The following is a 57,671-nucleotide window of genomic DNA, read 5'->3' on the forward strand; positions in this document are numbered from 1 at the left end:
TTCATGGTGGATGGTTTGTTGTTTGCTGGTTTCCGGCTTCGACAATCAGATTCTCAGCTAAAACCTCCACCGCCTTCAATCTCCCGCCTCAACTCCCCCGTACACCAGATCCGAGCATATCTCCTGCCGGTTTCACCTGCGGCACAAGTCTGGCCGCCGTTGCACGAGACGATGCGCAAACAGGCCGGGCTCCGTACATCAACCGTTTAATGGTTCACCCAACAGCCCGTGACTCTCATGCAAGGCCATCAGACCTCCTTCCAGCGGCCAATCTTCCGGAGGTGTTGGTCTAGTCATAATCCCCGTCGCACCGGTTGGATTGTTCTACCCATCTGCACTGAGACTATCGTCCTGGACACGCAACTGCACCACGGAACCGTTTCCCGGCCTGCTCTCGATTTTTAAGTGCGCGTCCATCATCCTCGCCCGCTCGGCCATCCCCACCAGCCCGTAAGACCCAAGGCGACGCACTGGCATATCGAACCCTCTCCCGTTGTCGGCCACAATCAGTTCAACCCTAGAACCGGATTTCGTTAGCCGAATTTCAACCTGCGATGCAAACGCGTGGCGTGAAATATTCGTCAGCGACTCCTGAACAATGCGGAAAATCCCAACCGTATGCAATTCGGAAAGAGAAGGTTCCGGGCCCACCGCAATAAGACAACACGGGATCCTTGTCCGGCGACGGAAGTCATCCGCAAGCCACTCAAGGGCGGGCACGATCCCAAAGTCCAGCGCAGCTGGCCGTATGTGATTAACTACACCACGTACAACCCCCATGATGGAATCGACGAGCCGTTTCATCTCATCTGCTTTTTGTAGCGCAACCAGATCGTCCGCGATATTTTGTTTCAGAAGCAAAACTTCAATTCGAAGCGCGGTGAGAAGTTGTCCCAGCTCATCGTGCATTTCCATCGCGATACGCTTTCGCTCAGCCTCACGGGCCGCTTCCAGGCAAATTGAATCTAGTTCGGGCAGCGCTAGCAATCGTCGTTTGGTGTGTATAGTCCTCATCGTCGACGCCTACTCCCGGTTGCCGTCGAGGCGCGACAGGCCTCGCCTAAAAATACGCGGTTATCGTTTCATCGCAAAACAAAACCGCCAATGAAAAAACCTACTCCGTCTTGAATTGTCCGATGCTACGTGCCAAGGCGCTTGCCTGTGCCTGCAGGGACGTTGCTGCCGCGGTGGTTTCTTCGACGAGCGCGGCGTTCTGTTGCACCATTCCATCGAGTTGCGACACCGCATGATTGACTTCCTGGATCCCACTTGTCTGCTCTGTCGTTGCGCGAGCGATGTCTGAGATAATCAATTGAACGCCGGCAGTATTGGCAATGATTTCGCTCATCGTTTCGCCCGCTCGATGTACCTGGCTTGAACCGGCAGTTACGCGCGTGACCGTTGTTTCCACGAGGTCCTTCACTTCACGGGCTGCTTGGGCGCTGCGCTGTGCCAAGCTACGGACCTCATGGGCGACGACCGCAAAACCCCGGCCTTGCTCCCCTGCCCGGGCGGCCTCCACAGCAGCATTAAGCGCGAGGATGTTAGTCTGGAACGCGATGCCGTCTATCACGCCGATGATTTCACCGATCCGACCGGACGCCTCCTCGATATTTCCCATCGTGTCGACGGCATCTGACACGATCTCGCCGCCGCGCGAAGCGATTTTCGCCGCAATACCGGATCGCTCGTCGGCGAGGAGTGCCGCTGCGGCCGACCTATCTACCGTTTCCGCAATCTGCACCATCGATGCGGCCGTCTGTTGCACGCTGGCTGCAGCCGACTCGGTACGGGCCGATAGATCCTGGCTGGCCGCAGCGATTTCATTCGCTGCCGTCCGTACCGATTCGCTGGCGCGGCGGATCTCACACATTACTGTCTGAAGTTTAGCGACGAACTGGTTGAAGGACCGCGCGATGTTAGCCACTTCGTCTCGTCCCTCGTCGTTCAAACGCTGCGTCAAGTCGCCTGTGCCCGAGCCGATCGCCGCCATCGCTTGGGATATTTTCCCGAGGCGCCGGAACGCGGTCGCAGTGATGGCGCCCCCGATGATGGATGCGATGCCGGCCACAATGAGGAGCGACACCAGTGAACCGAGTAGTAGAGAACGCGTCGCAGCTGTCGCTTCAGACTCATCCAGAGCAACGACAACGTCCCAGTCGGTATTTGGCACCTGTTGGGCGCGCACGAGCTTCGTTCTTCCTCCAACCAGGAACTTCGTTGGGACATTGCCCTCACCGCGCATGGTGAGAGTGTCTCCCGCGAATCCGGCTGCGACGTCACTGACCGGTTTGAATCTAAGCTGTGCATCCGGATGCGCAATGACCTTACCGGCATGGTCGATAAGCATCCCAAAACTTCCCGGTGTCGGGCGAATAGACTTCACGTTCTCAACTACGCTATCTAATGCGACATCGCCCACCAGAACGGCCTTCAGTACACCGTCACGCACTACCGGAACAGCCAAAGCGACCAACAACGCCCCGCTCGTACTCACGTAGGGTAGGGCAATCGGCTTGCCTGCTTGCGCGGCGCTCTTATACCAGGGGCGGCTGGTAGGATCGTAACTAGACGGAATGTTTGGCCAGTCCGTAAACTTTGCGGTTTTGTCCGGAAAGCCGACGCCGACGTCAAAGAACCCGCCGGCGACGGCGATCTGCTTGAGCATGGGTCCGGGGTCACCGGCCAACACAACATCTTGCAACGACGAAATCATTCGCGTCTTTTCGGCGATCCAGTCACCGATTGCGGCGGAATGCTCATTGGCGGATGACGTTAGGTCGCGGCTAATCGCGGCATCCATGCTTGCCTTCGCGATCCAATAATCGCTCGCAGTACTGCAAGCGGCGGAGAAAACTACGAGCGCTACGCATGCAAGGACAACGCGCGCGCGAATGGACGATAGCATCGGATAGTATATAGATCGTATGGCTGCTTACATCGGCGTGGATACGCCGGGCTTGGCATGAAACATCAGACGTCGCGGTCATTTACGACGATGACACGTAATTCACGGGCCGGGATGGGAAATGCCGATCGTTGGCGCGACGTATTTCGCCCGCTGTGCGGAACCGGGGTTAGCGGATGACAGCACGAAGAAAGAGCCCAAGGCGCTACAAGACACCGAAATAATGCTGCGCCAAAGCAACCCAATATCGGACACCGGCCGGAATGATGGCGTCGTTGAAGTCGTATTCCGGGTGATGCAGCGACCGGGCGGCCGCACCCGGGGTAGCGTTACCAATCAGCACATAGGTGCCGGGCCGCTCCTCGAGCATGAAGCCGAAGTCTTCCGAGGTCATGTTCGAAGGAATGTGACTGTCGAGGCGCTCATTGCCAAACGTCTCACGAATAACCGTTTCACACAGCGCGGTCTCGGCCGGCGTGTTGATCGTTGCCGGATAGTATTGGAAGAACGTTACCTCGACTTGCGCGCCATACGCGGAGGCCAGTCCCTGGCACATTAGCTGGATGTCGCGCTGCAATTTCTGTTGCAAAGCCGACGAGAGCGTGCGAATCGTGCCGCGCAACTCGGCGCTATCCGGAATGACGTTGTCGGTGTCGCCCGCGTGGAGCATGCAAACCGAAACCACAGCCGGATCGACTGGATCCTTGTGCCGCGCCGCGATAGTCTGACACTGGAGCACCATCGAGCAGGCGAGCGGTATCGGGTCGAGACCCAGGTGCGGCTGAGCCGCATGCGCCCCCTTGCCTGTTACCGTGATTCTGAATCGGCACCCCGCGGCCATGATCGGGCCGGTGCGCAATCCGAAATACCCGGCAGGCAGACCCGGCCAGTTGTGCATGCCAAAGACCGCTTCCGTCCGACATCGCTCGAACAGGCCGTCATCGATCATTTTCCGTGCGCCGGCGCCCCCCTCCTCGCCAGGCTGAAACACGAAATGAACCGTGCCGGGCAACGGGGGCAGCTGCTTCAGGACGCGCGCGGCGCCCAGTAGCATCACGGTATGCCCGTCGTGTCCGCACGCATGCATGACGCCGTTCGCACATGAGGCGTGCGCGAAGTCATTGGCCTCGTGGATCGGCAGCGCATCGAGGTCCGCGCGCAGCACGATGCCACGGTTCGGGTCGGCGCCGGGCAGGCTCGCGACCACGCCCGTGCCGCCCAGCCCGCGCAATACCGCGTAGCCGAGCGATTCGAGCTCACGTGCGACGACGTCTGCCGTCCTGCGCTCTTCGAACCGCAGTTCGGGATGGGCATGCAGGTCGCGTCGCAACTTCGCCCAATGCGCATGATGCGCGTCCAACGAAGAGTCGACCGTTGCGGAGGTATTCAATCTGGGCACCTTTGGAAAGCGAATAGAGTCGACGCCGTGACGCGTTACCGCGTCGGGTAGAACGGCCGTATCAATCGTAGAAGCCGAGGATCGACTTTACTTCCATATACTCTTCCATGCCTTCGATCCCGTACTCCCGGCCATTGCCGGACTGCCTGTATCCGCCGAACGGCGCTTGCGGATCCCAGGCCGGATAGTTCAGATGCACCTGACCCGAACGAATGCGCGCGGCGACCGAGTGCAACAGTGCCTTGTCTGCGCCTTGAACGTGCGCGCCGAGCCCATACACCGTGTCGTTCGCAATAGCGATCGCTTCTTCGACCGAGTCGTAGGGAACGATGGCAAGGACGGGCCCGAAGATCTCCTCCTGAGCAATCCTCATCTTCGTATCGACTTCGGAAAAGATTGTCGGCTGGGCGTAGAACCCCCTGGTCAGGTCGGCTGGCCTTCCTGCTCCGCCCACGAGCAAACGGGCCCGTTCGTCGATGCCGACTTCGATCATCTCCTGCACCCTGCCGAACTGCGCACGATTGGCCAACGGACCGTGGGTCGTGGCGTCGGAGAACGGATCGCCAACGATCATGCTTTCGGTTACCGCGACGGCCAACGCTTCGACCTGCCGCAACACGCCGCGCGGCACGATCATGCGCGTCGGCGCGCTGCACGACTGACCCATGTTCCGAAACGCGGCAGCAACGCCCAGCGATACGGCACGCGGTAGATCGGCATCGGGTAGCACGACGTTCGGCGACTTGCCGCCGAGTTCTTGCGCCACGCGCTTGACTGTCGGCGCAGCTGCCTGCGCAACCAGCACGCCCGCACGCGTCGAGCCGGTGATCGACACCATATCGACTTGCGGGTGTGACGCAAGCAACGTCCCGACTTCCGGGCCGGTACCGCTCACGAGGTTGAATACGCCCGCCGGAACGCCAGCGTCCGAGATGACTTCAGCAAACAGCAAGGCGCTCAGCGGTGAGAGTTCACTGGGTTTCAGCACCACCGTGCAGCCGGCTGCGAGTGCCGGGCCGACCTTCGCCGTAATCTGATAGATCGGCCAGTTCCAGGGCGTGATCAGCGCGCAGACGCCGATCGGCTCACGTACGACCGCAGTCGTCCCCCTTTGCGTCCGGAACGGATAGCCAGCCAGATTGTCACGCGCGACGCGGATATGTTCGGCTGCGAGCGGTACATGCGCGGTGCGCGCATAGCTGATGGGTGCGCCCATTTCCGTTGACAACGCAGCGGCGAACAGTTCGGCGCGCTCCAGCATCAGCGTATGAACGCGGCCGAGCAGCGCGGCACGGTCTTGCGGCGAAGTTGTCGACCAACCGGCGAAAGCGCTACGCGCGGCGAGCACTGCCTGCTCGGCGTCGCGCGCGTTGCCAAGTGCAATCTCGCAGACTGCGTCCTCGGTGGAAGGCGAGATAACGGCGATTCGATCGTTGCCATCGGGTGCAGTCCACTCGCCGTCGATGTAAAAACGGTCGAGCCGTCCTGCCTGAATCAGATGTGGAAGAGGTGAAGTCATTGCAGCGTGTCCTTGATTCGATACCATGCGCCAACGAATGGCAAAAACCACGGCTTGACAAAGTGGCCGGGGATAGCGGGCCAGTCGAAATCTTTCCACGGGTTCAGATCGGCGCGTCCGTCCATGATCTCCGCCATCAACGTGGCCATGTGCGTCCCATGGCCGCTATAGCCCATCGAGTAATAGACCCCGTCACGCTGGCCCGCGCGCGGCAGGCGGTTGGCGGTCATGTCGATCATGGCGCCCCAGCAATAGTCGATGCGCGCGTTCGCCAATTCGGGGAACACCGTGACCATCTGCTGCCGCAAGATCAGCCCGCTCTTTTCGTCGGAGCGCGGGTTCGATGTCGCGAAACGTGCGCGTCCGCCAAAGAGCATCCGGTTATCGGGCGTTACACGAAAGAAATTGACGAAGTTCCTGGTGTCGGTCGCCATCCGGCGAGTGGGCAGCAAACGGTCGAGCAGCTCCACAGCCAAAGGCTCGGTGACGATGATGAACGCCCCGACAGGCACGATTCTTCGCCGAACCCACGCGAACGGTCCCAGCTGCGAGATGCCGCTCGCCAGCAGCACCTGCGGCGCGCGGATCTCTGCGCGCGGCGTCCGCACGATATAGCCCCGAGGTTCCCGCTGCAATCCCAGTACCGGCGCCTGCTCCAGAACATGGGCGCCACGCGCTTGCGCAGCTTTCGCGAGACCACGAACATAGCGACCGACGTGCATCCCCGCGCTTTTCTTGAAGATCAACCCGCCGTGATAACGGTCCAAGCCGATCTCGTCGCGAAGCTCCGTCTTTGTCACAAGGCGCGTGTCAGGGTCCACACTCGCGGCAAGCAACGCCTGGCTTTTCGCAAGCTTATCGAAGTGCTGCGGCTTCCCTGTGCGAGCGAAAGCACAATCGATCGACTCCTCCCTGACGAGCCGCTCGACCATGTCGACACCCGCGTCGAACGCAAGATAGAGTCGGTTGGCCAGTTCCGTGCCGATCCGCTGCGAGAGTGAGGCGTAATCCTGCGCGAAGCCGTTGTTGCACATGCCGCCATTGCGACCCGACGCGGCCTGTCCCACAGTGCCTGCTTCGCAAACGATCACGCGCGCGCCTTTTTTGGCGAGCGCCAAGGCCGCCGCTGAGCCGGTGATTCCTCCGCCCACCACGACTACGTCGCAACTTCCGCTGCCCGTGTCAGGCGAGTTGCTGGCGAATGCTTCGGACGTATCGAGCCAGTAAGAACCCAAATGCATGACAAACTCCAAAGCGGCCGGGCGCGTGCTCATACCCGATACCATGCGTGCAAGCGGCATATCAGACGGTCCGTATTGCGCCTCTAAAGCGTGGCTTGACTGACTAGTGCGTACAAGCGGCAAGTGGGATCGGGTGCGCCGATATGCTCGCGGGCAGGTGCATTGAGAACCATCTTCGAGCAGATGTCCACGCGCTGCAGTCCCTGTTCGCTCAGCCACTCGCTCAAACCTGTTTCCGAGGGCACGTCGATCCGGACGAATTCGCCCTCTCGTCCGCTCAGCCAGTAACCGATCAACGCTTTTGCGCGGGCGTCGTCATGCGAACGAAGCGCGACTACAGGGCCGATCACGTGCCCCCGCCCAAAACGCCGCAACACCGAGAATCCGGTGATCTCACCGTCGCGTTCCAGCACGACGCTTTCCCCGCGCTCGAGCACTGAGGACAAAAGCGCATGGCGCTCGAGGCCCGACGCGCGCGAAGCCAGTTCAACGAGGCCGGGGAAGTCGGCAGGGGTGCCTGTACGCATTCGCTCACTAGCGAGCAACGCAACGGGCAGAGGCTTACCGGCATGCCCTTGGTGTTGCTCCAACGATCCACACACGCGGAAGCCGAGCTTTTCGTAGAGCGGACGACCGGCCGGCGTGGCATGCAGGAATGTGATACGTGGCCCTAACTCTTCGAGGACGATCTCCATCAGCTTACGGCCGATACTGCGGCCCTGGTGCGCCGACGACACGATGACTAGACCGAGTGAGGCCCGGTCCGCGCCGAACTTCCAGCACATCGCAGTACCAATGACGACACCCTGCTCTTCGGCCGCGAACGCTGTCGCCGTATCGGCGAAAAACTGCCAGTCTTCCGGCCTATGCTGCCAACCCAGCGCCATGGAGAGCGCGTGAGCCGCCGGTACGTCGGCCGGAGTGAACTTGCGATACCGAACACCCGTTGCCGAAGCCGGGCCGTTCGCGAAGGAATCGTGTTTCATTAACCTCCCCTATTGAATGTTTCCGTCTGGCCTGAAGCGCAGCCCACTCGGGGCTACGCCGCCGCAACCGCTTCGACTTCGATCTTCAGGCCGTAATGCAGCGCAGGAACCGGCACGACCGCCCGAGCGGGTCTCGCATCACCAGCCCAACGCGCATAGATTTCGTTAAATTTCGCCCAATGGTCAACATTGACGATATAGACACGGACCTGGACCAGTTTGCTGATTTTGCTGCCAGCGCCGGCGAGCGCCGACGCCAGATTCGCCAGTACCTGCTCGGCTTGGTCTTCGAAGGAGCTGTCCGCAAGTTTTCGTCCGCTCGAGTCGATCGGCAGTTGGCCCGACACAAAGATCAGACCATGTGTGACCGAAACGTGACTGTAGTGCCCACCCGGCGTTGCCATTCCGACCGGGTTCATTGTCCGCGGTCGGTCCATACTGTATTCGCTCTGGCCCATCAAAGGCGCTCCATGCAAAAGTATGTCGCTGAATTCAGGGCGCTTCGCCAGCCCTTCGGCAGGATTAATTGCGCCCCGCCATTGGCAAGCGGATGCGACGTACTATAGAAAAAATTATTTTGATTGTGTTTAATCTTGAATGAATCCATCGTTAAGGAACCTTTAATGCTTCAACTGGAAGACATGCAGCTGCTGCGTGTGCTCGGCGTATCGCAATCGCTTGCGGCAGCGGCGAGGTTGTTGGACCTGACGCCGCCTGCGGTCACGGTACGTCTTCAGCGCATCGAAGAGCGAATGGGGGTAAGTCTTGCCACCCGCGCAGCGAGAGGCATCTCGCTCACTGACGAAGGACAGCGCCTTGTTCAGGAAGCCATCGAGATCCTGGAGCGGATCGAGTCCATTCCATCGCGCGTCTCCGGAGCCTCTGCTGGTGTAAGTGGTCATTTGCGCGTCGTTGCTCCATTCGGATTCGGCAGGGAATATGTCGCGCCGCTCGTGCGAGACCTCCATCGCTCACACCCCCATCTGGCGATTTCGCTAATTTTGGTCGAAAGTCCGCTCGCGTCTGCGTCGGGCGCCGACGCGATCGTTTCGATCGGCCACATCAAAGGCTCCTCCTGGGTGGGACATTTTCTGGCGCCGAACGACCGCTTTCTCTGCGCAGGTCCCGCCCTTGCACGTTCGCTGTCAAAGCTCAAGCATCCCTCCGAACTTACCCGGCATCCCTACCTGACCTTACGAGAAAACGATGAAGACGTGACACGTCTGCGTTTTGCCCAGCACGATGCTGTAGGCAAACGCATCGGCAAGGGCGTGATGGTCCGCTTGAGCAGCGCGTTGTCTTCGAACGACGGCACCGTCGTCAGAGACTGGGCCGTCGCCGGCCTCGGCGTTGTCGCGCGATCGGAATGGGATTGCGCGCGGCTGATCGCAGAGGGGAAACTGAAGCACATTCTTCCGGCATGGCACCTGGAACCTGCACCGGTCATGGCCCTGACGCCCACGCGCCAAGGCCTGACCATTCGTCAGCGTGTGTTTCTGGAAGCCGCAAAGCGAGCCTTCGACCCCGTGCCCTGGCGCCGTTGATTCAATCAGGCGCCGCCTAGCGCCACGGATGCGTTACGCCGCATGCGCCCCCATCTAAAAATCAGCGACCTTTCCCCATGCAGAGGAGGCGAATCGGCCCGGTCGATACGGTATGGGGTCCACGATGGGCTCGACACCGGTGGCGAGATCGGCGATCAGGTGGCCTGCGCCGGGGCTTATCCCGAAGCCGTGCCCGGAAAAGCCCGCTGCCAGGATCAATCCCGGTACGCCCGGTACTTCGCCAATTCCTGGAACGCCATCCGGCGTGCTGTCGACGAAGCCCGCCCATGCATGCGTAATCTTCGCGTCGCGTAGTTCGGGCAAAAGTTCGATGGCGCGGCGATGCGTTTCGACGACCGTCGCGCGATCGGGCGTCGGATCCAAGATGCGCATTCGCTCCATTGGCGTCGGCGCATCGAGCCGCCAACGTTTTAGCGTTTCATGGCCGCCACGAACGCCCTCAAGGCCACCCGGAAGAAGGCTGCGCCAGCGCGCGGCGAACATCGGCACGAATTGCGGCGCGAAACGCAGGAATTGGCCCGTCACATCGACGCGCGCCCGCCCGCTGATGGCCAGTGCGTAGCGTCCGTCGTTTCGGCGAGTAACCGATATGCCGGAGGTGAAGAGCGCATCGGGCAAACGATGTTCCACAGGAGAGACGCTGAGTATCGATTGACGAATCGACGCCTGCGGAAAACGGATGCCAAGCTGTCTGCAGAACGACGACGCCCAGGCGCCACCCGCAAGCACCACCGTCCGGGTCTTGATGACGCCGGCTTCCGTGACCACGCCGCTGACCCGCCCGCCCTGAAGTTCGAGGCCGCGGGCCGCGCACGCCTGGATGACACTGCCGCCTAACTTCATGAGCGCAGCTGCCACCGCCGGCGCGGCCTTGGCGGGGTCGGCCGTGCCGTCGGTCGGCGAGAAGACGCCACCTTTCCAGGCACGCCCGGTCACTCGCCCCCGCTCGGTAGCCTGGAGGCTGTCCAGCATGTGAGTTGTCACGCCCGCAGTCTTCGCAAAGTCGCCCCAACTGGCCCACCGGGACAATTCGGCGTCGTCATTGCTGAGGTACAGCAGCCCGCAACGACGAAAGCCCGTGTCTTCGCCCGTTTCGATCGCAAATTGTTCCCAGAGGTCGAGGCTCTTGCTCGCCATCGGCAATTCGCGAGCGTCACGGTTCTGCTGCCGGCACCAGCCCCAATTGCGGCTTGACTGCTCGGCGCCGATTCTCCCCTTCTCGACCAGCGCGACTGAAACCCCGCGCCGGGCCAGGTAGTACGCGGCAAAGACGCCGATGATGCCGCCGCCGATCACCACCACGTCGGCGGCGGCTGGCAGCGTGGGCGAAGTTTGAATCTGCTGCAGCGGAGGTGACATGATCAGCCTCGCTCGGTTGAAGTCTGAACGTTCTGCGTCACGTAAAATTTCGCTACGCGCTCGCGACTCTCCCATCCGATCGGCGCGCCCTGGGGCACAAAGATCGCCTCGCCGGTGCCAAGCGACTGCACGCTGCCATCAGGCGCCGCGAACCGCACGCCCCCAGCCACGAGATACATGAACTCGTTCACCCGATGCGGACGAACGATCCGATGGTAAGGCGTCGAATCCCACGTACCCGCGCTGTACTCCGCGCTTTTATCGGTGAATACATTGTCGCTTCGGCACTGCGGGGCTGGACCGAGTAGCACCTCGGCTGGGAGCGTTGCGGACGGCTTGAAGTCAGCGTCGACGCGCAAAGGAACGATGCCGCTCTTCGTGGGTTCGTTGCAACGCGCCGCACAGGACACGAAGACCGTGCGCGAATCGGCTCGGGCGCGAAGCGCAGTGCCGCCACCAATCACCACGCCCGCGCCCGGACCCAGTACCAAAGTCGCCATTCCGGCCGCTTCTAGCGTGAGCTTGCCTTCGACAACGACGAGGGTCTCGATGTGCGGAAAGCGCGCTACGTCGATCTCGCCAATAAAGCTCACACGGCCCGCGGCCATCGAGTCGGATCCTTCCCAAGCGATCTCCCGATGTTGCGCGAACGGGTCGTGGGTGCCGAATGCTGCTCTGCGGAAGGCAGTTGAAACAGGCGCACCGTCGGCACGGTGCAATACGAATGCTACGGTCACTTTTGCTCCTAAGGATATGGCGGGCGATGGTTCGTTTATCTGAATTCAATCAACAACGGCATTCCGCCTATGCTGAATTGAGAGGTCTAAAGCACAGTTTCATACGCTTTTGAGGGGGTTCACGGCAGTTCCCGCAGTGCACGACGGCGCGCTACCGTTGTGGGCGTGCGGATCTTCGATGTGGTGTGTCAGCACATGGCGCAGAAATTCCCGCGTACGCGCTTCGCGCGGCGAGCCGAGCACGTCTTTCGCACTACCCTCCTCGATGATGAGGCCCGCATGCAGAAAGCAGACACGGTCGGCCACTTCGCGGGCGAACCCCATCTCGTGCGTGACGACGAGCATCGTCATCCCTTCGCGCGCCAACGTGCGCATGACACTCAGCACCTCGCCCACAAGTTCCGGATCAAGGGCGGAGGTCGGCTCGTCAAACAGGATCGCCTTGGGCTTCATTGCGAGCGACCGTGCGATCGCGACACGCTGCTGTTGGCCACCCGACAGCTGATGCGGATACGCGTCGATTTTCTGGCCGAGGCCGACCTTATGCAGCAATTCGATTGCCTCGCGACGTGCCTGCTCAACTGGCTCGCGCTTCACGTGTACTGGCCCTTCCATAACGTTTTCGACCGCGGTACGGTGTGGGAACAGATTGAAGCGCTGGAAAACCATGCCGACCCGGGTGCGCAGCTGATTGATATGGCGCGAGCGTTGCTCGACCACCTGATCCAGCAGCTTGATCTCACCCGAATCGTAGGACTCCAGGGCATTGATGCATCGAAGCAGCGTCGACTTGCCCGAGCCCGACGCTCCAATCAGACAGACTACCTCGCCCTCGTTCACCTTCAACGTAATACCCTTGAGTACCGGCACGTCGCCGAAGCTCTTGTGCACGTCTTTGATTTCGATCATTTGCAGCCTCACTTCACCTTATGTTTGCCGAAGCGCCGTTCGAGCATCTTCGTCAAACTCATCAACGGAAGGCTCATCGCGAGATATCCCGCCGCCACCAGTGTGTAGACCTCCAGGTTCTGGAACGTGGCGGCCGCGATAAGCGATCCTTGACGCGTCATCTCGGCCACGGTGATCGTCGATGCAAGCGACGAATCCTTGAGCATCGATACCAGCGTATTGCTATAGGGCGGCAGCGCAACTTTGATCGCCTGGGGAAGAATCACCCGGGTCATGGTCTTGACGCGGCCCATTCCGATGGATTGCGCCGCTTCGTATTGACCTTGATCCACCGACTCGATGCCCGACCGGATGATTTCCGCGACATAAGTGGAATAGCCGAAGGCAAGCCCCACGATGCTTGCTTGCAGCGCGCTCATCTGCAGATGGATTGAGGGAAAGACGAAGTAGATGTAAAACAGCAGTACGATCATCGGCAGCCCACGGACCAGGTTGATCAACGTGGTGGCAGCGCGCCTGACCGGCGCATGCCGTGACATCTTCAGGAGCGCCCAGACGAGACCGAGCGCGGTACTTAAAATCAGACAGCTAACGGTGATGAAGATCGTCATCCCGGCCCCCTGAAGCAGGATCGGGACAAATTCGACTATGTCGCTCCAACGCATGATTCGCCTTTCTAATAATCGTTGCACTGCATAACCCGGCGCCGATCTTCGTCACAGCGGCGGCGCTCCATCGGCTCGCACGCTACGCTCGGATACTGGCGCAAACCGGGCCGTCTCCTTACCTATCGGCCATACTCATGGACGCCCTTCTGGCCGGGTCTCGGCGGACATAGGACCCAGCCAGAATACATCGCGATGCACCCTGCAAAAATCGATCTGACGTCTTCTTGTCAACCACCAAACTTCCATTTTTTGAGGATGCCGTCCAGCGTTCCGTCCGCCTTCATTTTCGCCAACCCATCGTTGATCTTCGCAAGCAATGCAGCATTTCCCTTCTTCACACCGAATGCAATGGGCACCTTCCGTAGTGGCGTAAATCCATCTACAACCCGACAGCCTTGCAGCGTACCCGCCGCTTCCTGCGCCTTCCAGACCGGATAGTCGTTGAACGCTGCCGTAATACGGCCCAACGCGACATCACGCGCCATGTCTGCCCCTGTGGTGTAGAGCTTGACCTCCTTGAAGATGCCAAGCTTCATCAGTTCATCTGAGGTTTCCTCGCCGAGACCTGCTCCGACAACCGTACCCTTCAGATCTTCAACGGTGCGGTAGTTGTTCTTGTCCGAAGCATTGACGATGATCCCTTTGCCAAAAAACGCCACCGGCTGCGAGAAGTCGATCACCTCTTCACGCTTGGGCGTCGGCGTCATGCCCGCGACGATGAGGTCGATCTTTTCCGAGACGACGGATTGGATCAGCGCTGAGAACGGGATGACGTCGAAGGACACATCGAAACCCTCGCGTTTCCCGATTGCACGAATCACATCCGGCATGACGCCTTGAATCTCGTGCGTTTTCATATCCAGGAATGCATTCGGCACGCTCGATGGCGTGGTCCCGGCAGAAACGTTGACTGGCGCTGCCCATGCATGACCAGCGCTAAGTGCCGCTGGGACGGCGATGGCAGCAGCCCATAGAAGGCGCTGGAAGAAGCAGCTCCGCGAGCCGGTGACGCGTTGCGATGTATGTGAATACATGACAGATCCTCAACTAAAAGTCATCAAATATGCAGGGACGTGCCGGATCGGGCCCGCGTGTTGCATGACGATTCGGCCGCTTTGCTCTTCATACTAAAGAGCAGCATCTGGACAGGCACGATGGCGTGAGCCGGTGGGCCGCACCCACGGGTGCGCTCGCCTTCTCGCGCCGGTGGAACGCCCACCGCATGCGGCAGGTCCATGCCGCAAACTATAGGAAAGAATCTTTTTCCCATGCTTAATGTCCAAAAAATTCGACGTTAAGCCACCGTTAATGCCGGAGCGCGCGCGACCTTCACGCATTCGCCATTCAGGGTGGCTTAATGGCCGGTTTATTCTTCATTAAGCACAAATTCTCGGCTAACTTCTATAGTGGCTACTCCTCGTGCGCCGCCCGGCATCGAAACCGACCGCGCCACGAATTGCCAGGAGCCGCTGATGAATTTGGAGTCGTTGAACACACCCGCTGCAGTGATCGATGTCGCGCGTATGCACCGCAACATCGAACGGATGCAGCAACGCATGAACGCGCTCGGCGTCAGGTTCCGTCCGCACGTCAAGACGACTAAATGCGAGCAGGTAGTCCGGGCACAAGTGAACGCCGGAGCACACGGCATCACCGTATCCACACTGAAGGAAGCCGAACAATTCTTCGCAAGCGGCATTCGCGACATCGTCTACGCGGTGGGCATGGCGCCGGCAAAACTCGCGCAGGCGCTGGCACTGCGCCGACAAGGCTGCGATCTGAAAATCGTTGCCGACAGCGTCACCTGCGCCGAGGCCATCGCTGCGTTCGGTCGAGCACACGACGAGCCCTTCGAGGTCTGGATCGAGATCGACGTCGACGGTCACCGCTCAGGTATCGCACCTGATGACGACGCGCTTCTCGCTGTCGCAGCGACCCTGTCCAACGGCGGAATGCATCTCGGTGGCGTTTTGGCCCATGCCGGTTCAAGCTACGACTACGATACCCGCGACGAGCTCGTGCGCATCGCTGAGCAGGAACGATCGCGCTGCGTGCGAGCCGCTGAACGCATTCGGGCAGCGGGCCTACGGTGCGACGTCGTGAGCATCGGATCGACACCGACAGCGTTGGCCGCCGAACATCTGGAAGGCGTGACCGAAGTCCGCGCAGGCGTCTACGTCATGTTCGATCTTGTCATGCACAACGTCGGCGTAAACGACACATCCGAGATCGCATTGAGCGTGTTGACTACCGTTATCGGGCACCAGAGCGAGAAAGGCTGGGCCATTGTCGATGCGGGGTGGATGGCCATGAGTCGCGACCGCGGTACCCAGCGCCAGAAGCGCGACTTTGGATACGGGCTCGTTTGTCGCGAAAGCGGAGAGATGTTGGGCGAGTATCTGATGAGCGGTGCGAACCAGGAGCACGGGATCGTCTCCCGGTCGGGTACGCCGGATCACGAGATCGAGAAACATTTTCCGATCGGGACGCGCCTTCGGATATTGCCCAATCATGCGTGCGCCACCGGCGCACAGCATCCCGCCTACCAGGCCGTCGGTCCTGATGGCAATGTAGAAACCTGGCCACGGTTCTATGGCTGGTAACGAGCGACGAATTTGAATCCATCGAGAGGGAGCCTCGTTATGAAGTATGTCTCGACCCGTGGTGCCAGCGCGGGCTTGCGGTTTTCCGAAGTATTGATGGAAGGACTGGCGGCGGATGGTGGCCTCTACGTGCCCACCACCTACCCCAGGATCGACGACGCAACGCTGCAGCACTGGCGCGGCCTGTCGTATCCCGAGTTGGCCTTCGAGATTGTTTCGCTGTACATCGATGACATTCCCGCTGACGAACTACGCACCATCATCGCCAGGACCTACACGCAGCAGACGTTTGGCTCCGCGCAGATCGCACCTTTGCGGAAGCTCGACGAATCGATCGCTTTGCTGAACCTGTCCAATGGGCCAACGTTCGCGTTCAAGGACATTGCGATGCAGTTGCTCGGCAACCTTTTCGAAGCCGAGCTGGGGCGCCGCGACGCAGAACTGAACGTTCTCGGCGCCACCTCGGGCGATACCGGCAGCGCGGCGCAATACGCCATCCGGGGCAAGCAAAACGTCCAGGTGTTCATGTTGAGCCCCCATGGGCGCATGAGCCCGTTCCAACAGGCGCAGATGTTCAGCCTGCAGGACAAGAACATCCACAACCTCGTGATCGAGGGCAGCTTTGACACTTGCCAGGATATCGTCAAGGCTGTTTCTGCCGACCTCGCGTTCAAGCGGCAACACAATATCGGCACGGTCAATTCCATCAACTGGGCGCGCTTGCTAGCGCAGGTCGTCTATTATTTCTCCGGTTATTTTCAGGCGACCAACGACAACAGCGAGCGCGTCTCGTTTTGTGTCCCCTCCGGCAATTTCGGCAATATCTGCGCCGGCCACGTCGCCCGCATGATGGGGCTGCCGATCGAGAAGCTGGTGCTGGCCACCAACGAAAACGATGTGCTTGACGAGTTTTTCAAGACCGGTCGATATCGCGTTCGCACCAGCCACGAAACGATGGTGACCTCCAGCCCGTCGATGGACATCTCGAAGGCATCGAATTTTGAGCGTTTCGTCTTCGATTTGTTGAACCGGGATGCCCAGCGCATCGGGCAGCTGTTTGGCGAAGCGCTTTCACAGCGCGGCCAGTTCAATCTGACAGAGCAAGAGACCGCGCGCATCGCCAGCTATGGCTTGGTGTCGGGCAAGAGCACGCACGCGGACCGGTTGCGGACGATTGCCGATACCTGGGGACGCCATCGCACGATGATCGATCCGCACACCGCCGATGGTGTCAAGGTTGCGCGCGACCAGGTTCAACCGGGCATTCGAACCATCGTGCTCGAAACCGCGCTGCCGCTGAAGTTCGCGGACATCATCCGCGAGGCGACCGGGCAGGAAGCGCCGCGGCCCGCATCGGTTGCCGAGCTGGAGCAACGCCCCCGGCGCTGCGAGCTGATCGCGGCGTCGGCCGATGCAGTGATGGCATACATCGCCCGGCATTGCAACGCCTGAGCCCATCGAGAGGCACGTGTCATGGCTGTATTTACTCCCGTCTCCGAGCAAGAAGCTGCTGCTTTCATCGCACCGCTGACGCTCGGAAAGCTGACTTCACTACGCGGCATTCCAAGCGGAATTGAAAACACCAACTATTTCGTTACAACGCACGCAGGTGAATTTGTGCTCACCCTCTTCGAGCGGCTGGGCAAAAAGGAATTGTCGTTCTACCTGCAACTGATGCAGCATTTGGCCCGAAAGAGAATCCCCGTGCCTGAGCCAAAGGCGGATGCCCGTGGCCGGATACTGTTGGAATTGAACGGCAAACCCGCTTGTGTCGTGACTAAGCTGGAAGGGCGGCATTGTCTCGAACCTGCGCCGCACCATTGCGAGCAAGTCGGCGACATGCTGGCGCGCATGCACCAAGCCGGCAGTGATTTCCAATTGGAGCAAGTCAATTTGCGGGGCTTTGACTGGTGGGTTCAGGCCGCTGACCGGTTGCTGCCGTTTCTCGATGACGAACGGCGCGGCGTTCTTCTTGACGAACTCAGGTTCCAGCACGCACTCGCCAGTGATCGCTTGTACCGGACACTGCCCCGAGGCTTCGTACATGGCGACCTGTTTCGCGATAACGTCTTGTTCGCCTCTGCGGCCGGCTCAGACAACCGAACCGGCGTGGAAAAGCTGTCGGGCTTTTTCGATTTTTACTTCGCGGGAACCGATGTATTCATATACGACGTCGCAGTGTGTCTGAATGACTGGTGTATCGATCGCCGGTCGGGAGCACTACTGCCCGCCATGGCCACTGTCTTCGTTAAAGCCTATGAGCGCGTTCGCCCGCTGAGCTCGCTGGAGCGACGCTACTTGCCCGCAGTGCTCAGAGCAGCGGCTTTGAGGTTTTGGCTATCGCGCCTGGTGGATTTGCACTTCCCTCGCGAATCGGCATTGCTCCATGCACATGACCCGGATCACTTCTTTCGCGTGCTGTGCCGTCACCGGTGCTCATCACTTTCCTCATTCCCGGACGCAAACACGTTGACATCATGACAAAAGCTTATCAATTGCGCGATCTGATTCGAGCCGACAATTTCATCAATGGCGAGTGGGTTCCCGCCGCAAGCGGCAAGCGCTTTGCCGTGACCGATCCGGCAACGGGCGAAGTCATCACTGAAGTTGCCGACAGCGGCCCTGCCGATGCGCGAGCCGCCACCGATGCCGCCGCGCGCGCCTTCCCCGCCTGGCGGGATACCTTGCCGAAGGACCGCGCCGCCGTGCTGCATCGCTGGCATGCACTGATCATTGAACACGCGGATACGCTCGGGCATCTCATCTCGCTGGAACAGGGGAAGCCATTTCTGGAAGGGCGTGGCGAGGTGATGTACGGCGCGTCATACGTCGCATGGTTTGCCAATGAAGCAACACGAATCTATGGCGATATTATTCCGCAGCAGCAGCGCGGCAAGCGCATGAGCGCGGTGAAGGAACCGGTAGGGATTGTCGCGGCAATTACGCCGTGGAATTTTCCGCTCGCGATGATCGTGCGCAAGATTGCGCCGGCGCTCGCGGCAGGCTGCACGGTTGTCGGCAAGCCGGCCGAGGACACGCCGCTCACCGCGTTCGCGCTGGTCCTCCTCGCACATGAAGCAGGCGTTCCCAAAGGCGTGCTCAATCTCATCAGTACGTCGCGAGCCAACGCGTTTGAGTCCGTCAAAGACTGGTTGGACGACGGACGCGTGCGCAAGATCACTTTCACCGGTTCAACGCCGGTAGGCAAGTATCTGGCGCGCGAGTCGGCGGGGACGTTGAAAAAGCTTTCGCTCGAACTCGGCGGCAATGCGCCTTTCATCGTGTTCGACGACGCGGATCTCGAGGCCGCGGTCGCGGGGCTCATGGCATCAAAGTTTCGCAACGGCGGGCAGACGTGCGTCTCCCCGAATCGCGTGTACGTGCAAGCGCCGGTATACGATAGGTTCGCCGATCTGCTCACCATGCGCGTTGCCGCGTTAAAGGTCGCGCCCGCGACAGATCCAGAGGCGCAAATCGGCCCGATGATCAATCACCGGGCGGTCGAAAAGATCGACCGTCACGTGAACGACGCGATCGAGCGCGGTGCACGGGTGCTCACAGGCGGCAAGCGCCTGACCGAACTCGGCCTGAACTACTACGCGCCGACTGTCCTCGCCGGTGCCACGGCCGATATGCAATTGAATTGCGAGGAAACGTTCGGCCCTGTGGTGCCGCTGTTCCGTTTCCACGACGAAGAGCAAGCAATCCGCGCCGCCAACGACACACCGTTCGGCCTCGCAACGTATTTCTATAGCCAGGATTTGCGCCGCATCGATCGCGTATCGCGCCTGCTCGAAGCGGGACTCGTCGGCATCAACGAAGGTGCGCTTTCGAGTGAGGCCGCGCCATTCGGCGGCGTGAAAGAATCGGGCTATGGCCGCGAAGGCTCGAAGTACGGCCTCGATGATTACCTCTCGATCAAGTATCTCTGCGAGGGCAACCTCGAATGAGCGTGTTCGACGCTCGCGCGCCCGCTAGCCTCGCCGCATTTTCTTTATCGATCGTGTATTGACGACAACATGAGCGACTTTCGCAGCGACACAGTCACGCAGCCCACACCTGCAATGAAGCAGATGATGATGGAAGCGCCACTGGGCGACGACGTCATGGGGGAAGACCCCACCGTCAACCTCCTGCAGGAGACCGCCGCCGCGATGCTCGGCTTCGAGGCAGCACTGTTCGCGCCCAGCGGCACGCAGACCAATCTCATCGCGATGATGACGCATTGCCAGCGCGGCGAAGAAGCCATCGTCGGCCAACAGTGGCATACCAACCGCTGGGAAGCAGGCGGTATGGCGGTGCTCGGTTCGATTCAGCCGCAGCCGCTGGAGCACGAGCCCGACGGCACCATCGCCTTGCACGACATCGAAGCCGCCATCAAGCCCGACGACCCGCACTTCGCCCGCACACGCCTCGTCGTGGCTGAAAACACTTTCGGCGGCAAGGTACTGCCTATGCAATACATGAACGACGTCGCTGCTTTGGCGGAGCGCCACGGATTGCGCTCGCACATTGACGGCGCGCGCCTCTGCAACGCGGCCGTCGCGCTCGCCGACGGCGGCGATCCGCTGCAGCGTGCGCGCGAGCTCTGCGAAGGTTTCGATTCGGTATCGCTATGTCTCTCGAAGGGGCTGGGTGCGCCGGTGGGGTCGCTGCTGCTGGGCTCCCGAGACTTCATCCGCCAGGCGAGCCGCGTGCGCAAGATGCTGGGCGGCTCCATGCGCCGCATCCGCTGGGTCACGCACCTCGACGTGTGTCGGAAGGATGTCGAACGCGCCATCAAGGCCGTAGCATCGTTCTGATCGCTCCACTAATACGGTTCCATCGACAGGAGAATCAATGAAACCGGCCATCTTTTCCCATAGATCGCGACACCGCAACTGATTTCTTAGGCGTCGTACTGACAGGTGAGTTTTGGCTGTAGACGAAAAATGCTTAACCGGCGGCAGTCGGAAAACTTTGGCGAGCGTTTCGTTTTAAATCTTCCGACAGCCACTTCGTCACCAATCGACTGCCTAACCTCGGCGATTGCGGTTTCCTTTCGCGTACGCTATGGAAAAAGGCGGGTTACTGAAGGAGCTAGCTTATGATTTATGAAGATGTTCTGCGCACTATCGGCCATACGCCCGTGATCAAACTCTCGCGCCTGGCCGGTGACCGTCCCGGCCAGCTGCTGGCAAAGCTGGAGATGCGTAACCCAGGGGGCAGTATAAAGGATCGCGTCGGTCTGGCGCTGATCGACGACGCGGAGAAAAGCGGCCGTATCGCCCCGGGAGCCACGCTGATCGAAGCGACAGCGGGTAACACGGGTATCGGTCTCGCCGTGGCCGCCGCTGTCAAAGGATACCGGCTGATTGTCGTCATGCCCGCGGTGATGTCGGAAGAGCGCACGGCACTACTTAAGTACCTCGGCGCGGAGGTGCGTCATACTTCCGGCATTCTGATGGCGGATGCGGTGCAACTGGCCAAGCAGCTGCAGCAGGAAATCCCGGGGGCGATCCTTCTGGATCAATTCAACAATGAGTCAAACACGGCCGTGCATCGGCGCACGACGGCTGAGGAAATCTGGGCAGACACAGAAGGCAAAATCGACGCGCTGGTAGCAGCGGTGGGCTCGAGCGGCACGCTGATCGGCATTGCGAGCGTACTCAAGGAGCGGCGCCCCGACATCCGGATAGTAGCGGTCGAGCCGCGAGGCTCTGCCGTTTTATCCGGAGGTACGTCTGGTCAGCACAAAATTCCGGGCATCGGCGTGGGCTTTGTGCCGCCGCTGTTCGATCGGAAACTGGTCGACGAGGTCATTGCTGTCTCCGACGAGGACGCCTTCACTGGCGCGAGGCAGCTTGCACGCCGCGAAGGGATCTGCGCAGGTATCTCAGCCGGTGCGGCAGTTCACGCTGCGCTGACACTGCTCCAACGCCCCGAGATGGCCGGCAAGACGGTGCTGGCGATGTTGCCGGATGCGGCAGATCGCTACGCAAGCTCTGGTTTGTTCGCACCGTACTGATCTTCCATATCGCGTCCGACGGCAAGACGCTTTACGAAAAGCCTGACGTCGACACGTGCAGCACGGTCGATCAGCATCAAGGCACGGTCGGCGGCGTGCCGGCCGTCACGCCGCCGGCCGGCGAGCAACTGCGTCGGCGGACAACGGAGGACATACCAAACGTCATCAAACTCGCGCCGCGCGCGAGTGATTAGATCGCAGCGCGAGTCTCTCATGGTGCTCGATGTCGCCCAGCGCGTCGTGCTAGAACGCGGCGGCGCATTGATGGGATTGTTGCTATCGCGCGCCGGCTTCGGTCGCGGTCGCGGTTACGTCGATCGCTGGGTCATGGCAGCGCCTTCGCCAGGATCGGGGCGCGAAGGTGCTGATCGGACAATGGCTCGCAAAGCACGCCGGCGAGTTCATCAGCATCGACGTGCCGGGCCGCGCCGAGCTCGGCGACTGTTTGAGTGCACTCGGCATGGTGCGCATCGACTGGTTCGTGAAGATGGTGTGCAATCAGTTGGCCAGGCAGCATAGCGGAGAACCGGATGCGACGTATCGCATGTCCGGCATCATTAACCAGGCAATGGGGTAACCGACGATGACCGTGCTCTACAAGTCCGATCCGGTGCGCGGTGCAATTTGGGCCGAACGCTTCGCTAAGCTAGCCCCCGACATTCCGTTTCGCATGTGGCCCGACGTAGGCGATCCCGCCGCGATCCGCTATCTCCTTGCCTGGCAGCCGGACGGTCTCGCCGTCACGTTGCCCAATCTCGAAGTGGTGTTCTCGATTGGCGCGGGGGTCGATCAGCTCGATCTCAGCCGCATTCCTGCCGATCTGCCGGTCGTGCGCATGATCGAGCCTGGCCTTGTCCACGGAATGGTCGAATATGTAACCGAAGCGGTGCTCGCGATCCATCGCGATCTCTTCGATTATGCGATGCAGCAACGGGCTCGCGTGTGGCAGCCCATCCAGCTGCACCCGGCCGCCTCGCGGCGCGTCGGCGTGCTAGGGTTCGGCATGCTCGGAACCGCGGTGCTCGAACGACTGCGGCTGTTTGGTTTTCCATGCGCCGGCTGGGGCCGTTCTCCGCGCGAGGTCGAGGGTGTCGAATGCTTCTCTGGCGATGCCACGCTCGCTGCGTTTCTCGCGCGCACAGACGTGCTGATTTGCTTGCTGCCGCTCACCGACGCGACGCGCGGTTTCCTCGATCAACGCATATTTGGTGCACTACCCAAAGGCGCGTCAATCGTGCATGTAGGCCGAGGGCCGCAACTAGTTATAGGCGATCTGCTCGATGCCCTCGATCGCGGCCAAATCCACAGCGCCGTCATCGACGTGACTGATCCGGAGCCTTTGCCTGTCGACCACCCGCTTTGGACGCAGCCTCGGGTTCGGATAACACCGCATATCGCAAGCGCCACGTGCGCCGTCACGGCCGTCGACGCTGTGCTGGAAAACGTGCGCCGTCATCGGGCGGGCGAGCCGATGATCGGGCAAATAGACCGCGCGCGCGGATATTGAGGCTATCGATCCGCGCTTGTTTGCGACGTCATTTCGACGCGCCGGGCGCATATGCATATGCGTGCGTATGCAACTTAAACAAATCATAAGAATGGTAGACCAACCGATGCTAACGTCCGTTCGTGCCCGAGTCGTTGTGTTGTTGCTTGCGTAGCACTGGTCGCTTTCTCCGTCGTCTGCTGCACCGAGATCGACTATTCGATCGAAGGCGAGCAGGGATCAGCGTTCGACCACGACTTGACGTCGTCCGCCAATGATCACGCCGCGCAATCAGCGAGTGGATCGGTGGAAGAACTCAAATGATTTAATTGCTCCGGGCATGGGCAGGAATCAGCCGTCAGCAAAATAACCCTCAGCACGAGCCGGGCTTGCCTGGGCGGATAACATATTCGGGCGGCTTCACCGTGCACTTGACACGCTCGACGGTCGCCACCGTCGGGATCGACTGCTGCGTTGCAGACGCGCGCGCCATCGATGTGCGTGCGCATCTGTGGCGCTACCCTAGGGCAACGACGTCGTGCATGTATAGCGTACGCAGCACCTCGCCACAAAAAGTGTTGTCGGCGACGACAAGGTGGCTGTCGGCGAAATGCGCATCGTCGGGCTTGATAGCGGCTTCGATGTCGCCCTGCGGGCTCGGTATCTCGTCACCGTGGCGGATGATCGCGATGTTTGATTCGCCTGATACATCTCTCGAAAACATCTAGCGACCGCGTCAGCGCTTCGCTATCCATATGCCCATATCCGAGCAGAAAACCACGAGGGGCCGATTCAAGCATTGCGAAATCGCGAACGTCATTGAACACGATGCCGTTGGATCGCATTGCGGCTCGCAAGACCCGATCAAACGAATTCTCACGACCTGCGATGACCACATGCAGCCCGCCCTCTTCGCCCGCCAGCGTGATCACGTCCGCGTATTGGGCCAGCCGTTGGCGTATGGTGTCCCGCATCGCTCCATAGTGCCGACGCACCCTTCGCAGGTGTCGATCCAGTTCACCGGACTTGAGCAACGTCTCGGCTACCTTCTGTACCGGCCACGACACATGCGTACGCTCACGCTCGATGTGAGCGACGAGCGCGGCAGCTACGACTGGCGGAGCGACAATGAAACCAAGCCGCAGTGAAGGACTGACCGCCTTCGCGAACGTGTTCAGCAGCAGCGTGCTCTCCGGCGCATAGCTGAAAATTGGCGGATGGTTTGTTCCGGTGTAATGGAACTCGCAATCGTACTCGTTCTCGATGATTAGCATTGCCCGCGTGCGCGCCAGCTCTACGAGTGCTGTGCGCCTCGAACCCGACAGACGCCAGCCCATCGGATATTGATGGGCCGGCGTCACATGCACGAGCAGGGGGGAGGCGCTGTCTTCGATAATTCTGTCAACAACGAGACCCTCCGCATCGACCGGCGTGTAGCGCAACAATGCGCCGGAGCGCAGGAACGCCAAGGCGGCGCCCGCGTAGCCCGGATCCTCCGTCGCGCACAGGTCGCCTCGGCGCAGCAGCGTCTGTGCAGCCAGATGAAGTGCATGGCCCGTGCCGTGCGTAACTATGATCTGATCAGGTGTAACGTAGACTGATCGGTGTTCACGTATCCAGTCCGCGATCGCGCGTCTAAGCCCCAGCTCACCACGGGGATCACCATAGCCCTCTGGTGGCAAATGTCGCCCCGCTTCACGACAGGCGTTCCGCCATACGTCAAGCGGCAAACTTCGGGTGCAAGCCTGCCCGGGCCGCCAGTCGAAGCTCGCGCCGACCGATCCTTCGGCGGGGCGGATTTCATCGTGACGCACACGCTGCAGCAACAAGGGCTGCCATGTCGGCCCATCTGCTGCGGCGCGGACGTCAGGCACACTTACCGCCACGAAAGTACCGTGACGCCCGCGCCCTTCAAGGATGCCTTCGGCAATCAGTTCGTCGTAGGCTTCGACCACACAGTTTCGCGCCACGAGCAGGTGTCTGGCAAGTTCGCGGCTTGCCGGTAGGCGAGTGCCGGGTAGCAGCGCATGAGTAACTATTTTTCCGCGCAATTGCACTGCAATCTGCCGGAAGACGGGCACACCTGATACGCGGTCGACCTCAAGCGCGACCAGCGCCGGCAACGTATGCCGAGATGGACGGTTCGCAACCATAAAAGCCTAAAACTGCTCCGGTTTTGGTTCTTAAAAATCCTGCGTAAACCGCCAGAATTGACGAACCAACGATACCACGGGATTGCCATGCGCATCCGCATCATCACTGACGACTTCACTAGCGCCCTCGACGGGACGGCTTGCTTCGCGGAGCATCGCTGGGAGACAGCTGTCCTTGTCCAACTGGAAGGCATCGCTTCCGCCCAAGTCGTTAGCCTCGACACGAATTCCCGCGAATACACGCCAACGCTCGACCACGACGCTGTAGCCAACGCCGCGCACGCTTGGCGTGATGCCGATGTGCTCATTCTGCAATTCGATTCAACGCTGCGTGGCCGCATCGCTCGCGACTGCTCGACAGCGCTTGCCGCTTCCGGCCGGCGCAAGCTGCTCATCGCGGCCGCGTTTCCGTCTGCCGGGCGAACTGTCGAAGAGGGGCGCGTGCTAATTGACGGCGTGCCAGTTCACGAAACTGCATTCGGAAACGATCCAACGCTACCGGTAAGGGAATCCAGCATCCCGACACTGCTCCGTGCGCATGGCATCGAGGTAAAGGTCGCACGCGACGCGGCTCAGGCTCGCGCGCTGCTGGATGTGCATGATGCTGTGGTTGTCGATGCACGCACTGAGGCCGAACTGGATGCTATCGCCACTACCTTCGCCGGGGCCCGAGATCTGCTGCTGGCCGGCTCGACCGGACTTCTGCGCGGGCTCGCCCGGGTACTGCCCCGCCCGCGAGGTGCGTCAGACGATCGAGGCAACTGCGGCGATCACGCAGCTTCGCGGGCGCTCTTGGCCCGTCGGCCATGGCTCGTGGTGGGTAGCCTGAATCCACGCTCCAGACGGCAACTCGGCATCGCCCAGGCGAACTGCCGGGTGAACGTGTTGGCAACCGGTGAAGCGCGCCTATCAGCCACCACCTCTCGGCACGCCGTCCTGGACGATTTGGTCGTCCAGGCGGTGAATGTAGTCAGCAGCCGCGCGTGCGACGGTCTCGTTGTGACCGGCGGGGAAACCGCCCGACGCATCATTGACGCTCTCAGAGTTGTGTCGCTGCGCGTGTGCCGCGAAATCATGCCGGGGGTGCCGCTGGCAGAGGTTCAAACCGCGAATGGTACGTTTCCCATGATCACAAAAGCCGGTGGATTCGGCGACGACGACGCCCTGCTTACCTGTATCAACGAATTGACTGGGGCAAACTCATGAAGCAGAAACTGATAGCCGTCACAATGGGTGACGCCGCTGGCATTGGGCCGGAGATCATCGTCAAATCGTTTGCCAATGCCGCGTTCATCGCCGGACACCCCTCGTTCGTCATCGGTGATGCTGGTGTGCTTCGACGACAGGCTACAGCGCTGCACGTGGAACTCGAGATCCGAGAGGTAAGCACGGTAGCTGACATCGCACCTCAACCAGGTGTACTCGACGTGTTGGGTGTGCCTGGCGCAAATGCACTGCCCCCCGACCTACCGATCGGCTCGGTCAGTGCCGTTGCCGGTCAGGCCTCATTCGACGCAATCCGAACCGCGATCGATCTTGCCGTCCGGGGCCAAATCGGCGGCATCTGCACGGCGCCGATTCACAAGGAAGCGCTTGCCGCCGCGCACGTGCCCTATCCAGGCCACACTGAAATGCTCGCGGACCTCTCGGGCACTCGCGACTACGCGATGATGCTCGTCAACCCAACCCTGCGCACGATCCTCGTAACGGTTCACTGCTCGATGCTGGACGCGATCGCAAAAGTCTCTATCGAAAGCGAACTGCGCATCATCCGGCTCGCTCATCGCGCAATGCGCGATCTCGGCATCCAATGTCCCCGGGTAGCGGTTGCCGGACTCAATCCGCACGCGGGCGAAGGAGGCCTCTTCGGCCGGGAGGACCTCGACATCATCGCACCCGCGGTACGACTTGCGCAGAACGAAGGCATCGACGCCAGCGGCCCCTGGCCCGGTGACACCGTATTCATGAACGCGCGCCGCGGCCGCTTCGATATCGTCGTTGCGCAATATCACGACCAGGGGCTGATACCGGTGAAGCTCGCAGGGGTGGAAGACGGCGTCAACATTACCGTCGGCCTGCCGTTCGTACGCACGAGCCCAGATCATGGCACCGCCTTTGACATTGCAGGAAAAGGTATTGCCGATCCGGCGAGTCTTCAGGTGGCCCTGAAAACTGCCCACCAGTTCATCCGCCAGCAGGCGGTACATCCATTTATAACCGGAGCTTGATGTGTCCCACTTCATCCTGATGCTGACCGAAAATGACGCGACTGTCAGCGACGCACTGGCAACCTACGAAAGCCTGCGTTATAGCCCGGTCCGCTATGTTGGCTTCAAGGACATTGGCTTGCCCATAGCGGCCCTCAAACAGCTTGCGCAGCGCATCCGTGCCGACGATCGCAAGGTCATGCTGGAAGTCGTCGCAACCACCCGCGAGGCAGAGCTGGAATCGATCAATGCTGCGCTCGAGATCGGCGTCGACTATCTGCTCGGCGGGCGTCACGTCGAAGACGCGCTGACCTTGCTGCGCGGTTCGGCGATCCAGTATTTTCCCTTCGCAGGGCGCACTGTTGGCCATCCGACCGTACTTGAAGGCTCAATGGACGATATCGTCGACGATGCGCGTCGCATCGCAGCGATGCCTGGCGTACACGGCCTGGACCTGCTTGCATACCGCTTTGCTGGCGAGGGCGATCCGGCCGAACTGACAGCGCGTGTTGCCGAGGCCGTCGATGTACCTATCATTGCTGCGGGCAGCATCGACCGGGAATCCCGGGTAAGGGCGATGATTGATGCGAAGACATGGGGCTTCACTGTTGGCAGCGCACTTTTCCAGAATGCTTTCGTCGACCGACGTCTGGCAGCACAGATCGATGCGATCTTCAAAATCGAAGGAGTTACTGCGTGATGCGCAACGAGGTCAGTGAGTGCGGGCTTCACCGCTCGCCAGCCGTACTCGAAGGACCGTTAATCGTGCCTGCAACGAAATGGACCTAGCACCGCCGGCTAATTCAGAAAACGTCCAGATCGCCACTCCACGGAGCAATTAAGCGCAGCGTATGACTAGTCAGCGACGGTAGAAGAAAATTTTTGACGATTCATTAGATTTGTTGTGCCAAATAACGAAACCAAACGGAGACATAATGAAGGCTTTTTCGAAGGCGGTTTTCCCTCTGACAGCGCTCGGTCTGAGCGCGGTGGCGCACGCGCAAAGTTCAGTAACGCTGTACGGACTGGTTGACGAATCTGTGCAGTACGTTCACAACGTTGCGCAACCCAATGGCAAGAACGGAAACAAGATCGGCTTATATGCGGGGAATATCCAGGGTGACCGCTTCGGGGTGCGCGGCGTCGAAGATATGGGGAGCGGTCTTCAGGCGTTGTTCCAGCTCGAGAACGGGTTCAACGTCAACAACGGTATGCTCGGCCAGGGTGGTCGTCTGTTTGGACGCCAGGCGTGGGTGGGGCTGAAGTCCGAGCAGTTTGGCAAGGTATCGCTTGGCAGGCAGTACGACCCGGCGGTCGATCTCGTCCAGCCATTGACAGGTGTCGGGACATGGGGCAGTCCCTTTGCGGCTCCGGGTGACGTGGACAATAACGACAATGGGTCACGGATCAACAACTCAGTCAAGTATACGTCACCCAATATTGCTGGCTTCTCGTTCGAAACGATGTATGCGTTAGGCGGCATTGCCGGCCAGACAGGATCCGCACAGAGTTGGGGGGCTGCTGGGCAATACTCCGTTGGTGGACTTTCGCTGGCCGCCGGTTACCTGAAAGCGTATAACGCTGAGTCGAGCTCCGCCCGTGCGCTTTCAAGCACGCCATGGAGCGGAACGACGGATGGTAACTTTGGCACGCCGGCCACCAGCGGCCTGAAGACTGCCAAAAACTATGGCATTCTCTCGACCGCGGTCGGCTATAAATTAGGTGGCGCTACGGTCGGGTTGAGATATAGCAACGCGCAGTATGTTCCGGACGCAGCTTCGGCTTTCCGATCGACCGAAATCTTCAATACTGCCGCAGGCTACTTCGGCTATCAGGCTACCCCCGCTATGGTACTCGGCGCTCAGTACAACTACACGCATGCGTCGGGTCAGGCGCGCGCAAACTATCAGCAGATTTCGTTTGGCGGAGACTACTATCTTTCGAAAAGAACCGATCTGTATTTGGTGGGAGTCTTCCAGCATATGACGGGCGATCAGGTCGGCGTGGTTCCGGGTTCGGCGACAGCCGCCGACTATGGCTACGCGTCGGCACCCGGGACGAGCTCTCAGGAGATTGTCAGTATCGGCATTCGACACAAGTTTTAAGCGCTGGGCTCTGCGTCGGGACTCGCCCGCATCGCGTCCAGGGGTGTCCCGTCGCTACCGACCGTGGCGGATCTACGTCATCCGCTACCTGGCGCAACAATGCAACTCGTCGACAAGTCAAGCGGTAGTACCGTGGCTCCGTATGCACAGACCACGTTCCTAACCGGCAATCACGCTTTCAATAGCGTGTTCACAAATGATGGATCACTACTGCTGTTGAGGAAAATATGAGCGACTTTCGCAGCGACACCGTTACCCAACCCACTCCCGCAATGAAGCTGGCGATGATGGAAGCGCCGCTGGGTGACGACGTCTTGGGCGAAGACCCAACTGTCAACCTCCTGCAAGAAACCGCCGCCGCGATGCTCGGCTTCGAGGCAGCACTGTTCGCGCCCAGCGGCACACAGACCAACCTTATCGCGATGATGACGCACTGCCAGCGCGGCGAAGAAGCCATCGTCGGCCAGCAGTGGCATACCAACCGTTGGGAAGCAGGCGGTATGGCGGTGCTCGGCTCGATTCAGCCGCAGCCGCTGGAGCACCAGCCTGACGGTACGATCGCCTTGAACGACATCGAAGCCGCCATCAAGCCCGACGACCCGCACTTCGCCCGCACACGCCTCGTCGTAGCTGAAAACACTTTTGGCGGCAAGGTGCTGCCTATGCAATACATGCACGACATCGCTGCCTTGGCGAAGCGCCACGGATTGCGCTCGCACATCGATGGCGCGCGTCTCTGCAACGCCGCGGTCGCAATTGCCGACGGCGGCGATCCGCTGCAGCGTGCGCGCGAGCTATGCGAAGGTTTCGATTCGTTATCGCTTTGCCTGTCTAAGGGGCTGGGTGCACCGGTGGGATCGCTGCTGCTGGGCTCTCAAGACTTCATCCGGCAGGCCAGCCGCGTGCGCAAGATGCTGGGCGGGTCCATGCGCCAAGCTGGGGTGCTAGCGGCGGCGGGCCTCTACGCTCTGCAGCACCACGTGCATCGCCTCGCCGACGACCATGCCAATGCAGCCATGCTGTCGCGTGGCCTGGCCGAGGCCGCCGAGCGCAGTTCTAGACTGCGCGGCCGCTTTACCGCGCATCCGGCACAAACTAACATCCTTTTCACCGACATCGATCCTGATATCGCCAGCGATTTCTTCGCCCACCTCGACGCGAGCGATATCAAAGTGAAAAGCGGCGTCTATCGCGGCGAAGAAGGCGCCATGCGCCGCATCCGCTGGGTCACGCACCTCGACGTGAGCCGCGAGGATGTCGAACGAGTCATCAAGGCCGCAGCATCGTTTTGATCGCTTCTCCAACACGGTTCCATCGAAGGAAAATCGACGGAACCATCGGAGAGGCGATGCGCAAGGCCTTCGTGATTTTCTAAACGATCTGGATAATCCGCCCCGTACCGATGCCCCCACTATCGAGACAGAGCACGGACGTTAGCTCGACGGTGAAAACCGAGTTCGAACAGATGCCGGTCGCAGATGCAAACAAACCATCATTCGATTAGTCCAACATGGCATTACGCGTCAGAAAAGCTGCGCAGACGCCGACAGGTCAGCTCTCCAATGCTGCTCTCATCGACCTGTCGCTTCGGAACTATCTAAGTCTCAATGCTCTGAGTTCGGGGTACGGCGTCGCAATGCATCTCGGGACTATCGTGCGAACAATGTTCGCGTCCTTTTACTTGTTTGATGCCGGGTTTGGCGTCACGCACCCGTCGATATACTCCGACGCTGACATGTGGCTCGGCGAGCTGGCAATCTCGCGAAACCTCGAATCCGGCTACAGACTCGGGCCGCATGCGGTTCAAGCTACGGCGCGACTGCTCGAACTCTACGATAGTCAGCTCCGGACCGCGCCACTAGATGAACTGGTTGAGGCGCACCAACGGGCACAAGCCAATTTCCAGGCGCCTCCGGAGCGACGAATGTCGATGGCAGCACTCGTTCAAAGATGCCCGCCAGGTCTTCATGAAGTCAGCTTGGACTCAATAGTCACCTGTAAAGCGACGCGAACGGATATGTTTTGACGAACCGATAGCCAAGCGAGGATGGTATGTACAAGGACGAACGCACAGGAAGGAAACCTTATTCAGCGGTCGAACTGTACTAGCGAATATCAACAATGAATTGCTGATCGAGAGAGTACATCACGGGGGAGACCGTCGCGCTTTCGCATGCCAGGGAACGCAACAGCGCGGCTGGATGTTATCACGCGCAGATGATATCCCGTACGGTTGGGGTCCAGGCAGATCGGGCGGCGGCCTCCGGCGCGTATGGGGACGCTCCTCCCAATCCGAGCCACAACTTGAAACGATATAGACGCGGTGACGGCAGCGATCCCGAGTCGAGTTGCGAAGATGAAAGAGAGGGCATATGGACACGCGTACCACACCGGAATCACTTACCCAATACGAACTGAAACTTCACGGTTGGATTCGCGAATGGTACTGCCATGCGGTCGCTGAAGCGCTAGTTCATTCGTCTTTTTTAATGAATGATGCAGACGTCGAGCGTCTTGAAGGATACTTTATTGCCGGGCTAACCCCGGCAGAGGCAACACTAGCCTTTTTCGGTCCTGCGCATTAATCGCACCTACCTATTGCGGGCGCTCCGTTGGCGTAGCCGAGGGTGTTTACTGTTTGTGCATGCCGGATTTGATGTGACCAGGGCGTTGTGTAGTAGACGGTGACGGCATTCTTTGCAGTGTAAGCGCGCTAACTGAAACCTTGCGAGAAATCTAAGGGCATCCTTAGCCCCGCCGTTCTCTTCATGCATGGACCATGGGAGGTTGGCATGATCTAGAAGTCGTAAGGTTGCGGGAGCCGCAGGCAGGGCAAATCGCGCACGATTTTTAAATGGTTCTCCGCACTTTTCTGAATTTATAGTTGTCCGATGTATATTCCGAACGCCGTGCTTGTCGTTGCTAGGATGTTCGCCGCCGCTGCTGACTCCTCAACCCGCGCCGCGTCCCGCTGCACAATTGCATCAAGGCCCTGACGGCCCGATTGACCTCCTGGATCGCGCGAGTCTGCTAGGTCGATGCGCGAGCAATGTCAGAGATGACCGGTTGAACAACAGCATTGGCGACAGCCTTCTCATCGTGTCGCCCACGCCAAGCTGCGAAACTTGTGGCGCGACAATCAGAATGAGAATGTCGCCGCAAGCGTTTATTGATTGACGCGCAGTTTTTGATTGACGCTGGCGAGCGTGTACCGCGCGACAATCAGGCTTGGGACAGGTTGTCAGTCGTTGAGGAGGACTGTGTAACGCGTGACGATGATACAGGCGCCGGCTTTGCGCTGTCGCGTTTGATCTCGATGAGCGTTGTGAATGTCGCGGATATCCAATACAGCCGGGCTGTCGCCGGGCAAAAGCGGCAACAGCTTGCGTGGTGGTAAAAGCTGCTCCCTTTGCGCCCACAGCCGGTCCGGCAAACGCCAGCCATCGTCTTGCTTGACCATGCCCATGTTCAACCTCCTGCTTCAACATGGACTTGGACCGCTATTTACCTCACAATTTCCCATCCCGTAGGCCTAGTGGGATACGCTCTAAGGTGGAAGAGGCAAAAGGCAAGACTTGACCCTAAACCCTCGAATATATGCGGCTGACTGGTCAGGTGCCGCCAATATTGGCGGAGTAGAGTATGAATGACGCTGCCCGCGTGGGCACAAAAGACCGTGCCCACCCTTCAAGGCTCGACTTCTCGATTCCCGATGCATGACAGGTCCAGCGCCTGTTCGCCGCGAGGGTCGCAGCCCCACGGGGTCGATCTCGTCGACGCGGGCCAGCTGCGCAATCACGGCCAAGTGCTCGGCCTGGATCAGCGTCACCTGCCGAGTGGACAGCTCCGGCTTGCCCCACGATCTGCGGTGGTCGGCTGAGGTCGCGGATGGTCTTCATCGCCGTCAAGCCGCGTGCACCAACTGCAGCACGGCCTGCGCGAACACCTCCGGCCGCTCCTGGGGCAGGTTGTGTCCGGCGCCGGGTACGACGTGGTGCTCGCGTGCGTTAGCGAAGCGGCGAACGTCAGCCGGTGCCGCGGCCGACGACGGGACCCGGCTTACGCCGTCGTCGGCGCCGTCGAAGGTGATCGCCGGTACGGTGATCGGCGGCTGCGCCGCCAGGGCTCGTTCGACTTCGGCGTAAGCCGGGTCTCCCGGCACCAGGTTGTAACGGTGGCGGTACGAGTGGATGACCACGTCGACGAAGTCCGAGTTGTCGAAGGCGGCTGCCGAGCGCTCGAACGTCGCCTCGTCGAATCGCCAGGACGGGGACCAGGTCTCCCAGAGCAGCCGCGTCAGGCCGCGGCGGTCGCGCCTCAGGCCCTCCCGTCCCCGCTCGGAATGGAAGTAGTACTGGTACCAGAGCCTGAGCTCGTTCTGCGGCGTGGCGGGCACCAGCGCCTTCGCATGGTCGAAGATGCTGTAGCCGTTGAGCGAGACCAGGCCGGCGCAGCGCGTCGGCCACAAAGCCGCGACCACGCAGCAGGCCCGGCCGCCCCAGTCGTAGCCGGCCAGCACGGCACGCGGGATCGCCAGCGCATCCATCAAGGCCAGCAGGTCCGCCCCCAGCGCGGCCTGCTCACCTGATCGCGGGGTCGAGGGGTCCAGGAAGCGCGTCGCGCCGAAGCCCCTCAGGTACGGGACGATGACGCGGCAGCCCGCGCCGGCGAGCACGGGGACCACCTCGGCGTAGGCATGGATGTCGTACGGGAAGCCATGCATCAGCACGACCGGCGGGCCGTCCGCTGGGCCCGCCTCGTAGTACGCGATCGCCAGGACGCCAGCGTCGATCGTGCGTTGGGGCTGCAGGGTGTTGAGCGCTGACACGAGCGGAAGGGTTGCTGTCATAGAGATGACTTTGTTCGGGATGGAATGCGTCAATTGTCGACAGACGGCGTCACTATAACAAGCGATAGTTTCTGTGCAAAACCGGCGAGCAAATCTCACCAATCAAGCGCGATAGAAACTCTTGCGCGACGACTGCGAAGCCTCGGCTTGGGCCCCGCGCGCGACCGCCTCAGATGTATTCAAATGCTCCAGACAGAGCACGTGCCGTGAAACCCAAAATCACTAGCGCGGCTAAAATGTCATGCCGTTTATTTATTATGCTGCGCATCCCGTTCCGATTGGTTAACGGTTCGGAAATCAGGGATTAACGGCAACTTAATGGACAAGACCTTGACGCGCAGGAACGCAGAGAGCCGAGGCAGCCGCCGCCAATTTTTCGCCGGGCCTAACCACGAATGGTTGAAGAATCCGAGCGGCTACGCATTCATCAACCTCGGTTGTATAGCCGGCTGGCCGACCTGATTGTTTTTAGCGAAGGTCCGGTCCGCGGGCGTGAGCTAAGCGCTCCTTGTCGGCGGTTCTCAGGAGGTCGGTGCGTGTCGGTCGGTGCGCGGGGTCGCTGCGCGCGGCCGGAGGCTCGCGCGTCACGCACTCCGGCGGATAGCAGCCAGGCGCGCATCAGTAGCATGACAGTCGGCCCTGCATCCGCTCATGATGTTTCGGACGTTGAACGATGCGCGAGCTGCAGCGAAGATAACAACTCAGCGATGTTCTCTGTCCGTCCGTGTGCGCTTAGGACTTTGACATTATGCCTGTAGTGTAAAAACCGCTTCTGCGCGTGCGACAATCGCAGTGACACATGCTCCTGCCCGTTCCACGTTGAAACCATGACGACCAAGCTGATCGCTCCACGCCCGCTCGATGCGCTTGACCTGCCGCCTGACCTGGACGGTCGCCACGGCGTCAATCGGGCGAACGGTCGCCAGCAGATCACCGCAGCTGACGACCTGAGCGCGATCCGCGCGTGGCTGGCCCGCGTTGTCGATACGAAGACCACTTTCGACAATTATCGCAAGGAAGCTGAGCGACTCCTCTTATGGTCTATTATGCAACTGGGCAAGCCTCTGTCATCACTCACGCACGAGGACCTGCTTGCCTACCAAGTATTTCTTGGAGATCCCCAACCACGTTCGCGCTGGATGTCAGACGGTGGGCGAAAGTTTCCGCGTCACGATCCGCGCTGGCGACCGTTTTACGGGCCGCTCGCAGTCTCCAGCCAGCGTCAGGCGATGGTCATCCTCAATGCGCTGTTCTCATGGCTTGTCGAAGCGGGCTACCTCGCCGGCAATCCGCTGTCCCTGTCGCGCCAGCGGTCCCGCCGACAGGCGCCGCGCATCACCCGCTACCTGGAGCGCGACCTCTGGCAGGAGGTGAAAGTCTATATCGACGGCCTGCCCCGCGATAGCGATCGGGAACAGGAACGTTACTGGCGCGCCCGATGGCTCTTTACCCTGCTCTACCTGGGCGGCCTGCGGATCTCGGAGGTCGGTGGCAACACGATGGGCAAGTTTTTCTGCCGGCGTGACAACGAGGGGCACGAACGGTGGTGGCTGGAGGTGCTTGGCAAAGGTGACAAGGAACGACTCGTCCCCGCGTCCGCCGAGATGATGGTCGAACTCGCGCGCTACCGGCGCGCGCGCGGGCTCGCACCGCTACCGTCCTCGCACGAGGACACGCCACTGGTGTTGCCGCTCGGCAAATCCATGAAGCCGCTCACACGGGCCGCGCTGCACTCGATCATCAAAGGCATCTTTGCGGGCGCAGCGGACAAATTAAGGCTTCGGGGTGAAGAGTATGCCGCGCGTGCCGTACATCTGGAGCGCGCATCCGCACACTGGCTGAGGCACAGTGCCGGCTCTCACATGGCCGACGGCAACCTCGATCTGCGACTCGTGCGAGACAACCTCGGACACGCATCGATTTCGACAACGAGCATCTATCTTCATAGCGACGACGACACCCGTCACCGAGAGACGGAAGAAAAACATCGGCTGGACTGGTGAGGATGGATTTCACGCTCGGCTGCGATTTTGCGCAGAGCGAGGCGGCTCCGTCCCGAGGTCCGCTTTTGCTGCTGCATCAGTAGGCTTGAGCGTGGCTACCTCATGTTTGATGGCACGAGCAACGCACATATCATTCGTCATCCATAACAAACACCCCTAGCGAAGGGCCGCTGGGATTGGGCAATCGGTCCAGAGGCTGCCCGAGTGCGTTCGTTTTCTTGCTGCATGGCGGCTTCTCCGATCGTCAGCAATTTGCGGAAACTCCGTTCTCCAGCCCCCGTTGGGGCTCACACGACAACAACAGATTTCGGATCGCCTTCGACGGTGTTCGCGGCGGCGAAGACCGGACGAGCGTCGTATCGCGGCAGCACAGCCGAAACGCTGTATCCCGGTGCCGTCGGCTGATTGACGTGCTCTGGAGGTTGAGGCGAAAGAGACGAAGCCGGTCCGTCGCCCGCATTTCCGACAGCGAACAAAAGCCGTGCATGATGTTTTTCATGTGCAAGGCCGCCGGGTGTGGTGCTGGGCAAAACGCGGATACCTCGCTTGAGCTGGAGCGGCATCAGCCGGAATCGTGCTGGATCATCGGGCCGATCCCGGCCCCCCGCGACCACTTCGCGCTGCGGGAAGTCATGGACGGGAAACGGCCACCACACAATGCGCTCGTGACTGCGTGCCTGCTGCGATTCATGGAGGAAAGTGCGAAAACTGTCGAGACATGCGATTGCGAACAGATGTAGCGTGAGCCATCGGCTCGTTGACTCGCTCCATTCGCCAGGCGCGATCGGCGCATAACGCGATAGCCAGACGACAATCCCAAGCGGACCGTGCAGCGGAGGATGCAGCAGCGCCTCGGGAACGCCAAAGCCTTCCCATTTCGTGCGCCACCGCAACACAGCCTGTGCGACCGGACAGAACGGCGGCGTCGAGCGGCCATCCATCCTCCTGCGTAGATGGTGGGTGGCCGACGCAATGCACACGTGATGCTGGCCGCCATACTCGCGCATGACCCAGCGCCTGATGGCCTTGTAGCAGCTGCGCGCTCCCGTCAGAAGTTCATCGTCACCCGCGGTTGCGTCAGGGAACATCGTACACGATGCATACCCGCTCACTTCCCTTTCCTCGGGACGGCGTACGTTCCAGACGCCGTCCATGGGATCCGTTTGCGGACCACCTTGTAGGACACGACGCTGGCCGGCGGCCCACCGCGAAAGCAGACGCCGATACGCACCGTCGACCCGCAGGTCATCAAGACCGCGCGACGGTGCAATCCACGGCGTGCCGCAGGATGGACAGGAGAACGGCGCCCGGAAAACGTCTGGTCGCAGCCGGAAGGGAATCTCAAGGGCACACCGGGGGCAACACTCCTCCAGCGGAGTGTGGTGCACGGGACAGTAGCGGCATGTCCGAAGCTGGAATACGGTCAGGTGGACGCCCTCACGCGCGCACCGTGCGCACCAGCGCAGCGTCGGCACGGCGAACACGTGCGCCAGATGCGACGGCATGACGAACGCGCGCGCGATGTCTTCCAGCGGCAGGCGAAGCACATCGGTCAGGCGCCGTACATCAAATTGCCGCGCGTCGCGCAGGTCCATACTCCCCGATACCGACCGCCGCCCTTCACGCCGGCCAAAGCAGTCCGCGAGGCCGGTGCACGACAGCGCGTTGAGCCGCTGGAATTTGGCGAGCAGCGCAAATGCAGATTGCCCGGTGGCGTGCCATTCATCACGCCAGCACCACAGGCCGGGCGATTCATGTTCGGGGTGTGGCACAAGGATATGGAAACGCTTCATGATCCGTATGCAGCCTCGTCGACAAAGATGATGCGCAGCTCCTCGAGTGCGGCGACGAAATTCGATTCCTCCACTGCCTGCGACCAGCTGGCCTGGCTCAGAGCGAAGTCTGCAGCGTCGTGCTGCATGTTGTCTGTCAGCGCGATCTCCACCGTGCGGGCCAGATATTCCGTTGGAATTTCCATCGTGAAATCGAACCGCGCGCGCCGATGCGCGGCATCGAACGCCTCCCATAACACCCCGTGCTGCTTTCCCAGGCGGAAGCCCGAATCGAATGCACGTTGCAGAAAAAAGCGCGTATAGGGCCATTCACTACGGTCCGGAAAGGTCGACGTGTCATACGCACCGAGCGACATCTTCAGATCATCGGCAGAACGGAAACCTTCGAAGCGCAACTCGTCAATCATGAAACGGGACACGATCTGAGATGTATCGACGCTCTGCCGGAACGAGCTCTTGCGGTTCAGGATGCCCGGTTGACCGACGAGAAACGTGAACATCCGGACGCCTCGGCGCTCCAGTTCGTCCTGTACATCGCGCAGCCATTCGTAGTGCTCAAGTTCGAGACGCTGCGCCTCGTCGACGAACACGATCAGTTTGATGCCAGCCGCACGTTCGACCAGTTCAGCCAGCTTGTGATAAAGCCGCAGCCGGCGCTGCAACGCCGTGCCACTATCCGGGCGCTCGTGTTGTGCCGCCTTCAGCAGCATGCCAAAAAACAGGGCTTCCGAACGCGAGGGATTGCGCGGCATGCCGATCGTCAGGATCGCCGCGCGAGGCAGTTCAAGACGCAGAAGCCGGACGCAGTACCGGATCGCGTACGTTTTGCCCCAGCGGGTATGTCCAAAGATCAGGGCACCGGCGACGCCACGTCGGATGCACTGGCGCACGCGTGCATACATCGCCGCGATCGCCGGCGTCGGCACCATGTACGTCTGGTTCGCGAGCGGATGTTCCGATGGATCGACAGGACGTTGCAGCGAGTCAGGCATCGGTCAGCCGAACGTGAAAATCTGCGTGAGCCACGGGGGTGACGGCGTAATTTTCTCGGGTAGGTCCGTAGCCGGCGCTTCATTGGTCGCCGCTGCGCTCGCGTCTGCGACGTCGGGCGGCGGCAATCCCTGATGTGACTTCGCCCGGTCCGTCAGCATGCGCGCCAGGTCGTTGGCGTCGCGCGTATGGCTTCGCGCCAGTTCCTTCTTGTAGGCAAACCACGCTCCTACGGGATCGCTGCCCTCCCGGACCGCCAGCTTTCGCTGGTGAATCAGTGAGAAAATTTCCTGCCGCACGCGCAGCGAATGTGGCGTAAAGCACCACGGCCGCGCCGCAGTCAGCACGCCGAGTTCAGATCCGTCCATATGGAACGCGTGCAGATGCCGGATATCCTTCACGTTGAAATAGATGCGGAGCTGCTTGCCGATCAGTCCCGCGATGCCCGACAGCACACGGCTGTCATAGCGCACGTGCTCAAAATTGATATGGGGGCGCTCGCCGCGGCTCACGTTGCCGCGGATCGTGACAACGCGAGCCTCCTGAAGCAGACACAGGGTGCTGCGCCGGGCCACCGGCAGGGTACGCAGCAGGCCTTCCTCTTTCGCGAGCAGGAACTGCATGGCCTCCAGCGGGGTACGCCCGCCCAGTCCCCCATGCGGCTGGCCGTTGTAGTCGGCGAGAACCACATCGATCACATCCTCAAGCTCATCAAGGGTCATCATCAGCGAGGTTTTGCTGCCGACATCGTTGAGCGCGCGCTCGACTGCGTGCGGATCGCTGCCCGTGGTAGCCGGCAACCTGTGCGCGAAATGCGACGCGATCCGGTCAAAGAAGCGCTCGATCAGCGCACGTTCATTCTTCTGGCCGAGTGGCCCGTTGTCGGTCGCGCAGCCGACCACTTGTGTCAGACGCTCAAGGGTCGCAGTCGCGAAATGGGACTTTGCGGCGTCGAAGCGAAACGTGCCCCAGCACGCCCACGCCGTTTCGGGAATCACCCCGGATGGAAACCCTCCTCCAGGTCTGACTACCAGCGCCGGAATCTTCGACGCGCGCGCTGTGTGTGGCGACAGGCTGGCCTGCAGGGCCACAGCAATGTCGTCCTTGTTATATTCGTGGCCTAGGGAAAGCGTATAGCCAATTACGGCGCGCGTTGCCACGTCGAGCAGCAGCAGGATCCAGATCCTGTGCAGCACAAGCAGCGTTTCAAAACCAAACGGGTCATCAATGCGCAGTGTCAGGCGCACGTCGACCTTGTGACCGTCGAATTCGACAACCTCGTAGGGACGGGTCGCCGGTTTGCGCACTGCTTCGGAATCGTCGCGCCAACGATGGCCAATCTGTTGGGCACCCGCTGCCCGAGCCGCCGCGCCGAAATTCCGGTTCGCAAGCGTGCGCGCGCAAGTGGCAAGCGATCGCTCACCGAGGTATTTCTGGTTGAACGGATATTCATGGGGCTGAATGCCCGCCTGCCGGCACTGCGCAAGAAAGCCTCCGTGCAGTCGCCACAACTGACGGTGCACTTCCGTCAACTCCGCGTGCTTCCGGCTTCGTTCAGTGACCTTACGTTCGATCCAGCGCGCGATGTCCGGATAACGCTGCAGCAATTGAGTGAAGGCGCCGCTGGCGTTACTTGCTACATTTTCACGGAATGGCTTGACCAGCGAGCGGCGATCATAGGGTCGCGTGTGCTGATAAGGGATCAGCGCTCGGCAGCCGAAGATACGACCGTCCTCGTGTTGCGTGATGCACCGCTCGAAGACACGATACAGGTCGTTAAAACCGATGCCGGTTTCCCGGCTGATTTCGCGTAGGGGTGTGTGCCCATCGACAAACAACGTCATCGCCCGGATCCGGCGTTGCAGCAGATCGCGCCCCTCGTCGGAGAGTGCACTGTCGTCTGCGCCCGGCCATTGCCCGACATCGATCAGATCCCGCGGAATGGAGCGGCGGTCGAATCGCATCGCGCCGAAGGCGATCGTTTTCACGGCAGCTCAAGCCGGGTGTGCGCCCCCAACGGCTCGAGTGCAAGTGCTGGACATCGCATCTCGCCGCGCAACACGAGTCTGAAGACCGCCGAGCGCACGAGCATCGGGTCGACGGGCGCGAGCCTCCGCTCGAGTTCAGCCAGAGTCTGGCCGTGATGAAATCGGTCCAGCACGCCGCGCATCACCGCCCCGACAGGAATCGAATGAGTGCTCGCGAGGTGATGCAGCATCGTCATCCTGTTCTCGCGCAACGCCGGCGGATCGTCCAGATGCTGTGGATGAATGAGGTCGAGCTGCATCGAAGACACCCTGCTCCATTTCTCGAATGCCGGAAACAGAGTGTCCCCCCGATCGGCCGCACTCGACTCCGCGGGACGCAGCACAATGCACAATCTCTCTTCGTCAGGCGTGCGGACCCAGAAATCGACGGGCCGCGCCGGCTTCACGTCCGGAACACGCAGAGGTCTCTCGCAGTATGCGAGCACGTGGGGATCCGTTTCGAGGCGGACCCATAGATCCATCGCGCACCGCCCGAACAGTGTCAGCCGGCGTCCAATCTTCGGCCCGAACACGTCATAACGATGCGCGCCGTGCGGACGCGTGCTGTTGACTGCCTGCACGAAACGTGGTTCGATCATGGCTAGGGCTCCGGTTTGCCAAATAATGTTTTAGTACAAAAGCACCCGGTAATCTGCCCTTCCGAACAACGCGCCGTCGAATTCTCCGCGATCGACGCATCACTACAAAATACGTATTGCCTACTACATTTTTCTAGCTTCTAGAAAGTGTATATGCACTTTTAGATCATGACGAAGAACCGGCCGGTCCGGGAACGCGTCTCGTCGTGAAACAATCGGAATAAAAACTAGCCAGATTGCCATCAAAGCTCTACTGGCGTTGGATCTCCTCGGATCGGGACGTTGATCAGGTATGTTTCACAGCGACTTCTTCGATCGCAGACCGCCGGCATACGACAATTCAGACTTTCTCTTCCGATCTCTGGCATTTCTGACTTTCACTTCCTGACGCACAGAAACGAAAGTGATGACGCCGCCCGTGGCAACCGCGCCTCGTTCAATAAGATGCCAATCGGAGGTGCTGCAACTTTCCCTTCATCCCACGCCTGATGACCGCAATCAACGAAGCGGCCAACCGGGCGAAGACTCAGCGCAACGCGCTCGTCGGCGGGTTCGCGTTCGGCGTGCTCGATGACCTCGTGACGTCCACCAAGCTCCTGATCGCCGGCAAGCTGCCGGCCGCGGGCAACCTCATGCGGCAGGTGGTCGAGGGCATGGCCCTATCCATCCTGTGCTCGACGGACGCGCTGCTGATCATCGAGACGAAGGCAAAGCAGCCGCCCGTCATGGCGCGCTACTGGGAGAAAGTCTGGGACGACGACAAGCGCACGCAAGGCCATCGAGCGGTCGCCCAGCTGGGTTTGAACGCCGTCGCACTGGGGGTGTCGGCTGGCGCGGTTGAACATCTACGCCGCGCGAAGCTGCACTACAACGGCTTCAGCCACTGCGGCAAGTTCACGATCGCGAGCCGGGTCTCGCTCAAAGAGGTGGGTACAGTGCACCTCGGCGGCCACTTCGACGAGGCCAAGCTCGAGCACTATCGCGCCGAACTCGATGGGCGGATCAATCTGTGCCGCATCCTGCCGCAGTTCATGGGGCGCATGCTGGCGACCATGGAGCCGCCGGCCGCGCCGGCGCAGCGCGCGGAGCCGGCATGAAGCCCGCCGCGCGACGGCTCACGCGGCAGCATTTCGCGCTGTATCGGGGCTGGCTGGAAGGCGCCGCGATCGGGGGGCTGCACTCGGCCTACGGCGATGCCGGCACGGACGTGCGGGTGACGCGCCGGCTCATCGCCACCATGCGCGACGCCTTATCCGTCGCGGCCCGGCGTGCGCGCGACACCGAGGCCGCGCATCTGCTGCGGCTCAAACCCGGCAGCATCCCGCTTGCCGAGCTGCACGGCCGCGACGACGTGCCGACGCTCGAGGACTATCGCGCGCAGGTCGATCCGGACGGGGTCTACGGCGAAGCGGAGCTCATCGAGCTCTACAGGGGGGATTTTCCGCCGCCGCCCTCGCCCGCCCTGGACCGGAAAATCGCCCGCAATGCGCGGCTGCGCGCCCGCCAGGCCGCGGCGCTCGGGCGCATGGAACGCGCGCTGGTTCAGGACCCCGCGCCCGGGCACCCGCTCGACGGCTGGTTCGAGCCGGCGGTCGCGGCGCGCCTCGCCGCGGCGGGGCTGACCACCCTCGCCGACCTGCTCGCGCTGATCCAGCGCCGCCGGCAGCGCTGGTATACCGCCGTGCCCAGGCTCGGTCCGAAGGGCGCGCAGCGCATCACCGACTGGCTGGATCTGCACGCGCGCTCGCTGCACTGCATCCTCTCGCCGCTGGCGACCACGCCGCGCCGGCAGCTCGCCGTGGGCCATCCGGTGCTCACCCGGCCGGCCGTCAGCGCCGATGTTGCGCCCCTGGAGTCGCTGCGCGTGCCGCCCGAACTGGATGGATCGCAGGGCCTGAACCGGGCGCCCGTGCCCGCCCACCAGGCGGAACTCGCCACCGATCTGGACGCCGTCAACGCGTGGATCGCGATCCGCGGCGAGCGCAGCGCGCACACCGCGCGCGCCTACCGACGCGAAGCCGAGCGGCTACTACTTTGGGCGATAATCGTGCGGCGCAAACCGCTGTCGTCGCTCAATACGCCGGACTGCCGCGAGTACATCAACGGCTTCCTGGCCGACCCTCGTCCGGCCGAGCGATGGATTGGCAACGGCAAGGCCGAGCGGTTCGACCTGGCCTGGCGGCCGTTCGCCAAGAAGCTGCCGCCCGCGAGCCGGGAGACCGCCAGAAAGATCCTGTCGGCCATGTGCAGCTGGCTGGTGGAGGAGCACTACCTGCGGGTCAACCCGTTTCACGGGCTGCAGAAAGTGGACAGTGCGAAGCCGCTGGTCGACGTGACCGGGCGCACGCTCACGCACGCCCAATGGCGTTTTGTGCTCCAGACCGTCAGCCGGCCACTGAACCTGCCCGGCGGCTCGCCCGCTGACCAGCGGGACTGTTTCGCGCTGCTGCTGGCGTATGCGACCGGGCTGCGCCGCACCGAGCTGGCCACCGCCACCACCGGCGCGCTGTCGCGCAAGGCACTCGATGCGGCCCTCGAGGATGCCTGGACCCTGCGGGTCATGGGCAAGGGCAGGCGGGAGCGGCAGGTGCCGATGCCGCACCGGCTGATGGAGGCGCTCGCGGCGTCGCTGCAGCTACGGCCGACGCCCTGCACGCTCGAGACCGCGCCCGGTGACACGCCGCTGATCGCCCACCTGAAAACCGGCAGAGCCCTGTCGCCCGACGCGCTGGCCCGGCTGTACAAGGCCATCTTCAGACGGGCCGCGGACGCGCTCGCGCCCACCTACCCTGGCGCCGCGGCCGATCTGAAACGGGCCAGCACACACTGGCTGCGCCACACGCATGCGAATCACGCGCTCGACGCCGGCGGCGACCTGCGGGACGTGCAGACCGGCCTGGGCCACGCCAGTCTCGGCACGACGACCCTTTACACCAAGGGCGACGCGACCCGGCAGTACCGCGCGGTGGAGCGGTTTTTTGAGGCGGCGCTGGACGACGCTGCGGCCGCATCGCCAGTCTGATCCGGCCGAAAACGGCTGACCAGGCCGTACTATCTGCTGTGCGCATGGCCAATACCACCAAGCGGAGTTAGCGGCATTGAAATGACGCAGCCCTTTGCAGTCCGACGGCGACCGGGCGTGTCCAGCACCCGCGCCCGGCCTATCTGTTGGTACGGGGACGTTCTTGCACGCGGAAAAGTACACGAAAAACAGCGGAAACCGACCCCGCCAACAGGATCGAGATGCAGCGCGGCGGTGGTCTCATTCCGTCTACTAACCTGCCTCACTTCACGCAGATTATTAGGTTTTTGCGCGAAACCGCCTGCCCAGGCGGCTCTGAGACGGTACATCCCCAAAAAAGTTAACTTGCGTTTACCGTTTACGACGGCTAATCTCCGTGTCAATTCGACCGTGGCGGTCCAGTCTTGCCGAATCGGTCCAATCATCGCGAACGGTAGGAACGCAAATGGACATAACCCTCGCTCACCCCGGAAAAACTACCGCGGACGACCTCATGCGCCTTGCGCAGCTGTCGGACGTGATGCTTCAAAAGATCCGGGACGAGATGCTTGAGCCCTTCCCCCGAAAAGAGGCGCCGCTCATTACATCGGCACGCGTCCAAGAGATGTGCGGGATCGACAAGCAGCGAATGGCCTACGTTCTGAAAAAGGGTGAACTACCAGAAGGACGACAAACCCGGCCGGGCGCTCCGCGTTCTTTCTCTGTCGCCGAGACGATCGAGTGGATCAAGGCTGAACTCAAGCCAGCACCGCGTCAAGGCCCGGCCAAGGTGCTGGCCGTCGCCAACTTCAAGGGTGGTGTCACCAAAACTACGACCTCGACGTTGCTTGCGCAGGGTTTGTCGATGCGGCGGGGGCGCCGCGTGCTCCATATCGACCTCGATCCTCAAGGAAGCGCGACAACACTGTACGGCATCAACCCCCATGCAGAGGTCGATTCTTCCCAGACAATCATGCCGTTGGTCGAGGCCTATCTTAGCGATCAGCCATTCGATATGCGGGCGCTCCCCACTCCCACCTATTGGCCAAATCTTGATTTGATCCCGTCGTCCACGGAGCTGTTCAATGCTGAGTTCATGCTCCCGGCCCGAGCGTCTGCGACCGAGCATGGGGTGCGATTCGAACAGGTTCTTCACGACGGCCTCGAAAGTCTGAAGGACGAGTACGACTACATCATCATCGATACTGCGCCGACGCTTAGCTATCTGACAATCAACGCGATCTTTGCCGCAGACGGCGTAATCGTCCCTGTCGTGCCCGACATGCTCTCCTTTGCCTCGATGGTGCAGTTCTGGCACCTGTTTGCCGACCTAATTAACGGGATGAAGGCTTTTGGCGACGAGCGGACAAAGGAATTCGATTTTGTCGATGTCCTCGTCACGCGTTCCACGCCAAAGGCGGCTGCGCAAGTTTTGCAGGCCTGGATTTCGCAGATATATGGCTCCCGAGTGATCCCTGTTGAAATCCCCGAGACAGATCTTGCACGCAACACGAACATGCGCTTTTCCACGATCTACGATCTTGCGAGCTACGAGGGGGGCGCGGAGACGCTTCGGCGCATTCGCTCGCCGGTCGACCAACTGGTTGATCGTGTAGACGACAAGGTCAGCTCGATGTGGACACGAGGAGCCTAGAAATGTCTTGGATCAAGGATCAAGCAGCCAAAGCCGCGAACATTCAGCTAACGGAGGCTGACCAGGCACGCGCCACCGCGACAAAGCCCGGCGGCCCCAGGACAGCCCCGGGGCAGCTGATGCACTTGCAGGCAACAGCTGCCGCACAACGAGAAGAGATCGAGCGCCTCAAGACCGCGCTTCAGGGGGCGGCGAAGGCCAAACTACCTGTAGCTCGCCTCCATGAGGTCCCCGGGCGGCGCAGAAAGCTGACTTCAGAGCAATACAGCGAACTAAAGGCGAATCTCGAAAAGTACCCACTTTCAACGCCAGTCAGTGTCGAAGAGCGGTCGGACGGAGACTGGGACATTGTCGCCGGCAACAATCGAGTCGCCATTTATCGAGAGCTTGGGCGAGAGGAAATTGAGGCGAACATCCTTAATATCGACCAATCGTTGGTTGAGAGAGTCGCATTCTTTTCCAACCTGCTGTCGCCGTCGCTCTCGGACTTCGAAAAGTATTGGAACTTCAAACGGCTGCAGGAAGGCACTGAGTTGACGCGTCAGGACTTAGCCGAAGCCGCAGGGCTCGCCAAATCGCATGTTAGCCGCATCTTTGCCTTCGAGGGTCTGCCTGACGAGGCCAAAGAAATTCTCGCGCAGCGACCTGAGCGGCTTGGCAGCCATGCGGCGGCGAAGCTTGCAACCGCAGCCAGCGCCGGCAAGGCAGCCGAAGTCACGCAAGCAATCCGGCGTTTGGTCGAGGACGAGGCATTTACTCAGGAGAATGCCGTCAAGCTCGCCACAGCAAAACCGAAGGCTCCCGACACAAACGCCCGGGAGACGCTGGTAGTAAAAGTTGGGAAAAAGCGCTTTTGCGAGATCACCGCTCGCAATGGCGTGATTGGTGTGAAATTAACCGACGAGGCTGATCAGGCCGGGCAGTGGGCCAAGGAGATTCAGGCGTTCATCGAGTCGAAGTTGAAGCAGCGCGAGTAGAGCGCGTTCCCACTGGGAACTTCTTTTGATTCAATGGCTTGGATTTAGCGATCTGCCGGTCGCGAGATGCATTAAAGCCGGTTCCCTTTGGGAACCATCGAAAAAACAAGCACTTATGAAGTGCCAATGAAGAACCGGAGCCGAAATGCTTAGCTTCTGACCGCAGTAAAAACAAAAGCCTTCGGCTGGAACCGAAGGCTTTTGAATATTGGGCTTGCTGTCGCTCACCCATCTGCTGCACTTCCCCGACTGGAATCGGGCAAGGGACCAAACACCTCGAAGTGTAGCGGAACGTGATCGGCAGTCAAGCATGTGCCATCCATTTTTTCGAAATGGACGTGTAGACATGCCTATCGCGCAACACTTCGTTGCCGGCGAGGGGGACATTCGCCCTCACCCGGCTGATCCGGCAGATATCAAAATCGATGCCGATGCCCTCGCCGAATTCACCTGCGACACCACCAATCTTCCGTGGATCGTCTTTCGCGCCGCGCATCGCGCTGCACATCTGCACGGCGTCCCCGCCCGTGCCCGCGCCCTGCTCTCGGCCCTCGCCCGCACCGTCGACGCCCATCGCCCTTACGCGGCGATTTACGCGCGCCGCGAACTGCTTACTGGCCGCGCCATGCAATCCATGCGCACGTTCTATCGTAGCCTCGATGATCTCGAAGCCGCCGGCCTGATCGTCCGCCCTCCACAGAGGCGCTATGGCGAGGCAGGCCTGTTTGGTCGCGCCTACCTCCACCTCACTGAGCCGGCTGCCCAGTTGCTCGGTCTCGTCGAGCCGCCGGCCACCGCCAGCGACCCCGAACCGGATCATCACGAGGGAGTCGCCCCCGCGGTCCTTTCCTTGCCGCAGCCGTCTGCCAGCGTGGCAGACGGTGCTATATATAAGGATCTTTACCCTGCTTCTTCTCAAAAGAGACAACCGGGCCAGCTCCCGAGCGACCTCGCGCGCCTTCGCCGCCTGGGATTTCATGAATTCCTGATTTTCAAACTCATGCGCGAAGCACGCCAGCACCAGAAGCTGCTTTCCGATGTCGTTGACGTCGCCTGGGAACACCTCCGCAAAGCCCAGCGCCCCATCAACTATCTGCGCGCGCTGCTGCGCTCGACCGCTGATTTCGCCTGGCAGGCTCGCAACAAACGGCAGGCAGTGGCCCGACGTCACGAGGCCAACCAGGAAGCGCTCCGGGTCGCCACCGTGGTCCAGCGTAATGTTGGCGGGATCTTCTTCGACCGCGATACCTCGCGACGGATCTGCGTGGCCAACGACGCCAGCACAGTCACCGTCCACGAATGTGGGGAGACCGCACCACGCGTCAGCGCCGGAAACTGGCAGGTGGATTTCGTTGCCGCGATCGAAAGCGGGCACCTCGTTCGGGCCACGCCGGAGCGGGAGGCGGCATTCGAAAGCAAGCGGCAGCGGGGCAGAGAAGACCGGCATGCGGCACCGCGTCCTCAGCCCACCTACGCGATGCCGCGGGTCCTCACCGAGGCGGCAGGCGAACGGCTTGCCGAGATGAAGAAGTTGCTGCGTGCGACCGTTGCCGGCGTTCGTACACACTGACGCCGTGCGGGGGTGCAGCACGCCTAACGGCGTGCGGACGCCTTGCGGGTGTCGAAGGCAAAGTGTAGGATTAAATCCTACACTCAGAAGGGAGACTTCCCGTGCGCTCAACCCAACAATTCAGCATCACGCTGCCCAACGAAATGGCCGAGGCAGTCAGGTCCAAGGTGGCGGCCGGCGAATACGCGACGGAGAGCGAAGTGATCCGCGATGGACTCCGGGCGCTGCTCGCGCGTGACCGTGCAGTGGAAAGCTGGCTGCGCGAGCAGGTCGCACCCGCCTACGACGCGCTTAAGGCTGACCCGTCTCGTGCCGTCGGGGTCGACCAGCTGCGTGCGTCCCTTGCCGCTGAACACCGCAAGGCCATCGAAAAAGCGTAATGTCCTATACCGTCGCCTTTACACCGGAAGCGCAGGAGCAACTGCTCGAGCTTTATCGCTACATTGCGGCTGCGGCCTCGCCGGTGATCGCGGAACGCTATACCAACGCAATCATTACGTACTGCGAAGAGTTGCGGACGTTTCCGCATCGAGGCAATCGCCGGGACGACATTCGCGAGGGACTGCGCGTCACGAATTACCGCAAGAGGGTAGTGGTAGCCTTCGACGTCGACGCGGAGCAGGTCTCTGTGATTGGCATTTTCTACGGCGGACAAGACTACGAGACGGTCCTGCAGGATGACACCGATGACTCCTAAAGCTGCCTGCGGGATCACGGGTTCGTACCAATGCGAGCATGCTGGGTGTTTACACCGCGCCGCGAAGACGCGAAATTATTTTGAGGACTTTAAACGGTGTCTTTTCCGATACGCCCCATCGCTTTTGTTCTGGCATCTTCCAACCACGGAAGCATGATTGTCAATCGCAACGACTATCACACCAACGGCGCATATGGCGCCTATGGCGTTGGGCATCAACTACTAAACAGATCAAGTTTTGACGAGACCGAAGTGCGCCTCGCATTAACACTACTTGATTGCCGCAGGAAGCATTTTGGTGACGGCGTTGTCGCGATTGATGGCGGTGCAAACATTGGTGTGCATTCGATTGAGTGGGCACGGCACATGTACGGTTGGGGCCGCATCCTCGCGTTCGAGGCCCAGGAAATCGTCTACTACGCGCTGGCCGGCAATATCGCATTGAATAACTGCCTGAACGCGCGAGTAAGGCTTGCCGCCCTCGGGGAGCAGTGTGGCGAACTGGCTGTGCCGCAGCCGGATTATTTCAGGCCCGCCAGCTTTGGCAGTCTGGAATTGCGCCGGCGGACTGACAATGAATTTATCGGGCAACAGATTTCCTATGATAGCGTTGCTGGCGCCACAGTTCCGATGGTCAGCCTGGACTCTCTCGGACTGGAACGTCTAGACTTGGTGAAATTGGACGTCGAGGGAATGGAACTGGAAGTATTGCGCGGCAGCCGGTCCGTTCTCGCGATCCATCACCCGGTCATGATCATTGAGACCATCAAGTCTGACGGCGGTGCGATCGGGGCTTTCGTCACGGAGCTTGGCTATCGCACTTTCCCGGCCGGACCAAACATCATCGCTGTTCATACCAGCGATCCGACACTCGGCCAGATTTCGCTCAAGGATGACCAACTGTGCTTTACCGTGTGATGTGATGAACGACGGGCGAGGTTGTCAGGTCTGACTCGCCCCTCAATGCTGCGGAGCATTATGAAGATAGGACACGCCTACATTCGGCTGCGAGATTGTGGATTTCTGCCTTGATGTGCAGAATATCTTCAAAGTCGGGGCTGCGATGTTCCTCGCCTTCCGGCCACAAAGCATGTGCTTGGTCGGCAAGACTGTTAACCTCGGCTAGAAACTGAGCCGTCTCAACGGAGATACCGCTCGCACGGGCTAAATTGATCGCTTCCTGGCACGCAAGGAGGTCTTGGTGGAGGCGGTTTAGGCGTTGACGGATCGGTGAGCTGTCGTTTGTCATGTTTGGGGGTTCGAGCGAATTAGCCGCGGCTTTGATCGTGGGGCAGGGCAGTGTATGCCCGATCTTAGCGCGACTTTGGGTGGGCGAGCGCTGCAAGTGCTGGCGTCAGTGCGCGTCGGCAAGGCGGTCGAACAAGTCAGTCTACGTTGTCGAGCCGCTAAACGTAGGTTTCTCCACGTTGAAAGCGTTGCTGTCGGCTGCGATTGAAGGCCTCGGCACGTACCTGGGTTCTGACGGTCAGCACATACATGGAGTCTATCTTGAGACATATAGGGTTGGTCTTGTTAGTTCTTGCTTGTCTCGGTCAGGCACAGGCACAGACCGCACAGTTGACACTTGACGTGACTGGCAATATCACGCATGTAACTGAAGCAGATACTCACAGTTATCATTTTACCCGCGCCGACCTGCTTTCGCTCGGTGCGAAGAGCATCAAGACTTCCACGAATTGGACACCCGTGAGCGTGTGGCGCGGGCCAACTCTGGAAAGCATTCTTGAGAAAGTCGGCGCACGAGGTAAGGTGCTGCACATATATGCGCTTGATGATTACAAGCATGATGTTCCCATCTCTGACGCGAAGCAGTACGGGGCGATTGTGGCCTACGAGCGTGATGGCAAACCACTGGAGCCGAAAGGCTTCGGGCCACTAATGCTAATTTATCCCCGCGATGAGCAACCGGACGAACTGAACCGCGCGTCGATCGAAGCTCGATTTGTGTGGCAAATTTATAAGATCGTTGTTGAATGACCTTCCTTCGCGCTATTGGCGTCAAAAGGGTCCTGGGCGTCGCGATTGCTCTCCTCCTTTGCGTATCCGGGGTATGGGTTTACTTCGCGTATTCGCTGCTCCTGTCGCCCGCAAGTCTCAAGGCGCTGGCTGGTCCTCAAGAGAACTACTACTGGTCCGTGGCGCAACTGGAAATCGCCGCAAACAAGGCCAAGAACGCCTTTCTCCTGTATGGCGCTGGCAGATCGGATTTTCGGTCGGTGCAGTTGCGCTTTGATGTATTGCAATCGAAATACGCCGTGTTGGCCACACCGTCCGATGCCACCCAGATCTTTAACGGCAATGCTTCCTTTCGGGATGCGATCGCACAAATAGGTGCCGTGATCGAGAAGGTGAGGCCCGCCGTCGAACAGCTGCCGCAAGATCCACGCAGGGCCGTGGACCTGTCGCTTCGTCTAGGGCAGATAGATGAGCCTCTGGCAGTCATCACAGATAACGTGAGCGAGGCCGAGATAGACCGGCGCGATACAGTCTACGAAGACTTGATCGGAAAGCGGCACCTTTTTTTCCTGAGCAGCCTGCTGCTGTTGCTACTCCTGGCGGGAACGGCTGTGCTCGCCTTGCTGCTGGGCGTCGATCGTAAGCGGCTAACGCGCCAGCAGCGCGCGGCAATAAAGGCAGAGCAGGACGCGGTACGCGCCAAAAATGCATTCCTCGGGATGATCGGGCACGAACTGCGGACGCCGCTGCAAAGTATCGTTAGTGTGGCCGATACCCTTTTGGATCGGCGATTTGCCGAAAGAGACGCGACGTTGATCAAGAGGCTGGCGGTGGCCGCAAGTAGGCTAGAAACACAGATGAAAGATCTTACCGACTTCGCGCGACTGGACGCCGGAGGCCTCACGTTGAGGGAGCGGGAATTTCAACCCGCCGACGTTATTGGATCGATGATTGACGACGTGACGACGTCTGCCAAGAGCAAGGGGTTGGAGGTCGTCGCGATGGTCAACAACGGCGATGGCTGGTATCTGTCGGACCCCGATCGCATCAGGCAGATAGTTGGAAACCTGTTATCGAATGCGGTCCGGTATACGGATGCCGGCCGAATTCTTGTGCGTCTCGATGTGACGCCGTCAAGGGATGGGGCCGTCCTTGACATTACCGTTGAAGACACCGGGCCCGGCATACCTGCGGCGTCCGTTAGTCAGCTCTTTCAGCCCTTCACGCAACTGGACCAGTCCAATACGAGGAAGCACGACGGCGCAGGCATTGGCCTCGCGATCGTCAAGGGGCTTGTCGATCTGCTCGGCGGATCGATCAACATCGACACTGAACCGGGGCGAGGAACGAAAGTCTCAGTGTCGCTGCCCGTCAAGGAAGCCGCAGCTGCTACAGAGGCCGATGGAACAGAGCTGCAAGTTACGGCGATCATCGAACGGAAGAGGGTACTTATCGTAGATGACCAGGAATCTGCAAGAGAGTCATTTGCGGATGTGCTGTCATCGTTTGGCGCGTATGTGGATGTTGCTGCCAACGCAGGCGAGGCTTTGGCTGCGTTGAGTGAGGCTACGTATGACGCAGTATTGCTGGATGTGCAGATGCCAGGGGAAGACGGGATCGCCGTCGCCCGAAAGGTACGAGCGACGCCGGGACCGAATAGGGATGTTCCTATCATCGGCATCAGTGCGTTTTCCAGGGAACTGCTGAAAGACAGTGGAGCCGAACTCTTCACACAACACCTGCACAAGCCTGTGCGAAACTCGGTATTAAAGCAGGCGCTACTGGATGCGCTTGCAGCTGACAAGCCGCACTGAATTCAACCGAACGTGATTGATCAATGACTATCCTTGATGAGGTATCGGCGCTTACGAATGCAGGTTCCCTGCTATCGCGCGATGGTGAGATTGTTGCCTCGTATGACCTTGAGGTATCCGACGTGGCGGCAGAAGGCTTTCGCGCGCTTTCTGCTGTGCAGGCAATCAAGAATGCGAATGTTGCACCGTTTGAAGTCGACTACTCGCGTCTAACGCGCGTTCATGTCATCAACGGAATGGGCGTCACGCTGGGGGACTCTATTATTGGACTCACGGCGCTAGCGGCGATCAAGAGGCGGCACCCGGGAATTTCCTTTGTTATCTACCGTCCGAGTCGCGCCCCTGCGTACGTCAGGCAGCTATACGAACTGGCGGCGCCGATCTTTGGGGCTGTTGTGGATCTTCCTGTCGATGTCGATTCTCTACCCGACGATGAACTCCGGCTCGATCTGGGTAACCATCTGTTCTGGCCGAACTTCTCGGCGATGCCCATGATAGATTTTTTCCTGTGGGCGCTCGGGATCGCACCGGCTGACGTCGGCCCGGACCACAAGTCGAATGACTGGCTTCAGCGTGTAGACCTGTCGGCGTTGAGCGAGGAGTGGTCATCGAAGGAATATACGTTGCTCTGTCCGACAGCCAGCACGCCTGTGCGCAGCATTCCGCATTCGTTTCGAGCCGAGGCTGTAAATAGGCTTTGGGAAAGGTTTCACGTTCCCGTACTTGGCTTCGGCAAGGTCGACCACCAGCACTACACAGACATTAAGAGCCTATCGACGGACACGGCCGCCTTTCTTGCATGGGTGAAAAATGCCCGCTTTGTTGTGACGTCTGACACGGCCGCCGTTCACATCGCAGCTGGATTTGACGTGCCTACAGTGGCATTTTTCACTACGATCTCGTCTGAGTTGCGCGTGCGCGACTATCCGTCGTGCAAAGCTATAAACCTTCCTCTTCCGGAAATTCAGGGAATCCAGGCAAGTGGGCGAGCAGGCGATCTGGAGATAGTCGACCGCGCGTATCAGAAGTTGATCGCGAGCAACTGGGCGCTGCACCTTCGCGATTAGCTCGATGAGCGGCTCAGCTCGTGAGAGATTTCCGAAAATAAGATGGGCATACGGACCGGTTTTTCGATCCACTTGCAGCCAAACTGCTTAATCACCCTGGCGATGTCGTCAACGCGGGCTTTGCCGGTTTGCAACTGCCCGGTCAGCAGGTAAATCGGCGCCGTTGCATTCTCTGCCTTCCTGATATCGAGAATCGCGGCCTCGGCGGTGTCATCGTTGATGAGCCAGTCGATTATAAAAGCGTCGAACGCGTTGCTTTTCAGGCTCTCGCGAAAGCTGGCCAGATCGTAAAACGGTGTCGCGTTCAGGCCGTGGTCGTTAAGATAGTCACAGACATTGTTGGCCGCCTGCGTTTCAGTATCGTCGTCGAGTACCGCGATAGTCGGCTTCTCAAGATGCGGCAGGTTGGGGCGTATTTCGACCGACAGCACATTGAAGATCCGGCCGGCCGGAGCAATTTCCGCCGGGTAGATATTCCATGCGTTGCCCGACTGGATCGCTACCAGATCGGCTGATCGATCACCGGTCAGCTCGTCGCCAATCCACACTGAGCAAGGCAGCGGACGCGGGCTCACCATCAGCATCCCTTCTCCCGCCATCGAATCTTCAAAACCTTCGTTGCTTTCCACCAGAACGCTCGGCGTTTCACCGAAGTGCGTAGCAACCGCCCCGAGTTGCTTCAGATCCCATGGCAATTGGCCTTTCATCTTGCGGCTCGCAGCCGAGAAGCTGAGATTAAGTATCCGGCTTAGCTCGCTTGCCTGGGCCCGTTTTGTGACGCCGTGCCGCTCCATCAAATTGCGAACGCGGTTGGCGATAGCCATTGAATCGGTCTGAATGTCGTTATCAGGCATATCTCGATACCCCTCCTTTGGTTGCCGACTTTATCCATAACTGACCTGATACGCAAGGTTCTGGTAATTTTTTGCAAAACATGACTTGACACGCGCGATATGGCTAGTAAAGTGACGCGGTAGGTAATCTTCATTCCATTGGGTGACGCGCGGGGGTAGGAGTTAAGGCGCGGTATCCGCCTAACCACGAATCACTGAAGAGGCTTGATATGGCAGACGCCGTTGTGGGTGAGAGTGTTGCGAAGCGCCTGTTGTCCTTCATTTGCGCGAAGACGCGCGACGCGCGGGCGATTCTCAGCAGTGTCGAATCGAGCGCAGCGCGGCGCATGTCATTGCTGGTCGCTTTGCTGTGTGCGGCTGCCTTCCCTGAATTTGCCTATGCGATGGACTACAGCACAGGCACTGGCCTGGTTCGCGATTTCGTTAGCTGGCTGTTCGTCGACGCGGGTCCCTATGTCTTCATGGCGATTCTCGGCATCTGTGTGCTCGGGGTGCCGAAGGGTTGGATTCCGATGAAGGGTGCCGTGATCGCAGTTATCTGCTCATTTGTATTCTTCGCGGTCCCTTCCATCGTCCGCTATGCGGCGTCGGTCGCTTCCTCGCAGATCTGAGGTGAGGCCATGCGTGAAGTACACGAAATCCCGAAAGGCATGGTGCAACCCTGGATGATATGGGGCTGCCTGGCTGAGCTGTTCCTCGGCTCGTTCGTATTGCCCGCGGTTGTTTTCATGTTCCTCAAATGGTGGCCGGTGATGCTCGCCGTGCCCTTTCTGGTCATCGGCTCCTACCTGATTACCGCGAAAGACATGTTCGCGTTCTCGGTCGCGTATCAGAGCTTTGGCGCGACGGCGAAGCCACGTAGCCTCAAATACTGGGGCGGAGCGAAGACCTATGCCCCTCGGTGACTTTCTTGATCGTCATTTCGGCGCGTCGCCATTCGTTCAGCAGAGCGAGTCAGACAAGGATGATGCGGCTGATTTGCACGCCTCGCGCGAACTTCCGTTTGGCCTGAACGCGTACTACAACGGCCATACGTTGCGCACGCTCGACAGCGGACTGGTGCAGATTGTACGTCTGCAGGGTCTCTACGCGGAAATGCTCGATGACACCGGCGTCGATGCATACAAGCATCAGCGGAACACCGCGCTGGAGTCGATCGCTGACAGCAATGTGGGCATCTACGTGTACGAGATCCGGCGCAAGGCCAACCGGTGGCCCGCCGGCAAGTATTCGAACTGGTTTCCGAATTTCCTCAATGAAAAACTGAAAGCGCGTTTTCAGACGCGGTCGTTGTATCAGCACGAAATCTATATCGCCATCGTGCGCTACCGGCATTACAGCGGGGTAGTGGGCCGGCTCGATCGCGTATTCAACGCGTTCAATCCATCAGGCGCCAACGACAAGCTTGAAACGGAGTTGCGGCAGGCGCGTGACATTGAAGACAAGGTCAACTCGCTGATGAAATCGCTGGCGCATTACGCGCCTCGCCGGTTGGGCCGCGTCGAAACGGAAATCGGACCCTGTTGTGAGATGGCGCGTTTCCTGCGCTATCTGCTCACGCAGGAAGACGGCCCCGTGCTGGCTGACTCATACAACCTGGCCCAGGCGATCGCGAGTTCGTATCTGCATTTCGGACGCAACCCGATCTTGGGGAAAGACGTCTTTGAGGTCAACGGGCTCAACCATCGCCGCATCGGACAGGTGCTCGCCATGTCGCGCTGGCCCGATGGTGCTGTCGCCGGGATGGCGGACCGGTTCCAGCGGCTGCATGCCGAACTGATCGTTACGCAGAAGTTTTTCCCGATCGACAAGCTTGACGCCAGCATGGCGACGTCGACAAGTGAGGCCCGGCTGTCGCACGACCGGACGACTGCCGGCATGTCGGCGGAAATCACTGCGCTGCGCATGCGGCAGGCGGCCAACAAGGCCGTGCTTGGCACGCATCAC

At 60.3% G+C, this 57,671-nt stretch carries 51 protein-coding genes and 2 pseudogenes (1 of these 53 running past the window's edge); 32 read left to right on the top strand and 21 right to left on the bottom strand.

Going from position 1 to position 57,671, the window contains the following annotated elements; translation table 11 throughout:
• Positions 1–210: hypothetical protein (locus tag VOM14_RS28745; protein ID WP_327632112.1), on the top strand; the 210-nt coding region annotated here is incomplete at its 5' end.
• Positions 211–324: 114 nt separating this feature from the next.
• Here VOM14_RS28745 and VOM14_RS28750 read toward each other — a convergent pair.
• The 7 genes from VOM14_RS28750 to VOM14_RS28780 all read right to left on the bottom strand — a co-directional run bounded on the left by VOM14_RS28750 (position 325) and on the right by VOM14_RS28780 (position 8,511).
• Positions 325–1,014, bottom strand: a complete 690-nt coding sequence (locus VOM14_RS28750; RefSeq protein WP_327632113.1) for a sensor histidine kinase — start codon at positions 1,012–1,014, stop codon at positions 325–327.
• A 100-nt stretch (positions 1,015–1,114) separates the two neighbouring features.
• Positions 1,115–2,908 carry a methyl-accepting chemotaxis protein gene (locus tag VOM14_RS28755; protein ID WP_327632114.1) on the bottom strand — a complete coding sequence of 598 codons (1,794 nt, stop codon included), beginning with the start codon at positions 2,906–2,908 and terminating at the stop codon, positions 1,115–1,117.
• A 205-nt stretch (positions 2,909–3,113) separates the two neighbouring features.
• On the bottom strand, positions 3,114–4,298 hold the full coding sequence (locus tag VOM14_RS28760) for a M20 aminoacylase family protein (protein ID WP_442955599.1): 1,185 nt from the start codon (positions 4,296–4,298) through the stop codon (positions 3,114–3,116).
• A 70-nt stretch (positions 4,299–4,368) separates the two neighbouring features.
• On the bottom strand, positions 4,369–5,826 hold the full coding sequence (locus tag VOM14_RS28765; RefSeq protein ID WP_327632116.1) for an aldehyde dehydrogenase family protein: 1,458 nt from the start codon (positions 5,824–5,826) through the stop codon (positions 4,369–4,371).
• Complete coding sequence (locus VOM14_RS28770) at positions 5,823–7,067, bottom strand: NAD(P)/FAD-dependent oxidoreductase (RefSeq protein ID WP_327632192.1); 1,245 nt, start codon at positions 7,065–7,067, stop codon at positions 5,823–5,825. Before VOM14_RS28770 ends, VOM14_RS28765 begins: the two co-directional genes overlap by 4 nt.
• A gap of 83 nt (positions 7,068–7,150) precedes the next feature.
• The gene (locus VOM14_RS28775) at positions 7,151–8,053 is read right to left on the bottom strand and encodes a GNAT family N-acetyltransferase (protein WP_327632117.1); all 903 of its coding nucleotides are present in this window, start codon (positions 8,051–8,053) and stop codon (positions 7,151–7,153) included.
• A 53-nt stretch (positions 8,054–8,106) separates the two neighbouring features.
• A complete protein-coding gene (locus VOM14_RS28780; protein ID WP_327632118.1) occupies positions 8,107–8,511 on the bottom strand; it encodes a RidA family protein in 405 nt (134 codons plus the stop codon).
• Positions 8,512–8,676: 165 nt separating this feature from the next.
• On the opposite strand from VOM14_RS28780, the gene VOM14_RS28785 reads away from it, so the two are divergent.
• Positions 8,677–9,597, top strand: coding sequence for a LysR substrate-binding domain-containing protein (locus tag VOM14_RS28785; RefSeq protein ID WP_327632119.1), 921 nt, complete (start codon positions 8,677–8,679; stop codon positions 9,595–9,597).
• 54 nt (positions 9,598–9,651) lie between these two features.
• Here VOM14_RS28785 and VOM14_RS28790 read toward each other — a convergent pair whose 3' ends face one another.
• From VOM14_RS28790 to VOM14_RS28810, 5 genes are all read right to left on the bottom strand, one after another.
• Entirely contained in the window at positions 9,652–10,977 is a 1,326-nt protein-coding gene (locus VOM14_RS28790) for an NAD(P)/FAD-dependent oxidoreductase (protein WP_327632120.1), read from the bottom strand.
• Between the two features lie 2 nt (positions 10,978–10,979).
• Complete coding sequence (locus VOM14_RS28795) at positions 10,980–11,714, bottom strand: cupin domain-containing protein (RefSeq protein WP_327632121.1); 735 nt, start codon at positions 11,712–11,714, stop codon at positions 10,980–10,982.
• 99 nt (positions 11,715–11,813) lie between these two features.
• Positions 11,814–12,623, bottom strand: coding sequence for an amino acid ABC transporter ATP-binding protein (locus VOM14_RS28800; protein ID WP_327632122.1), 810 nt, complete (start codon positions 12,621–12,623; stop codon positions 11,814–11,816).
• A gap of 8 nt (positions 12,624–12,631) precedes the next feature.
• Positions 12,632–13,288: an amino acid ABC transporter permease gene (locus VOM14_RS28805; RefSeq protein WP_327632123.1), complete on the bottom strand. Its 657-nt coding sequence runs from the start codon at positions 13,286–13,288 to the stop codon at positions 12,632–12,634.
• Between the two features lie 230 nt (positions 13,289–13,518).
• Positions 13,519–14,325 carry an ABC transporter substrate-binding protein gene (locus tag VOM14_RS28810; protein WP_327632124.1) on the bottom strand — a complete coding sequence of 269 codons (807 nt, stop codon included), beginning with the start codon at positions 14,323–14,325 and terminating at the stop codon, positions 13,519–13,521.
• Between the two features lie 438 nt (positions 14,326–14,763).
• On the opposite strand from VOM14_RS28810, the gene VOM14_RS28815 reads away from it, so the two are divergent.
• The 8 genes and pseudogenes from VOM14_RS28815 to VOM14_RS28850 all read left to right on the top strand — a co-directional run bounded on the left by VOM14_RS28815 (position 14,764) and on the right by VOM14_RS28850 (position 23,408).
• Positions 14,764–15,894 (top strand): DSD1 family PLP-dependent enzyme, encoded by a 1,131-nt coding sequence (locus VOM14_RS28815; RefSeq protein WP_327632125.1) that lies wholly within the window; start codon positions 14,764–14,766, stop codon positions 15,892–15,894.
• 39 nt (positions 15,895–15,933) lie between these two features.
• On the top strand, positions 15,934–17,346 hold the full coding sequence (gene thrC / locus VOM14_RS28820; RefSeq protein ID WP_327632126.1) for a threonine synthase: 1,413 nt from the start codon (positions 15,934–15,936) through the stop codon (positions 17,344–17,346).
• A gap of 21 nt (positions 17,347–17,367) precedes the next feature.
• Entirely contained in the window at positions 17,368–18,375 is a 1,008-nt protein-coding gene (locus VOM14_RS28825) for a homoserine kinase (protein ID WP_327632127.1), read from the top strand.
• Positions 18,372–19,844 carry an NAD-dependent succinate-semialdehyde dehydrogenase gene (locus tag VOM14_RS28830; RefSeq protein ID WP_327632128.1) on the top strand — a complete coding sequence of 491 codons (1,473 nt, stop codon included), beginning with the start codon at positions 18,372–18,374 and terminating at the stop codon, positions 19,842–19,844. The genes VOM14_RS28825 and VOM14_RS28830 overlap by 4 nt, the downstream gene beginning before the upstream one ends.
• Positions 19,845–19,913: 69 nt before the next feature.
• Positions 19,914–20,621: pseudogene (ltaE, locus tag VOM14_RS28835) on the top strand (low-specificity L-threonine aldolase); the annotation flags it as partial.
• A 359-nt stretch (positions 20,622–20,980) separates the two neighbouring features.
• A complete protein-coding gene (gene cysK, locus VOM14_RS28840) occupies positions 20,981–21,901 on the top strand; it encodes a cysteine synthase A (RefSeq protein WP_327632129.1) in 921 nt (306 codons plus the stop codon).
• Between the two features lie 361 nt (positions 21,902–22,262).
• Positions 22,263–22,478, top strand: coding sequence for a hypothetical protein (locus VOM14_RS28845; RefSeq protein WP_327632130.1), 216 nt, complete (start codon positions 22,263–22,265; stop codon positions 22,476–22,478).
• Positions 22,479–22,484: 6 nt separating this feature from the next.
• Positions 22,485–23,408, top strand: coding sequence for a 2-hydroxyacid dehydrogenase (locus tag VOM14_RS28850; protein ID WP_327632131.1), 924 nt, complete (start codon positions 22,485–22,487; stop codon positions 23,406–23,408).
• A gap of 647 nt (positions 23,409–24,055) precedes the next feature.
• Here VOM14_RS28850 and pdxR read toward each other — a convergent pair.
• Complete coding sequence (pdxR, locus tag VOM14_RS28855) at positions 24,056–25,540, bottom strand: MocR-like pyridoxine biosynthesis transcription factor PdxR (protein ID WP_327632132.1); 1,485 nt, start codon at positions 25,538–25,540, stop codon at positions 24,056–24,058.
• Positions 25,541–25,627: 87 nt separating this feature from the next.
• Here pdxR and VOM14_RS28860 point away from each other — a divergent pair, with 87 nt between their 5' ends.
• The 7 genes from VOM14_RS28860 (at position 25,628) to VOM14_RS28890 (ending at position 32,437) form a co-directional block, all read left to right on the top strand.
• Positions 25,628–26,746: a four-carbon acid sugar kinase family protein gene (locus VOM14_RS28860; RefSeq protein ID WP_327632133.1), complete on the top strand. Its 1,119-nt coding sequence runs from the start codon at positions 25,628–25,630 to the stop codon at positions 26,744–26,746.
• Positions 26,743–27,768 (top strand): 4-hydroxythreonine-4-phosphate dehydrogenase PdxA, encoded by a 1,026-nt coding sequence (pdxA, locus tag VOM14_RS28865; RefSeq protein WP_327632134.1) that lies wholly within the window; start codon positions 26,743–26,745, stop codon positions 27,766–27,768. The genes VOM14_RS28860 and pdxA overlap by 4 nt, the downstream gene beginning before the upstream one ends.
• A 1-nt stretch (position 27,769) precedes the next feature.
• Complete coding sequence (locus tag VOM14_RS28870) at positions 27,770–28,447, top strand: 4-hydroxythreonine-4-phosphate dehydrogenase (RefSeq protein ID WP_327632135.1); 678 nt, start codon at positions 27,770–27,772, stop codon at positions 28,445–28,447.
• A gap of 235 nt (positions 28,448–28,682) precedes the next feature.
• Entirely contained in the window at positions 28,683–29,852 is a 1,170-nt protein-coding gene (locus VOM14_RS28875) for a porin (protein WP_327632136.1), read from the top strand.
• Positions 29,853–30,079: 227 nt separating this feature from the next.
• Positions 30,080–31,144 carry a low-specificity L-threonine aldolase gene (ltaE, locus tag VOM14_RS28880; RefSeq protein WP_327632137.1) on the top strand — a complete coding sequence of 355 codons (1,065 nt, stop codon included), beginning with the start codon at positions 30,080–30,082 and terminating at the stop codon, positions 31,142–31,144.
• Positions 31,145–31,362: 218 nt separating this feature from the next.
• The gene (locus tag VOM14_RS28885) at positions 31,363–31,878 is read left to right on the top strand and encodes a hypothetical protein (protein WP_327632138.1); all 516 of its coding nucleotides are present in this window, start codon (positions 31,363–31,365) and stop codon (positions 31,876–31,878) included.
• Between the two features lie 346 nt (positions 31,879–32,224).
• Positions 32,225–32,437 carry a hypothetical protein gene (locus VOM14_RS28890; RefSeq protein WP_327632139.1) on the top strand — a complete coding sequence of 71 codons (213 nt, stop codon included), beginning with the start codon at positions 32,225–32,227 and terminating at the stop codon, positions 32,435–32,437.
• Positions 32,438–33,222: 785 nt separating this feature from the next.
• Here the strand turns inward: VOM14_RS28890 and VOM14_RS28895 are convergent.
• Positions 33,223–33,318 (bottom strand): annotated as a pseudogene (locus VOM14_RS28895) (IS5/IS1182 family transposase); the annotation flags it as partial.
• Between the two features lie 438 nt (positions 33,319–33,756).
• Positions 33,757–34,701, bottom strand: coding sequence for an alpha/beta fold hydrolase (locus VOM14_RS28900; protein WP_327632140.1), 945 nt, complete (start codon positions 34,699–34,701; stop codon positions 33,757–33,759).
• A gap of 827 nt (positions 34,702–35,528) precedes the next feature.
• Here VOM14_RS28900 and VOM14_RS28905 point away from each other — a divergent pair.
• Positions 35,529–36,704, top strand: a complete 1,176-nt coding sequence (locus VOM14_RS28905) for a tyrosine-type recombinase/integrase (RefSeq protein ID WP_327632141.1) — start codon at positions 35,529–35,531, stop codon at positions 36,702–36,704.
• Between the two features lie 287 nt (positions 36,705–36,991).
• On the opposite strand, the gene VOM14_RS28910 is transcribed toward VOM14_RS28905, so the two are convergent.
• From VOM14_RS28910 to VOM14_RS28925, 4 genes are read right to left on the bottom strand one after another with little or no spacing between them, the layout of a single operon-like run.
• Positions 36,992–38,497 (bottom strand): hypothetical protein, encoded by a 1,506-nt coding sequence (locus tag VOM14_RS28910; RefSeq protein ID WP_327632142.1) that lies wholly within the window; start codon positions 38,495–38,497, stop codon positions 36,992–36,994.
• Positions 38,494–39,489 (bottom strand): ATP-binding protein, encoded by a 996-nt coding sequence (locus VOM14_RS28915; protein WP_327632143.1) that lies wholly within the window; start codon positions 39,487–39,489, stop codon positions 38,494–38,496. The genes VOM14_RS28910 and VOM14_RS28915 overlap by 4 nt, the downstream gene beginning before the upstream one ends.
• 3 nt (positions 39,490–39,492) lie before the next feature.
• Complete coding sequence (locus VOM14_RS28920) at positions 39,493–41,475, bottom strand: hypothetical protein (RefSeq protein WP_327632144.1); 1,983 nt, start codon at positions 41,473–41,475, stop codon at positions 39,493–39,495.
• Positions 41,472–42,113 (bottom strand): hypothetical protein, encoded by a 642-nt coding sequence (locus VOM14_RS28925; protein WP_327632145.1) that lies wholly within the window; start codon positions 42,111–42,113, stop codon positions 41,472–41,474. The genes VOM14_RS28920 and VOM14_RS28925 overlap by 4 nt, the downstream gene beginning before the upstream one ends.
• A gap of 488 nt (positions 42,114–42,601) precedes the next feature.
• Here VOM14_RS28925 and VOM14_RS28930 point away from each other — a divergent pair, with 488 nt between their 5' ends.
• The 8 genes from VOM14_RS28930 to VOM14_RS28965 all read left to right on the top strand — a co-directional run bounded on the left by VOM14_RS28930 (position 42,602) and on the right by VOM14_RS28965 (position 50,930).
• Complete coding sequence (locus VOM14_RS28930; RefSeq protein ID WP_327632146.1) at positions 42,602–43,210, top strand: hypothetical protein; 609 nt, start codon at positions 42,602–42,604, stop codon at positions 43,208–43,210.
• On the top strand, positions 43,207–45,135 hold the full coding sequence (locus VOM14_RS28935) for a phage integrase family protein (RefSeq protein ID WP_327632147.1): 1,929 nt from the start codon (positions 43,207–43,209) through the stop codon (positions 45,133–45,135). Before VOM14_RS28930 ends, VOM14_RS28935 begins: the two co-directional genes overlap by 4 nt.
• A gap of 445 nt (positions 45,136–45,580) precedes the next feature.
• Complete coding sequence (locus VOM14_RS28940; RefSeq protein ID WP_179741872.1) at positions 45,581–46,768, top strand: ParA family protein; 1,188 nt, start codon at positions 45,581–45,583, stop codon at positions 46,766–46,768.
• A gap of 2 nt (positions 46,769–46,770) precedes the next feature.
• The gene (locus tag VOM14_RS28945; RefSeq protein WP_327632148.1) at positions 46,771–47,745 is read left to right on the top strand and encodes a ParB/RepB/Spo0J family partition protein; all 975 of its coding nucleotides are present in this window, start codon (positions 46,771–46,773) and stop codon (positions 47,743–47,745) included.
• A gap of 346 nt (positions 47,746–48,091) precedes the next feature.
• Complete coding sequence (locus VOM14_RS28950) at positions 48,092–49,315, top strand: Replication protein O (protein ID WP_327632149.1); 1,224 nt, start codon at positions 48,092–48,094, stop codon at positions 49,313–49,315.
• Between the two features lie 101 nt (positions 49,316–49,416).
• Positions 49,417–49,695 (top strand): ribbon-helix-helix domain-containing protein, encoded by a 279-nt coding sequence (locus VOM14_RS28955; RefSeq protein WP_327632150.1) that lies wholly within the window; start codon positions 49,417–49,419, stop codon positions 49,693–49,695.
• Positions 49,695–50,012: a type II toxin-antitoxin system RelE/ParE family toxin gene (locus VOM14_RS28960; RefSeq protein ID WP_327632151.1), complete on the top strand. Its 318-nt coding sequence runs from the start codon at positions 49,695–49,697 to the stop codon at positions 50,010–50,012. The genes VOM14_RS28955 and VOM14_RS28960 overlap by 1 nt, the downstream gene beginning before the upstream one ends.
• A 96-nt stretch (positions 50,013–50,108) precedes the next feature.
• Positions 50,109–50,930: an FkbM family methyltransferase gene (locus tag VOM14_RS28965; RefSeq protein ID WP_327632152.1), complete on the top strand. Its 822-nt coding sequence runs from the start codon at positions 50,109–50,111 to the stop codon at positions 50,928–50,930.
• 58 nt (positions 50,931–50,988) lie between these two features.
• Here the strand turns inward: VOM14_RS28965 and VOM14_RS28970 are convergent, their stop codons facing one another.
• Positions 50,989–51,261, bottom strand: a complete 273-nt coding sequence (locus VOM14_RS28970) for a hypothetical protein (protein ID WP_327632153.1) — start codon at positions 51,259–51,261, stop codon at positions 50,989–50,991.
• 341 nt (positions 51,262–51,602) lie between these two features.
• On the opposite strand from VOM14_RS28970, the gene VOM14_RS28975 reads away from it, so the two are divergent.
• The 3 genes from VOM14_RS28975 to VOM14_RS28985 are packed head-to-tail and all read left to right on the top strand — an operon-like array spanning position 51,603 to position 54,870.
• Positions 51,603–52,010, top strand: a complete 408-nt coding sequence (locus VOM14_RS28975; RefSeq protein WP_327632154.1) for a molybdopterin-dependent oxidoreductase — start codon at positions 51,603–51,605, stop codon at positions 52,008–52,010.
• Positions 52,007–53,803 carry an ATP-binding response regulator gene (locus tag VOM14_RS28980; protein ID WP_327632155.1) on the top strand — a complete coding sequence of 599 codons (1,797 nt, stop codon included), beginning with the start codon at positions 52,007–52,009 and terminating at the stop codon, positions 53,801–53,803. Before VOM14_RS28975 ends, VOM14_RS28980 begins: the two co-directional genes overlap by 4 nt.
• A 23-nt stretch (positions 53,804–53,826) precedes the next feature.
• Positions 53,827–54,870, top strand: a complete 1,044-nt coding sequence (locus VOM14_RS28985; RefSeq protein ID WP_327632156.1) for a glycosyltransferase family 9 protein — start codon at positions 53,827–53,829, stop codon at positions 54,868–54,870.
• On the opposite strand, the gene VOM14_RS28990 is transcribed toward VOM14_RS28985, so the two are convergent.
• Positions 54,867–55,724, bottom strand: coding sequence for a helix-turn-helix domain-containing protein (locus tag VOM14_RS28990; protein WP_327632157.1), 858 nt, complete (start codon positions 55,722–55,724; stop codon positions 54,867–54,869). The genes VOM14_RS28985 and VOM14_RS28990 overlap by 4 nt on opposite strands.
• 209 nt (positions 55,725–55,933) lie before the next feature.
• On the opposite strand from VOM14_RS28990, the gene VOM14_RS28995 reads away from it, so the two are divergent.
• The 3 genes in view from VOM14_RS28995 to VOM14_RS29005 are tightly spaced (at most 9 nt apart) and all read left to right on the top strand, a layout consistent with a single transcriptional unit that may run on beyond the window.
• Positions 55,934–56,335 carry a mating pair formation protein gene (locus tag VOM14_RS28995; RefSeq protein WP_327632158.1) on the top strand — a complete coding sequence of 134 codons (402 nt, stop codon included), beginning with the start codon at positions 55,934–55,936 and terminating at the stop codon, positions 56,333–56,335.
• A gap of 9 nt (positions 56,336–56,344) precedes the next feature.
• The gene (locus VOM14_RS29000) at positions 56,345–56,629 is read left to right on the top strand and encodes a VirB3 family type IV secretion system protein (protein WP_179741880.1); all 285 of its coding nucleotides are present in this window, start codon (positions 56,345–56,347) and stop codon (positions 56,627–56,629) included.
• Positions 56,616–57,671 carry the 5' portion of a hypothetical protein gene (locus VOM14_RS29005; protein ID WP_327632159.1) on the top strand. The gene runs 1,464 nt beyond the window's last position, so only the first 1,056 of its 2,520 coding nucleotides appear in the window; it begins with the start codon at positions 56,616–56,618; its stop codon lies off the right edge, out of view. The genes VOM14_RS29000 and VOM14_RS29005 overlap by 14 nt, the downstream gene beginning before the upstream one ends.

Origin of the sequence: Paraburkholderia sp. MPAMCS5 (assembly GCF_036016995.1) — a bacterium.
In the GTDB taxonomy this organism is placed as follows: Bacteria; Pseudomonadota; Gammaproteobacteria; order Burkholderiales; family Burkholderiaceae; genus Paraburkholderia.

What these genes read in the sequence shown, in the direction of transcription:
- ltaE (WP_327632137.1), top strand. Translation starts at nt 30,080, where the DNA reads ATGAGCGACTTTCGCAGCGACACCGTTACCCAACCCACTCCCGCAATG.
- VOM14_RS28785 (WP_327632119.1), top strand. Translation starts at nt 8,677, where the DNA reads ATGCTTCAACTGGAAGACATGCAGCTGCTGCGTGTGCTCGGCGTATCG.
- VOM14_RS28940 (WP_179741872.1), top strand. Translation starts at nt 45,581, where the DNA reads ATGGACATAACCCTCGCTCACCCCGGAAAAACTACCGCGGACGACCTC.
- cysK (WP_327632129.1), top strand. Translation starts at nt 20,981, where the DNA reads ATGATTTATGAAGATGTTCTGCGCACTATCGGCCATACGCCCGTGATC.
- VOM14_RS28970 (WP_327632153.1), bottom strand. Translation starts at nt 51,261, where the DNA reads ATGACAAACGACAGCTCACCGATCCGTCAACGCCTAAACCGCCTCCAC.
- VOM14_RS28875 (WP_327632136.1), top strand. Translation starts at nt 28,683, where the DNA reads ATGAAGGCTTTTTCGAAGGCGGTTTTCCCTCTGACAGCGCTCGGTCTG.
- pdxA (WP_327632134.1), top strand. Translation starts at nt 26,743, where the DNA reads ATGAAGCAGAAACTGATAGCCGTCACAATGGGTGACGCCGCTGGCATT.
- VOM14_RS28890 (WP_327632139.1), top strand. Translation starts at nt 32,225, where the DNA reads ATGGACACGCGTACCACACCGGAATCACTTACCCAATACGAACTGAAA.
- VOM14_RS28985 (WP_327632156.1), top strand. Translation starts at nt 53,827, where the DNA reads ATGACTATCCTTGATGAGGTATCGGCGCTTACGAATGCAGGTTCCCTG.
- VOM14_RS28885 (WP_327632138.1), top strand. Translation starts at nt 31,363, where the DNA reads ATGGCATTACGCGTCAGAAAAGCTGCGCAGACGCCGACAGGTCAGCTC.
- pdxR (WP_327632132.1), bottom strand. Translation starts at nt 25,540, where the DNA reads ATGGTTGCGAACCGTCCATCTCGGCATACGTTGCCGGCGCTGGTCGCG.
- VOM14_RS28770 (WP_327632192.1), bottom strand. Translation starts at nt 7,067, where the DNA reads ATGCATTTGGGTTCTTACTGGCTCGATACGTCCGAAGCATTCGCCAGC.
- VOM14_RS28930 (WP_327632146.1), top strand. Translation starts at nt 42,602, where the DNA reads ATGACCGCAATCAACGAAGCGGCCAACCGGGCGAAGACTCAGCGCAAC.
- VOM14_RS28945 (WP_327632148.1), top strand. Translation starts at nt 46,771, where the DNA reads ATGTCTTGGATCAAGGATCAAGCAGCCAAAGCCGCGAACATTCAGCTA.
- VOM14_RS28905 (WP_327632141.1), top strand. Translation starts at nt 35,529, where the DNA reads ATGACGACCAAGCTGATCGCTCCACGCCCGCTCGATGCGCTTGACCTG.
- VOM14_RS28900 (WP_327632140.1), bottom strand. Translation starts at nt 34,701, where the DNA reads ATGACAGCAACCCTTCCGCTCGTGTCAGCGCTCAACACCCTGCAGCCC.
- thrC (WP_327632126.1), top strand. Translation starts at nt 15,934, where the DNA reads ATGAAGTATGTCTCGACCCGTGGTGCCAGCGCGGGCTTGCGGTTTTCC.
- VOM14_RS28780 (WP_327632118.1), bottom strand. Translation starts at nt 8,511, where the DNA reads ATGGGCCAGAGCGAATACAGTATGGACCGACCGCGGACAATGAACCCG.
- VOM14_RS28830 (WP_327632128.1), top strand. Translation starts at nt 18,372, where the DNA reads ATGACAAAAGCTTATCAATTGCGCGATCTGATTCGAGCCGACAATTTC.
- VOM14_RS28960 (WP_327632151.1), top strand. Translation starts at nt 49,695, where the DNA reads ATGTCCTATACCGTCGCCTTTACACCGGAAGCGCAGGAGCAACTGCTC.
- VOM14_RS28750 (WP_327632113.1), bottom strand. Translation starts at nt 1,014, where the DNA reads ATGAGGACTATACACACCAAACGACGATTGCTAGCGCTGCCCGAACTA.
- VOM14_RS28915 (WP_327632143.1), bottom strand. Translation starts at nt 39,489, where the DNA reads ATGCCTGACTCGCTGCAACGTCCTGTCGATCCATCGGAACATCCGCTC.
- VOM14_RS29000 (WP_179741880.1), top strand. Translation starts at nt 56,345, where the DNA reads ATGCGTGAAGTACACGAAATCCCGAAAGGCATGGTGCAACCCTGGATG.
- VOM14_RS28850 (WP_327632131.1), top strand. Translation starts at nt 22,485, where the DNA reads ATGACCGTGCTCTACAAGTCCGATCCGGTGCGCGGTGCAATTTGGGCC.
- VOM14_RS28790 (WP_327632120.1), bottom strand. Translation starts at nt 10,977, where the DNA reads ATGTCACCTCCGCTGCAGCAGATTCAAACTTCGCCCACGCTGCCAGCC.
- VOM14_RS28825 (WP_327632127.1), top strand. Translation starts at nt 17,368, where the DNA reads ATGGCTGTATTTACTCCCGTCTCCGAGCAAGAAGCTGCTGCTTTCATC.
- VOM14_RS28765 (WP_327632116.1), bottom strand. Translation starts at nt 5,826, where the DNA reads ATGACTTCACCTCTTCCACATCTGATTCAGGCAGGACGGCTCGACCGT.
- VOM14_RS28755 (WP_327632114.1), bottom strand. Translation starts at nt 2,908, where the DNA reads ATGCTATCGTCCATTCGCGCGCGCGTTGTCCTTGCATGCGTAGCGCTC.
- VOM14_RS28990 (WP_327632157.1), bottom strand. Translation starts at nt 55,724, where the DNA reads ATGCCTGATAACGACATTCAGACCGATTCAATGGCTATCGCCAACCGC.
- VOM14_RS28925 (WP_327632145.1), bottom strand. Translation starts at nt 42,113, where the DNA reads ATGATCGAACCACGTTTCGTGCAGGCAGTCAACAGCACGCGTCCGCAC.
- VOM14_RS28815 (WP_327632125.1), top strand. Translation starts at nt 14,764, where the DNA reads ATGAATTTGGAGTCGTTGAACACACCCGCTGCAGTGATCGATGTCGCG.
- VOM14_RS28995 (WP_327632158.1), top strand. Translation starts at nt 55,934, where the DNA reads ATGGCAGACGCCGTTGTGGGTGAGAGTGTTGCGAAGCGCCTGTTGTCC.
- VOM14_RS28810 (WP_327632124.1), bottom strand. Translation starts at nt 14,325, where the DNA reads ATGTATTCACATACATCGCAACGCGTCACCGGCTCGCGGAGCTGCTTC.
- VOM14_RS28980 (WP_327632155.1), top strand. Translation starts at nt 52,007, where the DNA reads ATGACCTTCCTTCGCGCTATTGGCGTCAAAAGGGTCCTGGGCGTCGCG.
- VOM14_RS28935 (WP_327632147.1), top strand. Translation starts at nt 43,207, where the DNA reads ATGAAGCCCGCCGCGCGACGGCTCACGCGGCAGCATTTCGCGCTGTAT.
- VOM14_RS28805 (WP_327632123.1), bottom strand. Translation starts at nt 13,288, where the DNA reads ATGCGTTGGAGCGACATAGTCGAATTTGTCCCGATCCTGCTTCAGGGG.
- VOM14_RS28950 (WP_327632149.1), top strand. Translation starts at nt 48,092, where the DNA reads ATGCCTATCGCGCAACACTTCGTTGCCGGCGAGGGGGACATTCGCCCT.
- VOM14_RS28775 (WP_327632117.1), bottom strand. Translation starts at nt 8,053, where the DNA reads ATGAAACACGATTCCTTCGCGAACGGCCCGGCTTCGGCAACGGGTGTT.
- VOM14_RS28800 (WP_327632122.1), bottom strand. Translation starts at nt 12,623, where the DNA reads ATGATCGAAATCAAAGACGTGCACAAGAGCTTCGGCGACGTGCCGGTA.
- VOM14_RS28860 (WP_327632133.1), top strand. Translation starts at nt 25,628, where the DNA reads ATGCGCATCCGCATCATCACTGACGACTTCACTAGCGCCCTCGACGGG.
- VOM14_RS28910 (WP_327632142.1), bottom strand. Translation starts at nt 38,497, where the DNA reads ATGAAGCGTTTCCATATCCTTGTGCCACACCCCGAACATGAATCGCCC.